At 71.8% G+C, this 57,671-nt stretch carries 44 protein-coding genes (1 of these 44 running past the window's edge); 11 read left to right on the top strand and 33 right to left on the bottom strand.

The features are described 5' to 3' along the window. Positions 1-295: 295 nt before the first annotated feature. From ACIP89_RS35740 to ACIP89_RS35770, 7 genes are all read right to left on the bottom strand, one after another. The gene (locus ACIP89_RS35740) at positions 296-1,534 is read right to left on the bottom strand and encodes a carbohydrate ABC transporter substrate-binding protein (protein ID WP_401928285.1); all 1,239 of its coding nucleotides are present in this window, start codon (positions 1,532-1,534) and stop codon (positions 296-298) included. Beyond that, positions 1,531-2,550, bottom strand: coding sequence for a hypothetical protein (locus ACIP89_RS35745; RefSeq protein ID WP_401933588.1), 1,020 nt, complete (start codon positions 2,548-2,550; stop codon positions 1,531-1,533). The genes ACIP89_RS35740 and ACIP89_RS35745 overlap by 4 nt, the downstream gene beginning before the upstream one ends. Next, positions 2,550-4,001, bottom strand: a complete 1,452-nt coding sequence (locus tag ACIP89_RS35750; protein ID WP_401928279.1) for a hypothetical protein — start codon at positions 3,999-4,001, stop codon at positions 2,550-2,552. The genes ACIP89_RS35745 and ACIP89_RS35750 overlap by 1 nt, the downstream gene beginning before the upstream one ends. A 35-nt stretch (positions 4,002-4,036) precedes the next feature. Then, complete coding sequence (locus ACIP89_RS35755) at positions 4,037-6,334, bottom strand: tetratricopeptide repeat protein (RefSeq protein ID WP_401928277.1); 2,298 nt, start codon at positions 6,332-6,334, stop codon at positions 4,037-4,039. Then, positions 6,331-7,722, bottom strand: coding sequence for a trypsin-like peptidase domain-containing protein (locus tag ACIP89_RS35760; protein ID WP_401928275.1), 1,392 nt, complete (start codon positions 7,720-7,722; stop codon positions 6,331-6,333). Before ACIP89_RS35760 ends, ACIP89_RS35755 begins: the two co-directional genes overlap by 4 nt. A 79-nt stretch (positions 7,723-7,801) precedes the next feature. Then, entirely contained in the window at positions 7,802-10,144 is a 2,343-nt protein-coding gene (locus tag ACIP89_RS35765; protein ID WP_402118614.1) for a polysaccharide lyase 8 family protein, read from the bottom strand. A gap of 122 nt (positions 10,145-10,266) precedes the next feature. Beyond that, a complete protein-coding gene (locus ACIP89_RS35770) occupies positions 10,267-14,136 on the bottom strand; it encodes an endo-alpha-N-acetylgalactosaminidase family protein (RefSeq protein WP_402118615.1) in 3,870 nt (1,289 codons plus the stop codon). A gap of 426 nt (positions 14,137-14,562) precedes the next feature. Between ACIP89_RS35770 and ACIP89_RS35775 the strand changes: the two genes are divergently transcribed. Continuing rightward, positions 14,563-15,783 carry a glycoside hydrolase family 64 protein gene (locus ACIP89_RS35775; RefSeq protein WP_402118617.1) on the top strand — a complete coding sequence of 407 codons (1,221 nt, stop codon included), beginning with the start codon at positions 14,563-14,565 and terminating at the stop codon, positions 15,781-15,783. A 420-nt stretch (positions 15,784-16,203) separates the two neighbouring features. Further along, positions 16,204-16,854, top strand: coding sequence for a peptidoglycan-binding protein (locus tag ACIP89_RS35780; RefSeq protein WP_401928266.1), 651 nt, complete (start codon positions 16,204-16,206; stop codon positions 16,852-16,854). A 91-nt stretch (positions 16,855-16,945) separates the two neighbouring features. On the opposite strand, the gene ACIP89_RS35785 is transcribed toward ACIP89_RS35780, so the two are convergent. The 5 genes from ACIP89_RS35785 to ACIP89_RS35805 are packed head-to-tail and all read right to left on the bottom strand — an operon-like array spanning position 16,946 to position 23,325. Then, the gene (locus ACIP89_RS35785) at positions 16,946-17,881 is read right to left on the bottom strand and encodes an ROK family protein (protein WP_401928263.1); all 936 of its coding nucleotides are present in this window, start codon (positions 17,879-17,881) and stop codon (positions 16,946-16,948) included. After that, positions 17,878-19,608 (bottom strand): dipeptide ABC transporter ATP-binding protein, encoded by a 1,731-nt coding sequence (locus ACIP89_RS35790; RefSeq protein WP_402118620.1) that lies wholly within the window; start codon positions 19,606-19,608, stop codon positions 17,878-17,880. Before ACIP89_RS35790 ends, ACIP89_RS35785 begins: the two co-directional genes overlap by 4 nt. Continuing rightward, positions 19,605-20,501: an ABC transporter permease gene (locus tag ACIP89_RS35795; protein WP_327339209.1), complete on the bottom strand. Its 897-nt coding sequence runs from the start codon at positions 20,499-20,501 to the stop codon at positions 19,605-19,607. Before ACIP89_RS35795 ends, ACIP89_RS35790 begins: the two co-directional genes overlap by 4 nt. Further along, positions 20,498-21,457, bottom strand: a complete 960-nt coding sequence (locus ACIP89_RS35800) for an ABC transporter permease (RefSeq protein WP_073738710.1) — start codon at positions 21,455-21,457, stop codon at positions 20,498-20,500. Before ACIP89_RS35800 ends, ACIP89_RS35795 begins: the two co-directional genes overlap by 4 nt. 50 nt (positions 21,458-21,507) lie before the next feature. After that, positions 21,508-23,325, bottom strand: coding sequence for a peptide ABC transporter substrate-binding protein (locus tag ACIP89_RS35805; protein WP_401928257.1), 1,818 nt, complete (start codon positions 23,323-23,325; stop codon positions 21,508-21,510). Positions 23,326-23,612: 287 nt separating this feature from the next. On the opposite strand from ACIP89_RS35805, the gene ACIP89_RS35810 reads away from it, so the two are divergent. From ACIP89_RS35810 to ACIP89_RS35820, 3 genes are read left to right on the top strand one after another with little or no spacing between them, the layout of a single operon-like run. Continuing rightward, a complete protein-coding gene (locus ACIP89_RS35810) occupies positions 23,613-24,833 on the top strand; it encodes an ROK family protein (RefSeq protein WP_401928255.1) in 1,221 nt (406 codons plus the stop codon). Between the two features lie 23 nt (positions 24,834-24,856). Further along, entirely contained in the window at positions 24,857-26,380 is a 1,524-nt protein-coding gene (locus tag ACIP89_RS35815; RefSeq protein WP_402118623.1) for a M81 family metallopeptidase, read from the top strand. Then, entirely contained in the window at positions 26,377-27,132 is a 756-nt protein-coding gene (locus tag ACIP89_RS35820) for a copper homeostasis protein CutC (RefSeq protein WP_401928250.1), read from the top strand. Before ACIP89_RS35815 ends, ACIP89_RS35820 begins: the two co-directional genes overlap by 4 nt. Positions 27,133-27,215: 83 nt before the next feature. Here ACIP89_RS35820 and ACIP89_RS35825 read toward each other — a convergent pair whose 3' ends face one another. Continuing rightward, positions 27,216-27,737 (bottom strand): hypothetical protein, encoded by a 522-nt coding sequence (locus ACIP89_RS35825; RefSeq protein WP_401928248.1) that lies wholly within the window; start codon positions 27,735-27,737, stop codon positions 27,216-27,218. Between the two features lie 225 nt (positions 27,738-27,962). On the opposite strand from ACIP89_RS35825, the gene ACIP89_RS35830 reads away from it, so the two are divergent. Next, on the top strand, positions 27,963-28,601 hold the full coding sequence (locus ACIP89_RS35830; RefSeq protein ID WP_402118626.1) for a YceI family protein: 639 nt from the start codon (positions 27,963-27,965) through the stop codon (positions 28,599-28,601). Between the two features lie 65 nt (positions 28,602-28,666). Here ACIP89_RS35830 and ACIP89_RS35835 read toward each other — a convergent pair whose 3' ends face one another. Further along, on the bottom strand, positions 28,667-28,981 hold the full coding sequence (locus ACIP89_RS35835) for a hypothetical protein (RefSeq protein ID WP_402118628.1): 315 nt from the start codon (positions 28,979-28,981) through the stop codon (positions 28,667-28,669). A 70-nt stretch (positions 28,982-29,051) separates the two neighbouring features. On the opposite strand from ACIP89_RS35835, the gene ACIP89_RS35840 reads away from it, so the two are divergent. Next, entirely contained in the window at positions 29,052-29,951 is a 900-nt protein-coding gene (locus ACIP89_RS35840; RefSeq protein WP_402118631.1) for a LysR family transcriptional regulator, read from the top strand. Between the two features lie 43 nt (positions 29,952-29,994). On the opposite strand, the gene ACIP89_RS35845 is transcribed toward ACIP89_RS35840, so the two are convergent. The 4 genes from ACIP89_RS35845 to ACIP89_RS35860 all read right to left on the bottom strand — a co-directional run bounded on the left by ACIP89_RS35845 (position 29,995) and on the right by ACIP89_RS35860 (position 32,733). Next, the gene (locus ACIP89_RS35845) at positions 29,995-30,354 is read right to left on the bottom strand and encodes a hypothetical protein (RefSeq protein ID WP_311303019.1); all 360 of its coding nucleotides are present in this window, start codon (positions 30,352-30,354) and stop codon (positions 29,995-29,997) included. Between the two features lie 68 nt (positions 30,355-30,422). Continuing rightward, a complete protein-coding gene (locus tag ACIP89_RS35850; RefSeq protein ID WP_401928237.1) occupies positions 30,423-30,977 on the bottom strand; it encodes a DinB family protein in 555 nt (184 codons plus the stop codon). Between the two features lie 59 nt (positions 30,978-31,036). After that, positions 31,037-31,690 carry a class I SAM-dependent methyltransferase gene (locus ACIP89_RS35855; protein WP_402118633.1) on the bottom strand — a complete coding sequence of 218 codons (654 nt, stop codon included), beginning with the start codon at positions 31,688-31,690 and terminating at the stop codon, positions 31,037-31,039. Next, complete coding sequence (locus tag ACIP89_RS35860) at positions 31,687-32,733, bottom strand: NAD(P)/FAD-dependent oxidoreductase (protein WP_402118664.1); 1,047 nt, start codon at positions 32,731-32,733, stop codon at positions 31,687-31,689. Before ACIP89_RS35860 ends, ACIP89_RS35855 begins: the two co-directional genes overlap by 4 nt. Before the next feature lie 253 nt (positions 32,734-32,986). Here ACIP89_RS35860 and ACIP89_RS35865 point away from each other — a divergent pair, with 253 nt between their 5' ends. From ACIP89_RS35865 to ACIP89_RS35880, 4 genes are all read left to right on the top strand, one after another. Next, positions 32,987-34,612 (top strand): Hsp70 family protein, encoded by a 1,626-nt coding sequence (locus ACIP89_RS35865; protein ID WP_402118635.1) that lies wholly within the window; start codon positions 32,987-32,989, stop codon positions 34,610-34,612. 16 nt (positions 34,613-34,628) lie between these two features. After that, positions 34,629-35,792, top strand: a complete 1,164-nt coding sequence (locus ACIP89_RS35870; RefSeq protein WP_401933550.1) for a tetratricopeptide repeat protein — start codon at positions 34,629-34,631, stop codon at positions 35,790-35,792. Continuing rightward, positions 35,789-36,373, top strand: coding sequence for a nucleotide exchange factor GrpE (locus ACIP89_RS35875; protein WP_401928228.1), 585 nt, complete (start codon positions 35,789-35,791; stop codon positions 36,371-36,373). The genes ACIP89_RS35870 and ACIP89_RS35875 overlap by 4 nt, the downstream gene beginning before the upstream one ends. A 250-nt stretch (positions 36,374-36,623) precedes the next feature. Further along, positions 36,624-37,748, top strand: coding sequence for an FAD-dependent oxidoreductase (locus ACIP89_RS35880; protein WP_402118637.1), 1,125 nt, complete (start codon positions 36,624-36,626; stop codon positions 37,746-37,748). 10 nt (positions 37,749-37,758) lie between these two features. Here the strand turns inward: ACIP89_RS35880 and ACIP89_RS35885 are convergent, their stop codons facing one another. The 15 genes from ACIP89_RS35885 to ACIP89_RS35955 form a co-directional block, all read right to left on the bottom strand. Further along, positions 37,759-39,015: an MFS transporter gene (locus ACIP89_RS35885; protein WP_402118639.1), complete on the bottom strand. Its 1,257-nt coding sequence runs from the start codon at positions 39,013-39,015 to the stop codon at positions 37,759-37,761. A gap of 155 nt (positions 39,016-39,170) precedes the next feature. After that, on the bottom strand, positions 39,171-39,767 hold the full coding sequence (locus ACIP89_RS35890; RefSeq protein ID WP_401928220.1) for a dihydrofolate reductase family protein: 597 nt from the start codon (positions 39,765-39,767) through the stop codon (positions 39,171-39,173). A gap of 84 nt (positions 39,768-39,851) precedes the next feature. Further along, positions 39,852-41,291 carry a hypothetical protein gene (locus ACIP89_RS35895; protein WP_402118642.1) on the bottom strand — a complete coding sequence of 480 codons (1,440 nt, stop codon included), beginning with the start codon at positions 41,289-41,291 and terminating at the stop codon, positions 39,852-39,854. Between the two features lie 607 nt (positions 41,292-41,898). After that, on the bottom strand, positions 41,899-43,797 hold the full coding sequence (locus ACIP89_RS35900) for a discoidin domain-containing protein (RefSeq protein ID WP_402118644.1): 1,899 nt from the start codon (positions 43,795-43,797) through the stop codon (positions 41,899-41,901). A gap of 52 nt (positions 43,798-43,849) precedes the next feature. Then, entirely contained in the window at positions 43,850-45,268 is a 1,419-nt protein-coding gene (locus ACIP89_RS35905) for a GH1 family beta-glucosidase (RefSeq protein ID WP_402118646.1), read from the bottom strand. A 31-nt stretch (positions 45,269-45,299) separates the two neighbouring features. Then, entirely contained in the window at positions 45,300-46,313 is a 1,014-nt protein-coding gene (locus tag ACIP89_RS35910; protein ID WP_401920024.1) for an ABC transporter ATP-binding protein, read from the bottom strand. Next, positions 46,310-47,287, bottom strand: a complete 978-nt coding sequence (locus ACIP89_RS35915; protein ID WP_402118648.1) for an ABC transporter permease — start codon at positions 47,285-47,287, stop codon at positions 46,310-46,312. Before ACIP89_RS35915 ends, ACIP89_RS35910 begins: the two co-directional genes overlap by 4 nt. Before the next feature lie 3 nt (positions 47,288-47,290). Beyond that, on the bottom strand, positions 47,291-48,271 hold the full coding sequence (locus tag ACIP89_RS35920) for an ABC transporter permease (RefSeq protein ID WP_311303030.1): 981 nt from the start codon (positions 48,269-48,271) through the stop codon (positions 47,291-47,293). Continuing rightward, positions 48,268-49,326, bottom strand: a complete 1,059-nt coding sequence (locus tag ACIP89_RS35925; RefSeq protein WP_402118651.1) for an ABC transporter ATP-binding protein — start codon at positions 49,324-49,326, stop codon at positions 48,268-48,270. Before ACIP89_RS35925 ends, ACIP89_RS35920 begins: the two co-directional genes overlap by 4 nt. A gap of 24 nt (positions 49,327-49,350) precedes the next feature. Further along, positions 49,351-51,027 carry an ABC transporter substrate-binding protein gene (locus tag ACIP89_RS35930; RefSeq protein ID WP_401920030.1) on the bottom strand — a complete coding sequence of 559 codons (1,677 nt, stop codon included), beginning with the start codon at positions 51,025-51,027 and terminating at the stop codon, positions 49,351-49,353. A gap of 159 nt (positions 51,028-51,186) precedes the next feature. After that, a complete protein-coding gene (locus ACIP89_RS35935; RefSeq protein ID WP_401920032.1) occupies positions 51,187-52,161 on the bottom strand; it encodes a LacI family DNA-binding transcriptional regulator in 975 nt (324 codons plus the stop codon). A gap of 556 nt (positions 52,162-52,717) precedes the next feature. Beyond that, positions 52,718-54,325, bottom strand: coding sequence for a citramalate synthase (cimA, locus tag ACIP89_RS35940; protein ID WP_401920035.1), 1,608 nt, complete (start codon positions 54,323-54,325; stop codon positions 52,718-52,720). Positions 54,326-54,602: 277 nt separating this feature from the next. Next, positions 54,603-55,934: an MFS transporter gene (locus ACIP89_RS35945; RefSeq protein ID WP_401920038.1), complete on the bottom strand. Its 1,332-nt coding sequence runs from the start codon at positions 55,932-55,934 to the stop codon at positions 54,603-54,605. A gap of 81 nt (positions 55,935-56,015) precedes the next feature. Then, on the bottom strand, positions 56,016-56,621 hold the full coding sequence (locus tag ACIP89_RS35950; RefSeq protein WP_401920040.1) for a TetR/AcrR family transcriptional regulator: 606 nt from the start codon (positions 56,619-56,621) through the stop codon (positions 56,016-56,018). Between the two features lie 57 nt (positions 56,622-56,678). Further along, positions 56,679-57,671: the 3' portion of an agmatine/peptidylarginine deiminase gene (locus ACIP89_RS35955; protein WP_402118653.1), read on the bottom strand. It continues 33 nt past the right edge of the window; only the last 993 of its 1,026 coding nucleotides appear in the window; the start codon falls outside the window, past its right edge; its stop codon occupies positions 56,679-56,681.

The following is a 57,671-nucleotide window of genomic DNA, read 5'->3' on the forward strand; positions in this document are numbered from 1 at the left end:
CCCTTCGCGTGCTGCGCCTCGGTCGCCCGGTCACTCGGCCCGCGCCGGGCCTGCTCACGCAGCGCCAGCAGCTCCGCCACACGGCCACGGGTGTCACTCGGGTCGCCCTGGGTTTCGTCCACAACGGTCATGTACCGACCCTACGAAGTCCGGCAAGAAAATCCTGCCGTCGACTCCGTACAGTCTCCTGCCCGGTTTCCTGGTGGAGCCTGACAGAAGCCTTGCTCCATGCAGGCGAAGTGCCAGCCCGGACCCCTCACCTTTTGTGGGAACCCAACAGGGGCATCCCCGGTGTTCACTGTGCTCTGCCGCACACCCCGGTCAGCCTGGGCGTGTCGGACGACTGGGCGTCCTGGACCTTCTGGATGTCCTCCAGCCGCTGCCGCACCGGTTCCTCCGGATGGGCGACGGTCAGCAGCACCGCCTCGTAGAACGCGTCCCGCACGGCGGCCGGCATGACGTCGGAGGCGTCCAGGCAGAGCGGCACCCGCTGCTCGGTGAAGCGGCTGCCGATCTCCTTCTCCACCGCGCCCTTCTTGGCCGGAACCGCCGCGTTCGGTGAGAAGACCCCGCCCTTGCGGCCCCAGTCCTCCTGGCCCTCGCGGGAGGCGAGCCGCCTGATCATGTCACGGGCCCGGCCGCCGCGGCCGAACAGCGCGGCGAAGTCGGCCGCCACCTCGTGGGCCTTCACCGTGTACGGGCCGCCGGGCAGCAGCGACGCCGAGTCCACGAAGCCGGCCGCCGCCTTGCGGTCCCCGTAGAAGGCGCGGGCGAAGGAGCCCTGGTGCTCCAGGTCGCAGCCGCCGCCGAAGAGCAGCCCGTGCCCGCCGACCCGGCCCCGGTGGTCGGCGAGAAGCGCGTCGCGGGCGGCTTTCCGGTCCTGGGCGAGCAGTCCGGCCCAGGTGGTCCAGGCGCTGCTCACGCGCTCGTCGGTCCACGCCAGGCCGCCGGTCGCCCAGCGCTCGTAGAGCGTCGGGCCCGCACGCTGGAGGATCAGGTCCTCGATCCAGTCGCTGCCGGGCCAGCCGGACGCGCCGTCGTCGCCCATGCCGATGCACCAGGCGCTCAGCGGGGCGGGGACGGGCTCGGGGGGCTCGCTCCCCCGGTACCAGACGATCGACTTGAGGTCGGCCTTGAGCGGCACCCACAGGTCGTCGGCGATGCCCTTCGCCCCCGGCCGCCACGGGTTCCCGTACTCCTCGCGCTCGTACAGCCCGCTCAGCGGCCGCAGCCGCCCCTCATCGGCGTACTCGACCAGCTCACCGACGCCCGGCAGGATCGCGATGTCGGGCGGGTTGCCGGCCTGGACCTCGGCGAGCAGCACCTCGCGGGTGGCGGCGGTCCCCTGGTAGGTGTACGGGATGCCGAAGCCGTCCAGCACCTCCTTGAACTGCCGTTCCTGGTCGTCGGTCCACGGGCCGAGGATCGTCACCTTCGGCTCCTCGTCGCTGCCGCCGGGGGCCGAGAGGCCGCAGCCGGCGGCGGTCAGGAACAGTGCCAGGACGAGCAGCAGGGCGCGGTGCAGCCGGGTCATCCGGCCCTCCAGTAGTCGGCGTTGAGCCGCCGGCAGATGCCGACGGCCGGCAGCAGGACGATCAGCGCGCCGCCGCCCAGCGCCCCGTAGTAGGTCCAGCTCTGCCAGCGCTGGGCGGCCAGCTCGCCGCGCAGGACCGTGGACTTCTCCGTGACGTCCCGCTGGGAGGCCGCCAGGTCCTGGGTGTCATGGGCGCGTGCCTCGATCGCGACGAGCCGTTCCCTGGCGGTGTCCAGCCGTACCTGGGTGGCGGTGGTCGCCCACAGCGGGACGACGGCCAGGGCGACCGCGGCCAGCAGCGCGAGCAGCAGCCAGGGGTCCTGGCTGCGCCCGCAGCGCACCCGCAGCACCCACAGGGCCGAGAGCGAGGTCAGGGCCAGCACCAGGAGGCCCAGTTCGGCGGCCGCCCAGCCGGTCTGCTGGAGCGCCCCCATGGAGCTGACCCTGTCGACCCGCTGCATCTGGTGCTGCTGCAGGACGTCCAGGCGCGGCACCACTCCGGTGCCCTGCCGTCTGAGGATGCGCTGGGCCTCCTGGAACTTCTCCCGCTGCATCAGGTCGTCGTCCACGTACTTGACCGCGCCCGGGGTCATCGAGCTGCTGTACGAGGTCAGCAGGCCGTTGACCGTTTCGAGCACGCCCCGGCCGCGTTCGCCGTCGATCTGTACGTCGGAGAGCCGGGAGAGCCCCTGGTCGGCGGCGGAGAGCTGGTTCTCGTACCGGGCGCCGGCGCCGATCACGTTGTCGATGCCCTGGTGGACCGAGGCCTCGGCCTCCCAGTGGGCGCGGAGCAGCGCCAGCTGGGTGGCGGAGACCCCCTGGACGGCCGGCGCGCCACGGGTGCGCAGCTCGCCCGCGGAGTTCTGCACCTCGCGGTAGGAGGCGAGCAGGAGGGTCGTCGAGACGATCGCGGTCACCACCAGGACGACCAGGTGCAGTTCGAGCAGCCGCCTGGTGCGGGAGCCGCTCGGGCGGCGGGTCCGCGGGGTGCGTGTCCGACGGGTGGCCCCGGGCATCACAGCCGCCTTCCGCAGGCGATGCAGTACCGGGCGTGCGGCCCGGCGGGGTGGCGGCAGTCCTGGCATGTCAGCGGCTTCCCGATGGGGTGTTCCGGGAGGTCCAGCAGGTGGCCGGAGGCGATGTGCAGTCGGCCCCTGCGCACGGTGCCCGGGTCCACGGTCGGGCCGACCCGGACCAGTCCCCGGGAGCCGTCCAGGATCTCGGCCACCTCGCGGACCTTGTCCAGCACCCAGCCGGCCCCGATCTCGTTGGCCAGCCTGACCGCGAGGCCGAAGTGCTGCTCGGCCTCGCCCCTGGTCAGCGGGTCCAGGGCGAGGTATCCGCGGTCCAGGGCGGTCCGCATCTGGGTGGCGACGTTCATCGCCTGGAGGGTGCCGCCCCCGCCGCCGCTCGCCGCCGCGCCCACCGCGACGCCGGGCGGCAGCCAGCGGACCAGGAGCGGGGCGGTGGAGTCGCCGACGGAGACGGTGGCCAGTTGCAGCAGCACGCCCAGCGGGTCGGTGCTCGCGTCGACGAGCAGGGTGAGGAGGTAGTCGCGGGTGCCCGGCTCCCACTGGTGGGTGGGGAAGTCGAACCGGCGCGGCTCGTCCGGCAGGTGCACCGCTTCGAGCACCTGCCGGCGCGGGGCGGTCTCGGCCAGGGTCACCTCGCGCACCGCCGGGCGTGCCCGCACCGAGACGGGCAGTTCGGGGCTGCGGACCCGGCGCAGCCGCCGCACGGCCTCGGTGACGGCGGGGCCGAACCGGTCCGGCGCGTCGACGGGGCTGCCGTGCAGCCGTTCCGCGACGGCGAGCAGCGGCGCGGGGTCCCAGTCGCCGCCGAGCGCGAGCACGTCCGCGGTGAACCGCCCGGCGCAGCGCCACAGTTCCGCGTCGAGCGCGCTGCCGTCCGGGCCCCGGCCGGGCTCGTCCAGGTCCGGGGCGCCGGTCCCGTCGTCGCTGCTTCCGTCGGTGATCAGGAGCAGGTGCCGTACCGGGAGCGGGCGCTGCGCGAACAGTTCGCGGGCGGCGGTCAGCCAGACCGGGTAGCCGACGGGCGGCCGGTCCCCGGCGGCCGGGGCGATCCGGCCCGCGCTGAACGCGGCCCGGCGCTTCTCCGCCGTGTCGGACAGCGCCCACCGGCCGCGCAGCGGATAGCAGCCGGTCGGGTTCCCGGTGGTGTCGGCGCCGCCCAGGACGGTGAACGAGAGGCCGTCGGGCAGGGCGCGCAGTGCGGTGGCCAGGGCGGCGGCCGCGGCCTCCCGGCGCTCCGCGGTGACGTCCAGCGCGATGACGACGGCGAGTTCGACGGCGGGCACCTCGTCGCTCGAACCGACGCTTGCCGCCTTGACCCGCAGGTGGGCGTCGATCTGCGCGTCGTGGTGCGGCTGCTGATCGCGCCGCACGTCGATGGACACCTTCAGGGCGACGGGCAGCCGCGGGGCGGGCGAGGTGTCGGTAGCGCCCAAGGGGCTGCCTCCAGTGAAGTCGTCGCGGGCGGGCGTCAGGACCGGGTCTGCGGGCGGACCGCGTGCGAGAGGTCGATCAGCCGCTCGTACTCGGCCGGGGCCTGCCGCTGCCGGGCCAGCCAGCGGTAGCACTGCTCCAGTTCCACCCGCACGGCCCGTTCCCCGGGCACGGCCGGGGGCGGCAGGCCGGACCGCGCCCACCGCCCCGGCGGCCTCGGCCCGCCGGCCGCCGCCAGGACCGCGTCGAGCTTCCACTCGTACAGCTCGGTCCGCAGCAGCCAGGCGGGTTCGTCGCCCGTGACCAGCGGGGGGTGCGTACCGGGCGCCGGGTTGAGCAGGGCGAGGCAGGCGTCGATGTCCGCCTCCTCCGGCAGCGGCCGCTCGCCGGCCGCGAGCCGCCCCGCCCGGATGCGGAAGGCGGCGATCCGCGCGACGGTGTGGTCGCGCGACTCGTCGGGCACCAGGTCGAGGACCTCGATGGCCGCGGACCGGTCGCCGCGGGCCAGGGCGAGTCTGGCCAGTCCCAGTGCGGCGCCGACGTGCGAGGGGTTGCGGGCGTGCACGGCGCGGAACAGCTCGTACGCGGAGTGCCCGGCCGGGGCGGTGCCGTCCGCACCGAGCTGTTCCGCGCCGTAGGCGAGCGCCAGCTTGGCCGCGTACTCGCCGGGGAGGGCCCGGTGCACGGCGGAGAACTGCTCCAGGGCCTCTCGCAGCATCGGCCCGCGCTCGTCCAGCACATCGGCGCCGCGCAGCGCGACGAGCCCCCGGTGCCAGCTCAGCCGCCACTCCCGCACCGGCCCCGGTCCCGGTATGGCGGCCGCCGCCTCGACCTGTTCCCGGGCGGCGGCGAGTGCCTCGTCGCCCTCCTGGCCGAGCAGCAGCCGGGCGTTGTGCAGGCAGATCTCCACGGACTGCTCACCGGACGCGGGCTGGGCCAGCGGCTGGCCCGGGTCGTAGCTGCTGACGCCGAAGCGGGCCGCCTGCGGGTCGCCCGGGTAGGGGCGCGGCACCGGCAGCCTGCGGGCGATCTCGGTCGGGGTGGGCAGTCCGGAGTCGAGCGCGGGCGACCGGGGTGTCTCCCGGCGGCCGTACAGCGGGCGGCGCAGCCAGTGCGCGTAGTCGGGCACCGAGCCCAGCCGGACGCCCAGCAGTTCGGTGGACGGGGTGAAGTACTCGGAGGGTTCGGGCTGGTCGCGTTTGCCGCGCAGGGCCCGGATCTCGCGGAGCACTCCGCGCAGTTGTCCCGCCATGTCCTCGGCCGAGCCGAAGCGGCGTTCCGGGTCCTGCGCGGTGGCCCGTTCCACCACCAGCCGGAACGAGCTGATGCCGAGTCCGGGCACGTCGTCCCCGACCGCCCAGCCGGCCAGTTCCGCCAGGGTGAAGCCGACGGTGTGCAGGTCGTGCGCGACGGTCAGCGGTGCGGTGCCGTCCGTCTCGGGCGCGGCGAACCAGGGGGTGATCACCGGGGGCGGATCGGTGGAACCGGCCTTGCGGACCCCGCCGAGGTCGATGACCTTGATGCCGTCGCCGTGGTGGATGACGTTGGACGGCTTCATGTCGCCGTACAGGAAGTCCATGCCGTGCAGATGGGCGAGGGCCTCCAGGATCTGGCAGCCGTAGGTGATGACGTGCTCGATGTCGAGGACGAATTCGCCCCGCCGGGTGGATTCGACGACGGCCGACAGGGTCCGGTCGCCGACGTCCTCCATCACGATGTAGCCGCCGGACACCGTGCCGTCGGCGTTGCGGGTGCTGACGAAGTCGCGGATCTGGACGATGCGTTCGTGCCGGATGGCGACGAGACTGCGGCGCTCCTCGCCGGCCTGGGCCGCGCCGCGTTCCGCGTAGCGGTTGAGGAGCCCCTTGACCGCGACGAGGTCCTCCAGGTGGGTGTCCTCCGCCAGGTACACCCAGCCCTGGCCGCCGTGGGCGATGGGGCCGCGGATCAGGTACTGGTCCTGGAGCGGCGGGCCGCCCTTGGCCAGCTCGGGCCGGTAGGAGTAGGGGGCGCCGCAGCGCGGGCAGTGGCCCTCGTCGGGCGGTGGCGCGGCGGTGTACGGCGGGACGAACGCGACCCCGCAGGCCTTGGCCGAGCACGTCATCACGATGCGCACCGGGCGCTCGGCGGCGCTGAGCCGCTCTGCCGGGCTGCCCGGCTCCAGCAGCGGGAGTTCGAGGAGTCCGGCGGGCCCGTGCTCCTCGGGGGCGGCGGGCAGCGGCGGCAGTCCGGGGTTCGCCTCGTCCCGGCCGCAGGTGTCGCAGTAGCCGGTGGACTGGACGGCCCCGTCGCAGGGGGCCCCGGTGAACCGGCGGTGCGGGCAGGGGATTCTCATGGGCCCGCCGCCGGACCCGGGCCGGTGCGCTGTCCCGGCAGCTCCACGGGTACGGAGCGGGCCCGCTCGTCGAGGTCGGCGCGCAACTCGCGTAACAGCTTCTTCAGCGGGGCGAGTTGTTCGCGCGGGTCCGGGAGTGAGCGCAGGTCGCGCAGTTGACGGCGGCGGGTGGCGGCGTCGGTACCGGGGCGGGGGGCCATGGACGCCGAGTCGAGCAGGCCGTTCAGCCTGACCCACTCCCGTTCGAACCGTTCGGTCCTGCGCACCAGTACCTCGGCCCGCTCGTCGAGGGCCGGTACCAACAGTTCGCGCGCCACCTCGTCCAGTGCCGCGCCTTCGCCGCTGCGGAAGACGACCAGCAGCCGGAAGCCGAGTGCCCGCACCCGCGCCAGCAGGGGTACCAGCGCGCCCGGGTCCGGGTCCTCGTCCAGGCCGATCACGGCGAGCACCGGTCCCGATCCGGCCGGCCGGCCGGCGAGCGAGCGCTCCGGCTCGTCACCGCCCTCCAGGAGCCAGTCGCGGTAGGCGTTGCGCTGGTGCCGGGGCGGCCGCAGCTGTGCCACGAGCGTCTCGACGAGTTCCTCCGGCCGGGTGCGGCCGCCCCGGTGGACGAGGTGGGCCCGGTGGAGCTGGTGGCGCAGTGTGCGGTCCCGGCCGCCGCCGTGCGGGACGACTCCGACCCGAACGGCGGGCTGGTCGACGCCGGTGAACCAGTCGCGCAGCCGCTCGGACAGTCCGCTGTCCCAGCCGTCGGGCCCGCTGAGTTCGGCCACCAGCGGGACGAGTTCGGCGATGCGGTCGACCGGGATCATGTACGAGAACGCGAGGTCGTTCTCGTCGGGCAGTTCCAGTTCCAGGTCACCGCGCCAGCTCACCACCAGGCCGACGACCCGGTCGGTGTGCGGTCCCTCGCCCCGGGTCTGCACGGCCGCGCCGCTGAATCCGGGGCGCACCACCTCGACGTTGCGGCCGGCGTCGAGCTGCACCCACGCGCCGTGCAGTCCGCTGATCCGGCCGGTCAGCCACATGCCGTCGTCGAAGGCCTGGGAGTAGCCGCCGATCCACACCTCCCCGCCGCGCTCCATCCGCCGTCCCAGCGGCGCGGGCGCCGCCTGCGGGCGGGGGCTGTCCAGTGCGAGTACGGCGATGTCCTCACGGGCGGAGCCGTCCCGGCCGGGCAGCCAGCCGTCCGGCGCCACCCGGGCGGCGACCGGCGGGATTCCGGGGTTCTCGGCGAACTCCACCCACATCCGGGCATCGGCTTCCCGCACCACGTGCGCACAGGTCAGCATCCGGTCCTGGGTGAGCAGCACCCCGGCCCCGCACACCTCACCGTCGGGACCGCCGCGGCGTAACCTGAGCCGCCAGTCCGCTCTCAACTCCCCCATGGCTCCTGAGCGTACGCGTGCGGCGGCGGTCCTTCCCAGACTCCCGGCAGACTCCGGCCGCCGGATCACCCCACCGGGGCTACCTGAGGTCACACCTCAGCGTGGCACCGGCCTTCCCCGGGTCCACGCCGAGCACCAGCCGCCGCCCCGTGGCGCGGACCTCGATGCCCGGGTCCGCCGGGACGGCCTCGCGCACCGGACGGTCCCAGACCACTTCGAACGGTGTGCCGCTGCGGTCCGGCGCGCTGACGCGGATCGTGGCCACGCCCCGGCCCTCGCGGACGAGCACGCTGGCCGGCCCCGTCGAGGAGAGGCGTCCGGCCGTGCCCGGCTGCCAGAAGTTGGCGGCGGTCAGCCCGAGGGAGCGGACGGAGACGCCCTGTACGGCGGCGGTGTTGGCGAGCACCGTCAGCCAGTGCCGGTCCGCGGCGCGGGCGGCGACGGTGCGCCGGGAGGCGCCGGGCATCAGGAGGTAGAGGTAGCCGGCCCCGGCCGGGTCGGTGCCGTGGTCGAGCCAGAGCGTCTGCCAGTGGCGGGTGCGCCGCTCGGTGGAGCTGGTGGTGTTGATGTCGGACCAGGCGCCGGTCCTGGCCTCGCGCAGGGTGTGCAGGGCGGCGCCGCCGGGGAGCACCCAGCCGCCGTGTCCCGCCAGATGGGCCCAGCGGGGGCGTTCGCGGTCCTCGACGGTGAGGCTCTGCCCGCCCGCGTCCGGGCCCAGGTTGCGGTTGTCGACGACGGTCTCGACGGGCACCCCGTCGGCGGCGGTGATGCCCGCGCCGAGGCAGATGACCGTGTCCGCCGCGCAGAACCAGGACTTGCGGGCCTCCAGGGTGGAGCCCAGGCCCTTCACGTGCTGGCCGACCGCCGCGAACTCGCCGTCGTGCGCGCCGCCCACCCACCGTGTGTCCGGCCGGGGTTCGCCCCACTCGCCGCCGGCCCGGTCCGCGAGCCGCTTGGTGGAGACGGTGGTGCCGGGCAGCCGGTACGGGTCGACGGTGGGCCAGAACCAGTCGGTGTACTGGCCGCCGCCGTCGGCGCCCTGCCACCAGTAGAGCATTCCGGCCCCGGTGTGCCAGCCGCGCGGGTTCTCGCCGTTGCCGCACTCGTAGGAGCTGATCCGCTCCGACGACATGGCGAGGTTGGCGACCCAGCCGGGGCGCCGGTGCACGGCCCGGTCCATGGCGGCGAACAGGGTGTGGCCGACGGGTTCGGGCGCGGCGGGCACGGGCGCGGCGGCCGCCGCGTGCAGCCGGGCGAGGTCGGCGACGCCGAACTGCGGGGCGGTGAGGACGGGGCTGACGGTGTCCCGTTCGATCCAGCCCTTGATCATGCCGTTCCACCGGTCGCGCTCGGCGGCGGAGGCACCGTTCGCCAGCAGGGCGATAGCCGCGATCAGTCCCTGGCCGTGGAAGTGGTCGCTGCGCATGACCTGGAGTTCGTCGCTCTTGAGGAGCCCCCGGCTGATGGCGCGGCCGTTGACGCTGTCCATCATCAGGCCGTCGTGGATGAGCGGCGCGTAGGCGTGTTCGACGCTGTCCAGGATGACCTGCCGGCCCGGATCCGTGACCTCCCAGGTGGAGCCGGCCAGCAGGGCGAAGAGCCGGCCCAGGCCGTCCAGCATGACCTGGCCGTACGTGCCCGAGTAGGCGATCCAGGTGTGCTGGATGAACGAGCCGTCCGCGTAGAGGCCGTCGCCTTCGGTCACGTACGGGAAGACGGGCGAGAGCGCGTCGCGGGCCAGCGCCGTCCTGGCGTCGTCGCGGCCGAGGATGCCGCGCAGGGCCACGGAGCGGCAGAGGTCGACCCGGTTGGCGCCGGTCGAGGTGCCGCTGTAGTCGGTGAGCGCGGAGTCGGGGATGAAGTGGTCGACGGCGGCGCAGGCGGCCCGGACGCGCTCCTCGCCCAGTTCGTCGCGGAGCACCGCGACGATGTCCATGAGCAGGCGCGGGCTGCCGATCTGCCACTCCCACCAGTTGCCGTAGGGGGTGGTGGACGGGTTGTAGACGGTGGTGGAGAGGTGGTCGAGGCCCTGGACGACGGCGTCGAGCAGCTCCGCGTCGCCGGTGTGGCCGGTGCCCTGCTGGGCGTAGGCCTGGGTCATCGTCCACAGCCGGGTGTAGCTCCAGGTGACGCCGGCCGGCGGGTCGAAGGTGTGCCCGGCCCAGAGCGAGTCGGCGGCGGGGGCCATCGTCGAGCGGAATTCCTCTGCGAGTTCGCCGGTGCCGGCGAGCCGGGAGGCGTAGGGCTCGGCGGCGGGGTCGTAGCCGGTGCCGAGCGAGAGGTCCTTCCAGCGCAGCCGGAGCGTCTCGAACTCGTCTTCGGCCTCGTCCGCGCGGGCCGTGGGGGCGAGCGCGAGGCCCAGTGCGGTGGCGCTGCCGGTGGCGAGAAAGGCACGGCGTGACCAGGCGGGCAGAAGTGACACGAGCAGCCTCCGGTGTGCAAGTCGTTCAGAGGGCCGGACGAGGGCTGGTCTAGCACGCGCTTACTACGGCGGGGAAGGGGGCGGGCCGCCGTCGGACCGCCCCCTTCCCCTCGTGGAGCCGTTCAGCCTCCGCAGTGGAAGCGGGCGCTGCCCCAGTCGGCGTGGTCGTTGCCGTTGCCGTCGCCGCCGTCACCGGCGATCAGCTCGACGTACTTGGCGCCGGTGACGTCCGCCGTCAGCGGCCAGGCGCTGTCGGCGGCCTTGAGGACCGGCGACTTCACCTTCTCCGTGCCGTCCGCCGTCACGGAGAACTGCACGCTGCCCGCGCTCTTCTGCACGTCGTCCACGCCCACCTCGGCGGTGAACGAGGTGCACTTGCCGCCCAGGTAGTAGCGGACCTTCGCGGGCGCGTGGCTGCCGAGGCCCTTCTCGTACACCGTGGAGCCGATGGTCAGCGGGGTGCCGTCGCCGGTGCCGGTCTCGCCGTTGGAGAGGTCGCGCTCGACCGGTCCCCAGCCGTTCTCGGAGGCCGTCCAGTCCAGGTCGCTGGCCCAGCTGTCGGTGGTGGGCGGCGGCGGCAGCGTCCGTACGGAGGTCTGCGCGCCGAGCTTCCGCCGCGCACCGCCGACGGTGTAAGCCGCCTCGGAGCCGAGCTGGTAGGCCCGGTACTCGGCGTCGACCGGCGGGGTGACCTGCCAGCTTCCGGTGACCTTCGCACCGGCCGCGACCGAGTCGAAGGTGACGGGGCCCGCGGGCTCTGCCTTCCAGCCCTCGGGGACGGTCAGGCCCACCGAGACCCCGGTGACGCCGGTGGCCTCGTAGTTGGTGAAGCTCGCCTTCACGGTGTTGTCGGTGCCCGGCTCCAGGGTCTCCGCGGCCGGCTGGACGGTGAGCGTGCCGCAGGCGGCCTGCCCACCCGCGGGCGCCTTGCCGAGGTCGGTCACGGTGAAGCCGTCGAGGGCGAAGTCGGCGCCCTCGGGGGCGTCGTCGCGCTTGCGCAGCCCGGTCCAGGTGTCGCCGCAGCCCGCCGTGACGGTCTCGGTGAAGTGGCCGGTGGTGTGCTGGGCTCCGATGGCGGTGGAGCGGGTCTGTACGGAGTCCGGCTTGCCGTCCGCGGTGATCCGGTCGTAGCCGTCGACCCACTCGTAGGCGCCGGCGTGGCTGGACTGGTAGTCGTACTCGACCCTGTAGCGGTGGCCGTCGGCCATCGGCACGGTCCAGGGCGCGGTCCGGTACACGATCCCGGCGTTCTCCTCGTGGGCCTTGAGGGACTCGCTCCCGCCGAGCACGTCATCGATGAGCTTGCCGTTCCAGCCGGCCTGGGTGTAGGGGGCGTGCAGCTGGGAGATGCTGGTGCGGGGGTCGGTGGAGCCGCCCGCGTCGCCCTTGAGGAAGGGGCCCCAGCCCTGGTCGACGTCCTCGAAGTCCTCGTAGACGACGGTGTTCTTCTTGGTCGCGGGGGCGTTGGCGACGACGCGTACGTCATCGGCGCGGACGGTCGCCGCGCTGCCCTCGGCGGCTTCGACGCGCAGGGTGGTGCGGCCGTTGGCGGGGGCGGTGAAGTTCACCTTGGCCCGCTGGAAGTAGGTGTCGTGCCAGTCGGACGCGGCGACCAGGTCCTTGGCGGTGGAGCGGTCCACGGCGACGGACTTCCCGCCGGCCGACAGGGTGGTGTGCCGGGTCTTTCCGGGCTCGACCTCGATCAGGGCGGAGGCGGTGTAGCGCGCGCCGGGCTTCAGTCCGCCGATGCTCTGGGAGAGCACGGCCGTGCCGGCGCCGGAGAGCTTCGCGCTGTTGCGGCCCTGGCTGTCGGTGTCGCGGACGGCGGTGCCGGTCTTCCACCAGTCGGACAGCCCGGCGTCGTTGAAGCCGGGGTCCTCGACCGGGGTGCCCTCGCCCCACTTCGCGTCGGCGGCCTTCGGCGCCTTGTCCGGGTAGAGCACGTAGGGCTGTCCGGCCTCGGCCTTCAGCGTGATCCTCCCGCCCGCGGGGCGCACCGTGCCGGTCTTGACGCGGCCGTTGTCGGTGAGCTTGTAGACGGTGTACGCGCCCTTCGAGGGCACCGCCCAGCTGCTCGTACCGCCGGACTCGCTGTAGTGGTAGAGCTTCTTGCCGCCGTCCCACGGGAGCAGGTAGTCGGTGCCGCTGAGCACCTTGCGGCCGTGGTCGTAGAAGGTCCGCTTCCCGTCCTCGACCGTGCCGCTCACGCCGCCGGTGAAGGTGATGTCGTTGCCGTCCCAGCGGGTGATCTTCTGCTGCTGGAGGTACTTGGCGGGCAGGTCGCGCTGCCAGATGTTGTCGTAGAAGGAGTTCCAGTCGGTCTCGCCGGTCCAGCCCTCGAACTCGTCGATGGCGCTCTGGCCGAGGACCGGGTCGTTGTTCCAGACGTCCTTCTCGTCGTTGCGGATGAACCGGATGATCCGCGAGTTGAGGCCCTTGTTGGTGGCGCCGCCGTAGTCGAGGTCATTGGCCCAGTGCGACCAGAGCGAACCGCGCTCGAACTTGTCCGCCCATTCGCTGGCCACGTTCCAGCCCTGCGTCTGGAGCGACTGAAGGGTCTTGTCGGCTATCCAGCCGTGCGTGTAGTAGACGTCGATGTACAGCATGCTGAGGTTGCTGTCGGTCTCGTTCCGCAGCTGCTGGAAGCGCTTGGCCAGGTCGCCGCTGTTGATGTCGCGGCGCTGGTCGATGTAGTAGCTCTGGTTCAGCCAGTTCCAGCCGGGCTTGGACTTGTCGACGAGCTTCTCGTCGAAGGCCTTCGCCTCCGGGTAGGCCTCGGTGGCGTTGACGTGGACGCCGAAGGTGGCGCCCCACTTCTTGCCGTCCTTCAGGAGCTCGTTGAGGTCCTTCAGCCCGCCGGCGCGCTTGTTGTAGTTGCCGCCGTAGTCGGGGTGGGCGGAGTCGTGGCCCTCGGAGGCGTACCCCTTGAGGAGCGCGAGCTGTCCGAGGCCGTCGGTGGCCAGCGAGATCCGTTTGACGTCGTCGAGGGTGCGCAGGAAGGGGTGGGTGGCCTGGCTGGCGAAGTTGAACGGGATGTGGGTGATGACCCGGTCCGCGGTGTCCTCGCTGCCGGGCGCGACCACGCCGATGGAGCGGAAGGCGACGGCGCCGTCCTGCCAGTCGACGGTCTTGTCGCCGTTGGCGTCGGGCGTCACGACGACCTTCGCCCAGGGCAGGTTGCCGCCGCTCTCCGGCTCGGGAGCGCCGTCGCCGCGATAGGTCCACTGGCCGGACCAGACACCGACCCGGGTGGAGCCGTCGTCGGCCTTGCGGGCCTGGTGCCAGAAGCGGGCGTCGTCACCGCCGGTGGCGCCGGCCGGCTTGTCGTACGAGGAGTTGGACTCGACGGCGGCCGCCAGCGATCCGGTGTTCACGATCGCGTAGGTGCCGCCGACGGGTGCGGTGTCGGCCTTGGTGGCGTCGGTGACCTTCGCGAAGACGTCGGCGGTCTTCGTCGAGTCGGGGTCGAGCTTCGTGAAGGCGGTGGCGGCCCCCGCGTCGGTGCTCGCGACTGAGACGAGGTCGTGGCCGGGGATGTCGATCGTGCCGACCCGGAAGGCGGCGGTGTCGCGGACGGCGGTCACCTTGAAGGTGGTGGCGCGTCCGGAGACCGAGAGCGAGGCGTCGATCTCGACGCCGGGCAGATCCGCGAAGGTCAGCGTGTAGCGGGCGGCCGATTTGGTGACCTTGGGCGCGCCCTTGAGCTTCACGTCGTGGGCGGTGCCGTTGAGGGTGACGGCGGTGACCGGCCGGGTGGAGCCGGACAGCTGGTTCCCGGAGGCCCGGTCGGTGTACGTAAGGACCCGCGGGAAGTCGTCCGCGACGGCGACGGCGAGCTGCGCGGAGGCGATGACGGCGCCCGCCGGGACGGCCGATTCGGCCGCGGCGGGTGCGGGGGCGGCGGCTGAGGCGGGGAGGGCGGTCCCCACCAGAGCCAGGACGGCGGCTGAGGCGGCGGCAGCAGCGCCCGCCGTAGTGAATCTTGGCGACATGTGCTCTGCGTAGTCTCCGTGTCGGGACACCGTCAACGACGTACGGCTCCGAGGGCCCCTCCAGTCCAACAACCGCTCCGCGTAAGTCCAAGTAGGCCCACGTGGGGTGCGGGATGCGCCGCACCGGCTCCATGTTCAGATGTTGATCACAGTGGCCGGTGACGGACGGGACGGGCACGCCAAGTAGTCCTGCTGGGCGTCGAGTTGTGAAGACCTTTGGTTTTTGAGAGCGCTCTCAGTCACAAGTATTGACGCTCGCCGCAGCCCTCGCGAGAGTGGTGCCCACCGCGGACGCGCTCGTTCCACCTCCCCGCACCTCTCCGCACCTCCCCGCCGTCCGCGATCCTCCTGTCCCCCCGCCGTCCGCCCCCACATCCCCGCATCCCCACACGCACATCCCACCCCCCACGCCTCAGGAGTCCCCTCGTGATTTCGCGCAGACTGTTCCTGACGGGCGGCATCGCCGCCTCCGCGACCGCACTCACCTATCCCGTCTGGGGGAGCGCGCTCAGCCCGAGCGCCTCTGCGGCCGCCGCGACCTGCGAACTGGCCCTGGAGAACAAGTCCCTGTCCGGCAAGGTCAACGCCTACGTCACCGGCCACGAGCAGGGCACCGACCAGTGGGTGCTGCTGCGGGCCGACGGCAGCGTCTACCACCCCGAGTCCCCGGCGGAGCCGCAGACCCCGCTGCCGGTGGACTGCGCCATCCCGCTGAACGCGGCGGGCGACGCACCCGTCGTCGTGACGCTCCCCCAGATGTACGGGGCCCGGGTCTACTTCGTGCACGACGACACCCTGGACTTCTTCCTGAACCCGGGCCCCGCCCTCGTCGAACCGGCCTTCGCCACACCCACGGACGTGAACTACGGGCGCACCTGGTCGTTCTGCGAGTTCACCTTCAACCCGCAGCAGCTGTACGCCAACATCAGCTACGTCGACCTGGTGACCGCGCTGCCGATCGGTCTGACCCTGCGGGGCGACAGCACGCACACCGTGGCCCCGCTCCCGGACGGCGCCGTGCAGAAGATCGCCGACGACCTCACCGCCCAGGCCGCCGCCGACGGGCAGCCCTGGGACCAGCTGGTGAAGCGGGGTCCCGACGGCAACGTACTGCGGGTCATCTCGCCGCAGAACCTGATGGCATCGTCCGGCGGCGACATGCCGTTCGGAAACCTGTTCACCGCGCAGGTCGACGAGGTCTGGGAGAAGTACCGCTCGACGGACCTGCGGATCGACCTCCAGGGCGGGCGCGGCGTCCTCGCCGGCCGGGTCAGCGGCGACACCCTGACCTTCGACGGCGGGCACACCTTCGCCAAACCCAGCTCGCAGGACATCTTCACCTGCAACGGCGGCCCGTTCGCCAACAACCCGGCGGACAACGATGCCAAGAAGGCCCTGCTGGCCCGGATCGCGGCCGGTTTCAACCGCTCGATCATGCTCAGCCACCCGGACCAGCCGAACGGCACCACGGTGGCGGACTACTACCAGGGCGATGTGACCAACCACTGGTCGCGGATCGTGCACGCCAACAGCCCGATCGGTTACGCCTTCCCGTACGACGACGTACGCCCCGACGGTGAGCCGGACGTCTCGGGCGCCGCGAACGACGGCAACCCGACGCGCTTCACCGTGAGCGTCGGTTCCTGACCTCCCCCGCGGAGACCGGCAGGGCCCCCGTCCGGGCGGGACGGGGGCCCTGTCCCGCAGGGGGCCGTGCGGGCGGGGCGGGCCCTCGCAGGACGCCGCCGGCCGACGGGTCCCGCGGACACGGCCCGAGGGGGCCGGGGCGGTGCCGCGGAATTCGGCGCTCCATTCCGACCGGCTCGCGAACACCCTTTCCACAAACAGACGTTCGCACCAAGCACTTACGACAACGGGCAACAAATGGGAATCGCTCCATTGGTCGGACCGGTGACGGCACCCATTCACCGGCCTCGGATTCCACCCCCTTCCCCTTTGCCGCCGACTCCCTTACCTGCGAAGACGGCCCATGCACCGAGGGCAGTCAATTACCGGGCGGAACACGGCTCTTGACGCCATAATCCGGTGCACGACACCGTGCCTGTCATGCGACAGAACAGAGTGGCTCAGCTCATGGCCGCGGTCGCGGCCACCGCCGGAATACTCCTTTCCGTTCCGGCGACCGCCCAGGCGGCGCCCACCCCCCACCACGGCCTGCGTTCGTTCCAGGCGGCGCACGGACTCCGGCCCACCGGCACGGTCGACGCGGCGACCGCCCGGTCGCTCCAGGCGGCTCCGGACAGCGAACTGCGGACGGTCTTCAGGGTCGCCGCCGACCTCGGTCCGGCCGAACTCGCCAATGCCCGTACGGTCATCGGCGTCGGCAAGGGCGCCCAGATCCCGGATCAGGGGCAGGTCATCGCACTGATGACGGCCATGCAGGAATCCAAGTTCGTCAACTACACGACGCCGGTCGACCACGACTCGCTCGGCATCTTCCAGCAGCGGCCCAGCACCGGCTGGGGCACCCCGGAACAGATCACGGACGTCCCCACGTCGTCCAAGTCGTTCTACGGGGTGGCCCCGTTCGGCAGCAATCCGGGCCTGATCCAGATCGCGGACTGGCAGACCAGGCCGCCGGGCGAGGTGTGCCAGGCCGTGCAGGTGTCGGCCTTCCCCGACGCCTACGCCCAGTGGGAGCAGTTCGCCCGCGATCTGCTGGCCCAGGAGGGCCCCACCGTCGACCCGATCTACTGATCCCGCACCGCAACGTCACTGCCGCTACCCCCACACACAGGCGCCCCCGCCCTTCCGGGCGGGGGCGCCGTCGTGCGCGCGGCCGGGGGCCTCAGACCGGGGAGCCCACCGCGAGTTCCCGCCGGGCCCGTGCCGCGGCGCCGACCGGTACGGCGTCGGCGCCCAGGCCGGACCGGACCAGCCGGACGGGGTGACCGCTCACCGGCGGTTCCGCGGCCAGTGACGCGAGGACGACCGGGCCCAGCAGCGGCCAGGCGCGGCTGACCCCGCCGCCCACGACCACCGTCGTGATGTCGACGACCCCCGCCGTCATCACGATGGCCCGCGCGATGCCGGCACCGGCGGCCCGGTACACCGCGAGCGCGTCCTCGTCACCGCGCTCCGCCGCCCCCGCGACCTCGCGGGCGGTCAGCCGCCGGCCGGTGCGCTCCGCGTAGCGGGCGCCGATGGAGCGGCCGGCGGCCAGGGTCTCCAGATGCCCCCGTCCGCCGCACGAGCAGGGCAGGTCACCGAAGCCGGGGATGTGCCCGATCTCGCCGGCCGCGCCGTGCGGGCCGGTGAACAGCCTGCCGCCGCTCCACAGCGCGCCGCCGACGCCGGTGCCGAGGGTGATCCCGAGGACGTCCGGCTCGTCCCGGACCGCGCCGCCCGACGTCTCCCCGTACAGGAAGGCGTTGACGTCGTTGTCCAGGAAGGCCGGGACTCCCAGCGCCTCCCCGACCGCGTCCGTCACCCCGAAACCGGCCCAGCCGGTGAAGGAGTCGCTGGCCACCAGGATGTGACCGGTACCGGAGTCCACGACACCGGCGGCGCCGACCCCGCAGCCGGTGAGCCGCCCGGGAGTGCGCTCCAGCAGCGGGGTGAGCGCGTCCAGGGCCGCCCGGATCATGGCCGGGCCGCCGTGAGCCGCCGGGGTCGCCGTCTCGGCCCGGTCCAGGACGGTCAGCCCGTCGTCGCACAGGACCACCTGGGTGGTGGTGCCGCCGATGTCCACGCCGGCGAAGAGGCTGCGGTCGTACGGGTTCATGCCCGGTCCTCCGTCCGGACGGCCGAGAGGGCGGCCAGGCGCTCGGCCCTGCGGCCGCGCTGGATCACCGGGTCCGGCACCGGCACGGCGGCCAGCAGGCCGCGCGTGTAGTCGGTCTCCGGATGCAGGAGGGTCGCCCCGGTGGGGCCCTGCTCCTGGATCCGGCCGCCCCGCAGCACCACGACGCGCTGCGCGAAGTGCTGGACGACGGCCAGGTCGTGGGAGACGAAGAGGCAGGCGAAGCCGAGCTCGTCCTGGAGCTCGGAGATCACTTCCAGTACGGCCTGCTGCACGCTCACGTCGAGCGCGCTGGTGGGTTCGTCGGCCACCAGCAGCCGGGGCTCCAGGACCAGCGCACGGGCCAGGCTCACCCGCTGGCGCTGACCGCCGGACAGCTCCCGGGGTGCCCGGTCCGCGACCTCGCGCGGCAGCCGGACGCGGTCGAGGATGGCGGCCACCTTGCTCCGGCGGTCCTTGGCGGAGATACCCCGGTGGTGGACCCTGAGCGGCTCGGCGACGCACTCACCGACCGTCATCCGGGCGTCCAGCGAAGCGACCGGGTCCTGGAGGACCACTCCGATGCCGGCCCGCAGGGCGCGGCGGGCCCGGGACCGGACGCGCCCCAGGTCCGTGCCGAACAGCGAGACCGTGCCTGAAGTCGGCGCGATCAGGCCGAGCGCGACCCGGGAGGCGGTGGACTTGCCGGAACCCGACTCGCCCACCAGCCCCAGGGTCTGGCCCGGGTGCACGGCGAAGGAGACACCGTCCAGCGCCCGAACGGCGTTCCGGCCCCGGCCGAAGTCCACGCGCACGTCGCGGAGTTCGGCCACCGGCTCGGCGTCCGGGGCCGCGATGGAGGTAACCGGAGTCGCGGTGGCGGCCGCCGGGGCCGCCTGGCCCGCCTCGGCCACCGACAGGCGGGGCACGGCGGCCAGCAGGCGGCGGGTGTAGTCGTGGGACGGCCGCAGGAGCACGTCCTCGACCGGCCCGGTCTCCACGATCTCGCCGCGGTACATCACGGCGACCCGGTCCGCGAAGTCCGCGACGACGCCCATGTTGTGGGTGACCAGCAGGACGCCGGTGCCGGTCTCGGCGGCGAGCCGGCGCAGCAGGTCGAGGATCTCGGCCTGCACCGTGACGTCCAGCGCGGTGGTCGGCTCGTCGGCGATCAGCAGGGCCGGGTTGTTGGCGATGGCCATCGCGATGACCACGCGCTGGCGCTGCCCGCCGGAGAGCTGGAAGGGGTAGGCCGTGGCCCTCTTCTCCGGTTCGGGGATGCCGACCTTGCGCAGGAGCCCGACGGCCTCCGCGGCGGCGTCCTTGGGGGACATCTCGCGGTGGTTGCGGATCACCTCGGCGATCTGCCTGCCGACCCGGGTCAGCGGATCGAGCGCGGTGGCCGGCTCCTGGAACACCATGGAGGCGGTCCGGCCGCGCAGCGACGCGAGTTCGCTCTCACGGGCGCCGACCACCTGGGTGCCCGCGATGACGGCGCTGCCGGTGGCACGGGCGTTGCCGGTCAGCAGGCCCATCGCGGCCAGCGCGATGGTGGATTTGCCGGAGCCCGACTCGCCGACGAGGGCGAGCGTCTCGCCGGGTCCGACGTGCAGGGAGACCCCTCGCACGGCCGGCACCTCACCGGTCTCCGTGGTGAAGACGACGCCGAGGTCGTCGAGTTCGAGAATCGGTCCGGCCGGCGGTGCGGCGGGACCCTTGGTGACGGTCATCCGCGTCCCCTCACGTCGAATGCGTCGCGGAGCCCGTCCCCGATCGCGTTGAACGCCCACACCACCAGGATGATGGCCAGGCCCGGCGGAATGATGAGCCACCAGTAGCCGGAGTACGCGGCCGTGAGACCGGCCGACAGCATGCCGCCCCAGTCGGTGGCCGGGGGCTGGACGCCCAGGCCCAGGTAGGAGACGTAGGCGATGAGCAGGATGGCGTCGGCGATCTGGAAGGTGGCCGCGACGATGATGGTCGAGACCGAGTTCGGCAGGATGTGCCGGATGATCGCCCGGCCGTGCGTCCCGCCGATCGCCCGGAGCGTCAGCACGTAGTCGCGGTTCTTCAGGCTCAGCGTCTCCGCCCTGATCAGGCGTGACGGCACCAGCCAGGAGACGAAGCCCAGGATGACGATCATTCCCGTCAGGTCCGGGGTGGTGATCGCCGAGACCACCAGCAGGATGAAGAGCGCCGGGATGGCGATCCCCGCGTCCACGACCCGCATCATGACCGCGTCGACCCAGCCGCCCGCGTAGCCGGCGACGGCGCCCCACAGGGTGCCGATGACGGTGGCCAGCACGCCCGCGGCGAGACCGACGATGAGCGACACCTTGCCGCCGTACATGAGCCGGCCCAGTACGTCGTGGCCGACGGCGTCGGTGCCCAGCCAGTGCGAGCCGCTGGGCGCGAGGTTGACCTGCTGGAGCATCGTGTGGGTCTGGTCGGTGGAGTACACCAGCGGACCGACGAAGCAGAACAGGAAGAAGAAGGCCACGACGCCGAGCCCTACGACAGCGAGCCGGTTGCGGCGGAAGCGGCGCAGCGCGAGGCGGGAGCCCGACGCCGCGGGGGCGGTGGCCGTGGCGGGCACCTGGCCCGGCTGGATGACGGCGCTCATGCCCGGCCTGCCTTCACTCGGGGGTCGATGACACGCTGGACGATGTCGGCGAGGAGCGTCCCGGTCACCGTGGCGACCGCGATGACGAGCACGCAGCCCAGGAGCACCGGGTAGTCGGAGGACTGGGCGGCGGTCCAGAAGAGCAGGCCCATGCCCGGGTAGTTGAAGAGCTGCTCGACCACCAGCGCACCGCCGAACAGCACCGGCACGTAGTACCCGAGCATGGCGACCACGGGCGTCAGCGAGTTGCGGAACACATGGCGCCACAGGAGGGCGCGGGAGCGGGTGCCGCCGGCCCGCGCCGTCCTGACGTAGTCCTCGGAGAGGTTCTCCAGGGTGGCCGCCCGCATGTAGCGGCTGAACACCGCGATCATCGAGGCGGCGCCCGCGACCACCGGCAGGACCAGTGCCTGCGGATCGGAGATCACCTGGGCGAGCGTGTCGCCCTGCGGTGCCTGGGAGGGGAACCACGGCAGCGTCTGGCTGAACACCAGTACCAGGATCAGCCCGAGGAAGTACACGGGCGTGGAGTAGGCGATGAAGCTCAGCGTGGTGATGACGTAGTCCGCCGGCTTGTTGCGCCGCATGGCCTGCCACATGCCCAGCGGGATCGCCAGCACCAGGCCGACGACCGCCGACAGGACGGTGAGCAGCAGGGTCTTCGGCAGCCGTTCGGTGATGAGCTGGGACACCGGCTCGTTGAGGGTGTACGAGGTCCCGAAGTCGCCGTGCAGCAGCTGGTTCAGGTAGTAGAAGTACTGCACGGGCAGCGGCTTGTCGAGGCCCTGTTCGTGGTTGAAGGACGTGATCTGCTGCGGGGTGGCCTGCGGGCCGAGGATCCCGCGTGCGGGACCCCCGGGCAGGGCGTGCAGCAGACCGAAGACCACGATCGTCACGATGACGATCACCACGACGGCCTGGAGGACCCGCCTGATCAGGTAAGAGGAAGTGCTCATGTGTATTCCGGTCGCTTCGGCTCAGTGGTGCGCATGGTCGCCAACCGGGCTTACTTGTTGGTCCACTTCCACATGGCGGGGTGGAAGTTGGCCAGCGAGTCCTGGGCGAAGCCGCCGAGGCCGCTCTTGACCACGGAGACCTGGTAGTCGGGTTCCGGCAGCCAGACCACCGGAAGGTCCTCGGCCAGGGCGGCGCTGTACTTCTGCATGGCTGCGGGCGAGGAGTCGGTGGTGGTCTCGCCGATCAGCTTGTCCACGGCGGGGTTGGAGTAGCTGCCGAAGTTGGAGGCGCCGCCGGTGGCGAAGAGGGAGTCACCGCTGGGGTAGGCGGGGAAGTACCAGCTGCCGGCGCTGCCGAAGAAGGAGAGCTGCCACTTGCAGCCGGAGTCGCCGGCCTTGCACTGACCGGCCTGCGCGAGAACCGAGTTGACCGGCGCGGTCTTGATTCCGAAGCCGATTCCGGACTTGGCGAAGGACGACTGGAGGGCGCTCATCAGGTTGTCGGTCACGGTCGAGCCGGACTGCGACAGCACCTGCATCTGGAACTTCGTGCCCTTGTCGACCCCGGCGCCGCACTGGTCGTCGCCGCTGCCCGGGTGGGTGCAGACCATGGTGGCGCCCTGCTGGGTCCAGCCGTGGTCCGTGAGCAGCTTCTTCGCCTTGTCGGTGGAGAAGGGGTACGGGTTGCTCTTCTGCTTCGGGGAGACGAAGGCGGAGGTCTGGCCCTGCGGAACGGGGCCGTAGGTCGAGACGGCGGTGCCGTTGAAGATCACCTTGGAGAGGGTCGCCTGGTCCACCGACATCTGGATCGCCTGGCGGGCGTAGAGCTGCTTGAAGACCGGGCCCATGGTGGGGTTGTTGAAGTTGTACGGCATGTACGTGATCGCCCAGCCGGCCCACGGCTTGAGGGTGTAGCCCTTGGCGGTGAAGGACGCTTCCTGGCTGAGGTTGGTGGCGTTGATGTAGCCGTAGTCGACCGTGCCGGCCCGGAGCGCGTTCTCCTCCGCGTCCGCGGTGGTGAACGGGAGCAGGTTCACCGTCTTGATGTTGGCCTTGCCGCCGCCGTCGTACTTGGCGTTGGCGAGGAGCTGCACCTTGCCCGCCGTGGAGAACGACTTGATGGTGTACGGGCCGCTGACCGTCTTCCAGAGCGGGTCGGTGGCGTAACCGGAGATCTTCTTGGCGGCGGTGTTGAGGTACGCCCAGACCTTCTTGGCGCCCGCGGCGGTGAGGTCGAGGTCGGAGACCTTGCCCGCGTCGCCGGTCTTGTCCCAGACGTGCTGCGGCATCGGGCGGATCATGCTCAGCTCGTTGGCGAGCATCCACTGCGTGTTGTAGGCCTTGTCGAACGTGATCGTGAAGTGCGTGTCGTCCACGATCTTCAGCGACGTCCAGTTGTCCGGCGCCTTGCCCGGACTGTAGCTGGCCCAGTCCTCCTTGTTGGCCTTGACCAGGTTGAACCAGAACTGCACGTCGCGCGAGGTGATCTTCTCGCCGTCGCTCCAGTGCCGGGCGCCGAGGGTGATCCTGACGCTCTTGCTGTCCTTCGCGAAGTCGGCGCCGGTGGCCAGCGAGTTGTCCTTGTTCCAGCCGACCTTGCCGGTGGAGCCGTCGTACGCGATCAGCGGCTCCCAGAGGGACTGGGATATCGAGGCGTTGTTGGTGTTCAGGTGGGAGGCGGTGCCGACCGGGAGGATCCAGTTCGGCGTGAAGTTCGCCGGCAGCGCGTAGTTGATGCTGTCCTTCGAGCCGGCGCCGGACGAGGTCGTGCCCCCGCCGGAACAGCCGGACAGCAGAACGGCCGCCGTGGTGGCGACGCCCGCGGTGAGGGCCCAGCGGCGGCTGTTCGCCGTGCGGGTAAGGATCATGACTCTCCTCGGAATGAAAGGGCCCGCAGCCGCTCAGAGGGGTCGGCGCTGCGTTCACGACAGCTAACGCCGCCATTGCCGAAGAAACAAACAAGAATTAATAACAAGTAAGTTACTGCACTTTCGACGAAAGCCCTCCCGTCCGATTTGGCCCGACAACTTAGGGCAGCTTGGGGTGATATAGGGGATTTTACGGGTGACGCACTTCCTTCATTGGACTGTTCCCCTCTGCGAAGCTCGGGCGTATCGTCTTGGCCACATACCCCGTTGCGGAAGTAACTTTGTACATGACTGGAATAAGTACGTGGGACCGCAAGGCCACGAAAGGGACCCCGTCCCTGGCCGTGCGCGTTCTGGAACTGATCGCATCGGGCGAGGCGACGTCACGTACCGAACTCGCCAGACGCCTCGGGGCCGCGGCCTCCACCGTCTCCCTCACCGTGGGGCACCTGGTGGACCGCGGCCTGGTCGCGGAGGAGGGCACCCAGTCCTCCACCGGTGGGCGCCCCCGCAAGGCGCTGCGGATCGGGAGCCGTGACGAGTTCGCCGTCGCCGCCGACCTCGGCGGCCGGCACGCCAGGATCGGCGTGGTGCTTCCGGGCGGCGGCCTCAGCGAGGTGTCGACCGTCCCCTTCGTGATCGCCGACGGGCCCGAGGCCGCCCTGCCCCGGCTGGCCGAGGCCCTGGAAGCACTGGCGGAACAGCGCGGACCCGGCCGCCTGCGCGGGGTCGGGCTCTCGCTGCCCGGCCCCGTGGACATCGCCTCTGGCTCCGTCGTGCGGCCTTCGCGGATGCCCGGCTGGCACCGCTTCCCGGTCACCGCCTGGCTGGAGGAGCGCTTCGGGGTCCCGGCGGCCGTGGACAACGACGCCAACTGCATGGCGGTCGGCGAACACACCGTCCGGCTCGACGGGAACGCGCAGACGATCATGGTGAAGATCGGGTCCGCGATCGGAGCGGGCGTGATGGCCGAAGGGCGCCTCTACCGCGGCGCGACCGGCGCCGCCGGGGACATCACCCACATCCGGATCGACGCGGGCGCCGGCATCCCCTGTTCCTGCGGCAACACCGGCTGCCTGGAGACCGTGGCGTCCGGCGCCGCGCTGGTCCGCATCCTGCGCGAGCGCGGGGCCGATGTGAGCAGCACGCAGGACGTGGCCCGGCTGGCCCTGGACGGCGATCCGCTGGCCACCCGCACGGTCCGCAGGGCCGGCGACTACCTGGGCCAGGTACTGGCGGCCAACGTCAACTTCTTCAACCCGGACGCCGTCTACCTCGGCGGCATCCTCTCCACCCTGGAGCAGTTCGTCGCCGCGGTGCGCAGCCGGCTCTACGAGAGCTGCCACCCGCTCGTCACCGAGCACCTCACCATCGAGCGGACCAGGCTCGGCGCCGACGCCGGGCTGGTCGGCGCCGGGCAGTTCGCCCTGCAACGCGCCCTGGCCCAGGCCCTGCACGAGGTGGGCGGAGCCGAACGGTTCGGCACTCTCGCCCCCCGTCACCTCTGACACCCGACCCCCTACGAGGAGCCATGTCGCAATCCCGCACCGCAGCATCCCGCCCGGTCATCGCCATCGCAGGGCTCGGCATCGAGTCCTCCACCTTCTCCCCCGCCCGGACCGGGGCCGCCGCCTTCCACCCCTCGCGCGGCGCCGAGGTGCTGGACCGCTACCCCTTCCTGGCCGCCGGTGAGGAACTGCGCGAGGCGGCCGACTGGCACGGCGCCCTGGTCGGAAAGTCGCTGCCGGGCGGCACCGTCACCGCCGCCGCCTGGACCGAGCTGACCGACGAGCTGATCGACCGGCTGGCCGCGCTGCCCCGCCCGGACGGCCTCTGGTACGACATCCACGGCGCGATGACCGTGGAGGGCATCGACGACGCCGAGGTGGTCCTGCTGGACCGCATCCGCGCCACCGTCGGCCCCGAGGTCGTCATCTCGACCTCGATGGACCTGCACGGCAACGTCTCCCGCGAACTCGTCCACGGCAGCGACCTGATCACCTGCTACCGGATGGCCCCGCACGAGGACCACATGGAGACCAAGGAGCGGGCCGTCCGCAACCTGGTGGAGCTGCTGGCCTCCGGGGCGCCCCGTCCGGTCAAGGCCTGGGTGCCGGTACCGGTGCTGCTGGCCGGCGAGCAGACCTCCACCCGGATCGAGCCGGCCAGGAGCGTGTACGCGGCGGTGGACGACGTCGAGGCCATGGACGGCGTGACCGACGCGGCGATCTGGGTCGGCTACGCCTGGGCCGACGAGCCCCGCAACCGGGCCGCGGTGGTGGTCACGGGCACCGACCGGGCCGCGGTGTCCGCGGGTGCGGAGCGTCTGGCCGAGGGCTTCTGGAAGGCCCGCGACGACTTCGGCTTCGTCGCCCCGACCGGCACCTTCGACGGAATCCTGGACGAGGCCCTGGGCTCGGACCAGCGCCCCTACTTCATCAGCGACACCGGGGACAACCCGACCGCCGGCGGCTCCGGTGACATGACCTGGGGGCTGACCCGGCTGCTGGCCCGCCCGGAGTTCCGGGAGGACGACGGCCCGGCCGTCATCTACGCCTCGGTGCCGGGACCGGCCGCCGTCGCGACGGCCGTCGCCGCCGGGGTGGGCGCCACCGTCACGGTCACCGCGGGGGCTGAGGTGGACGACCGGCACGCGGGCCCGGTCACCCTGACCGGCACCGTGCACTCCGTCCGGCACGGCGACCGCGACGCCCGGACCGAGGTCGTGATCCGGGTGGGCAGTGTGTACGCGATCCTCACGGAGCTCCGCAAGCCGTACCACCGCGAGGACGACTTCACCGGCCTCGGCCTCGACCCGCGCGGCGCCGACATCGTGATCGTGAAGATCGGCTACCTGGAGCCCGAACTCTTCGACATGTCGGTGGGCTGGAAGATGGCGCTCACCCCCGGCGGCGTGGACCAGGACCTGGTGCGCCTGGGCCACCACCGCATCCGCCGCCCGATGTTCCCGTTCGACCGGGAGATGGCGGACCCGGACCTGTCGGCCCGCGTCATCCCCGCCTCCGACCAGCCGCTGACCGGGGACGACGAGTGAGCGCACGTCCCGCCCTGGAGATCGCCGTCACCTCACCGGCCGGCGCCCGCGCCGCCAGGGAGAACGGTGCCGACCGGGTCGAGCTGTGCACCGCGCTGGAGCTGGGCGGCCTGACCCCGTCGGCCGCGCTGGTCGAGGCGGTCGCGGCGGAGGGGCTGCCGGTGCAGGTGCTGGTCAGGTGCCGGCCCGGCGACTTCGTCCACGACGCGGAGGAGATCGCGCTGATGGCCGCAGAGGTGCGGTCCGTCATCGCCTCCGGCGCCGCCGGAGTGGTCGTCGGCGCGCTCACCGCGGACGGCGCGCTGGACACGGTCGCGGTCGCCCGGCTCGCCGAGGCGGCCCGCGCCTCCGGCCGCCCGGTGGAGGTGACCCTGCACCGCGCCGTCGACCAGTCCGCGGACCCGGTGGCCACCGCCGCGCTGCTGCCCTCGCTCGGTATGAGCCGGGTCCTCACCTCGGGCGGCGCCCCGGCCGCGGCCGACGGGCTGGCCGCGATCGGCGCGATGGTCGCCGCCGCCCCCGGTGTGCAGGTGATGGCCGGCGGCGGCGTGCGCCTCGCCGACATCCCGGCGCTGGCCTCGGCCGGTGTCGCCGCGGTCCACCTCTCCGCCAAGACCCGCGCGCCGCGCCGGCTCGGCGGCAGCTGGATACCGCTCGGCGCGGGCGGAGCGTCGGCCGAGCAGGACACCCACTTCGTCACCGACCCCGAGGTCGTCGGCCTGGCGCGACAGGCCCTGGACGCGGTGGGCTGACCACCGCCGCCCCGCGCATGACGGCGCCCCCGCCCGACTCCCGGGCGGGGGCGCCGTCATGCGCGGGGCCGGACCGGAGGGCGTCAGCAGCCGCCGCAGTTGTAGTACGTCACGTCCCAGTGGTTGCCCTCGTCCGCGTAGATGTTGCCGGAGCCGGACTGGTACTGGGGCGCGCCGTCACCGCGCAGACCGATGTAGCTGAACACGCCGTGGATGTAGTTGGTGAGACAGGTGGTCTTGCCGAAGTCGAGCTTGTAGCCGTTCCAGTGCGAGTACGTGCCACTGGCGTGCCCGGTCTCGGTGCCGCCGGTGATGTTGAGCGCGCAGCCCGTGGCGCTCCTGAGCGTCTGGGCCCCCTGGGCGGACTCCAGGTTGAGCTGGTCGAACGAGGTACAGGTGGCGACGTTGCGGTTGGAGCAGCCGCCGGAGGACGACCAGGTGACGCCGGACGAGCTGAATCTGGCGGTCGCCTGGCTGTGGGTGAGCTTGCTGACGGCGAAGGCGTCCGTCGCACCGGAGACGACACCGATTCCGGGGGCGAAGAGCACTCCGAGGACAAGAGCGAGAACGGTCAGGACGGGGCGCAGCGTCATACGGGACACCATGGGGACTCCTCCTGTGCATGACAACATGGGGGCAGGGAGATAGTGCCCGAGTTCTACGCGCGTCCGCCAGAGGGCGCGGAGTGACGGTCGCGCGAATGCGCGGCGCCACGCGGACGGACCCCGACCCTGGATGTTGAACTTTGAACTAGATAGCGCTACAGTCGATCTCGTTGAAGGTTAAACAATCACGTCGAGTCCCGCTCGATCACGTCCCGAGGAGGAGCCATGGCTCTGTTCAACCGCAAATCCAACGACACCGCGACCACCGCGACCACCGCGACCGCCGCGACCGCCACCGCCGTCGACCCGGCCCTGGCCGCCCTCACCGGCGACTACACGATCGACCCGGCCCACAGCAGCATCGGCTTCACCGTGCGCCACGCGATGGTCACCAATGTGCGCGGCTCCTTCGGTGAGCACGAGGGCAGCCTGCGGCTGGACGGCAGCAACCCGGCCGGCTCCACCGCCTCGATCGACGTCAGGATCGCCAGCGTGGACACCGGTATCGCGGACCGTGACGGCCACCTGGTCAGCGGCGACTTCTTCGACGCCGAGAAGTTCCCCCTCATGACGTTCCGCTCGACCTCCGCCGAGCAGCTCGGCGGCGACAAGTACCGCGTCACCGGCGACCTCACCATCAAGGACGTCACCCGCCCGCTCGCCATCGACCTGGAGTTCAACGGCTCCGCGACCGACGTGTACGGCAACGAGCGGGTCGGCTTCGAGGGCGGCACCGAGATCCTGCGCTCCGACTGGGGCCTGACCTGGAACGCGGCGCTGGAGACCGGCGGCGTGATGGTCAGCGACAAGGTGAAGCTGAACTTCGACATCTCCGCGATCAAGGCCGCCGCACCGCAGGCCTGACACCGCCCCGCACCGCACGCCCGCCGTCCGCTCCTCGCGAGGAGCGGACGGCGGGCGCGGTCGTGTCAGAGCGGCCGGTGGTTGGCCCAGACGACCTTGTACGGGTACCGGGCCTGCCAGCTCCGGATGAGTTCCTCGGCCCCGGGGGCCGCGAACGAGGCGTTGAGCGCGTCGAGGTCCGCGAAGCCGAACCGCACGATCGCGGTGGCGGTGAACACGGGGCTGTGCTCGTCGGCGGGCACACGGATGTGGCGCTCCGCCGAGAACGACTCGGTCTGCCCGGAGTCGCGCATGAGCTGTTCGATGTCCTTCAGGAACTGATCCAGCTCCGCGTCCGGGACGGGTTCGTTGAATGAGACGATCATCGTGTGGTCAATCATGAGCCAATCCAACCCCGGCAGCCGGGGCGGAGTCCAAGACCGATCCGGCCTCGAACGATAACCTGTGGGCATGGCTGACCTGGAGACGCGTGAGATCGAGTACTTCGTCGCGGTGGCCGAGGAGCTGCATTTCGGCCGGGCCGCCGAGCGCCTGTCCATCGCCCAGCCGGCGTTGTCGAAAGCGGTCCAGCGCCTGGAGTCACGGCTCGGTGTCCGGCTGCTCACCCGCTCCAGCCGCCGGGTCTCGCTGACGCCGGCCGGGGAGGCGCTGCTGCATCACGGCCGCCACGCGCTCAACGCGGTGAGCGCGGCGGCCGAGGGGGCCCGCCGGGCGGGTGCGCCCGAGGCCCATCTGCGGCTGGTGATCAAGCCGGGCGGCGACGCGAACCTGCTGTCGGGAATCCTCGCCGCGTACGCCGGCAGACCGGGCGCCGGCCGGGTGGACGTCCTCTTCGGCGGCGCCACCGACCGGGCCGACCACGTGCGCGACGGCCGGGCCGATCTGGCGCTGCTGTACGCGCCGTTCGACGACCTGACCGGTTTGGACCACAGGACCCTGTTCGTCGAGGGACGCGTCGCGGTCCTGCCGCGCGGGCACCGGCTGGCCGCTCGCGAGGAGCTGCGGATGGCCGACCTGGCGGGCGAGACACTGCCGCGCTGGAAGGGCGTGCCCGAGGGCGGCGACGGCGTCATCGGCGGCAGCGGCCCGGAGATCGCGGACGTGGCACAGATGACTCAGCTGATCATGCTCGGCCGGACGATCGCGATCCTGCCGCGCTCGTCCGTCGAACCCGTCCACCCGGGGCTGGTGTGCAGGCCGGTGGCCGATGCCCCGCCCAGCCGGATGGTCGTGGCGTGGTCACGGCTCGACCAGCGGCCGCTCGTCGCCTCGTTCGTCGACGCCGCGGTCCGCGCGAGCACGGCGCGGCCGGACCCGGCCGCGCACCAGGGATCAGGTGCTGTCGGCTGAACTGGCCGGGTCCGGCGCGGGTGGCCCTGCTAGGGCTGCCGGTTCAGCACTCGCGGAGGCCGGGGGCCGGGTCCACGCCGGTCTTGACGGAGACGGCCGGGACGTTGCCCCACTGGCCGTTGTCGAGCTGGGTCCAGTACCAGATGTCGTTCTGGCCCTGGTGCGGGTCGCCGTGGCCCCAGCAGGCGAACCAGTTGAACCCGGTGGTGAGCGTGCCACGGGTCGCCGAACGGTAGGAGCGGTCCGCGTATCCCTTCGCACCCACGGCGTTGCCGCAGTACAGCCGGCCGTCGGAGCGGACCCCGCACTCGGCGGCGTGGGCGGTGGTGGCGGGCACCGAGAGCGCGAGCAGGGCGGTGGCGGCGAGGGTGCCGAGTGCGCTGGTCAGGCGTCGAGTATTCATGACCGGCCCAACGGCCCGGCCGGAGCGGCGGTAACGGCCACCGCTCCGGCCTCACTCGACCGCCGGGATCAGCCCATGCTCTTCGCGCCGTCCAGCGACTCACGGATGATGTCGGCGTGCCCGGCGTGCTGCGCGGTCTCCGCGATGACGTGCATCAGCACCCGGCGGAGCGACCACCGGGCGTCCCCCTCGTACCAGGGAGCCTTCGGGAGCGCATGGGTGACGCCCAGGTCGGGCAGGGTGGCGACCAGTTCGTCGGTCCGGCCCGCCTCCTCCTCGTACGCGGCCAGCACGCCTTCCAGCGTCTCGCCCGGCAGCATCCGGAAGTCGTCCGCCCGGCGGGCCCAGTCGTCCTCGGTCATGGCGGTGAAGTCCGGCATCGCCGAGGCCCCCTCCACCATGAAGGCGGCCCAGCCCCGTTCGACCCCGGTGACGTGCTTGATCAGACCGCCCAGACACAGCTCGCTCGCCGTGGGCCGCAGCCCGGCCTGCTCGTCGGTGAGGTCGCGGGTGGTGAAGCGCAGGAAGTGCCGCTGCTTGGCCAGGGCCTCCAGCAGATCGGCGCGCTCGCCGGTGAGGGAAGCCGCGGCCGCGTCGTGGGTGTCCGGCTCGTTGACGTTCATGGTCTCCGCCTTCGTCGTTCCTGTTCCGCCGTCAGGAACGACTCTAGGACCCGTATAGGTCAGCTCCCGTCCTGTATGCCGGATGCGCGGCGGCGGACCTTCAGGGCGTTGTCGGTACGGGTGGTGGGGTTCCCGTCCGGGTCGTTCTGCACCCGCTCGTGCTCCTCGCTGACCAGCACGTCCCACTCCCCCGCCGGGAGTTCGAGGGACGCCAGCACCTCGTCGGTGGTGGGGAGTTCCATGTCCGCGTGGTCGTGAGCCCACGCCGGGAAGCCCGCGTGCCCGACGATCAGGAGCACCCCGCCGGGCGCGACGGCGGCGGCGGCCCGCCGCAGGACCGCCTCACGCGGCAGGTCGCCCATCGAGTGCAGGAACGAGGCGGTGACCAGGTCGAACTCCCCCTCGGGGAAGGAGACCCCGAGGTCGTGGAACTGCCAGTCGACCCGCTCCTGGACCCCCGCCTCCGCGGCGTGTTCCGCGGCCCGGCCGAGCGCGACGCGCGAGATGTCCGTGGCGGTGACCCGCCAGCCCCACCGCGCGAGCCAGACCGCGTCGGCCCCTTCCCCGCACCCGAGGTCCAGGGCGCGCCCCGGCGCCAGTCCCTCCACCTCGCGGACGAGCGCGGTGTTGGGGTTCCCGCTCCAGATCCGGTTGCTCTCGCGGTAGCGCTCGTCCCAGAGTTCCGCGTCGGTCGGCGTGCTGTCCGTTGTCATCGTGTCTCCTGAAGTCCGTGGCGGCGGTTTCCGAGCGTCTTCTCGCAGACCTGGCGCTCCGCCTCCGCGGAGAAGGGTGCGCGGCGGGCCTCGACCGCGCGGCGGGTGTCGGCGTCCACCAGATCCGCGTTGATGGCGGAGGCCGCCTTCAGCCCGGCCGCGGCGGCGCCGATGACCTGCTCCATCAGGTTGGTGACGTTACCGGCGACCCAGACCCCGGGCACCTCGGTCGCGCCGGCCGGATCGGACGCGATGTACGTGCCGACGGTGTGGCCGCCCACCTCCAGCGCGGCGGCCCGCAGCCCGAGGCCGTCCAGCACCCCTGACCTCGCGGTGAAGCGCGGCTGGACCACCACCGCCTGGCGCGGCACGACCCGGCCGCCGGCCAGCCGCACCCCGGTGAGCCGGTCCCCGCTCGCCTCGACGCCGGTCACCTCACCGTCCACCACGGCGATGCCCCGCGCGGCGAGCTGCTCGTACTCCTCGTCCGTGGGCTCGGGGGCACGGTGCAGGAAGAGGGTGACGTCGTCGCTCCACTGCCGCCAGAGCAGCGCCTGGTGCACCGCCATCGGGCTCACGGCCAGGATGCCGATCGGTGCGTCGCGCACCTCCCAGCCGTGGCAGTACGGGCAGTGCAGCACGTCCTTGCCCCACCGCTCGGCCAGGCCGGGCACCGGCGGCAGTTCGTCGGCGAGCCCGGTGGTGACGAGGAGGCGGCGGGCGGTGACGGCGGTCCCGTCCTCCCGGACGACCCGGAACCCGGTGCCGCCGGGCAGCCTCTCCGCCGTCACGGCCGTACCCCCGACGATCTCGGCCCCGTACCCGGCGGCCTCGTCGCGGCCGACGGCCAGCAGCTCGGCGGGCGGCAGCCCCTCGCGCCCCAGGTAGTTGTGCGCGTGGGACGCGGGTGCGTTGCGCGGGCTGCCCGCGTCGATCACCAGCACCGAACGCCTGGCCCTGGACAGCGCCAGGGCCCCGCTCAGCCCGGCGGCACCGCCGCCGATCACCACTACGTCGTACGTCCGCTCCGTCTGCGTCGTCATGTCGCTCATGCGAAACACCTCCATCTGCGGACGATGGTGCGCGCTCCCGCGCCAGGCGGCAAAGATTATTGCCGAAGCGGCAACCGACTGTCCGGGGCGGCCTCCCCGCCCGAGCGGCCGACGGGCCCGGCCCCCGCTCCTGACAGCACCCCGGCGGCCGCCCGACTTCACCGTGCACCATGGATCAACAGCGGCTGCCACAGGTAGAGTTGAGGGCTCGGTGACGCTCATGGGCCTACGCAGGGGGAAGTCAGTGGCGCGTGTCGTGGGGATCGATCTGGGAACGACGTACTCCGCCGTGGCGGTCGCCGACCGGGCGGGGCGTCCGTCCATCGTGCGCAACCGCGAGGGCGAGAACATCACTCCGTCCGTCGTGATGTTCCAGGGGGACACCGTCGTCGTCGGTTCGCAGGCGAAGCGCTCGGCCGCCACGGCCCCCGACCACGTGGTGCAGTTCGTCAAGCGTTACATGGGCGAGCCGCATCCGGTGTACCACGCGGAGGACGGCACCCCGTACCGCCCGGAGGAGATCTCCGCGCTGCTGCTCAAGCGCCTCAAGGAGGACGCCGAGCTGATGCTCGGCGAGAGCGTCGAGCAGGCCGTCATCACCGTACCGGCGTACTTCGACGACGCTCGCCGCAAGGCCACGCAGGACGCCGGAAGGCTGGCCGGACTCGACGTGCTGCGCATCGTCAACGAGCCGACCGCCGCCGCGCTCGCCTACGGAGTCGCCCAGTCGGTCCCGCAGGAGGCGGACGGCGGTGCGGAACCGGCGCCGGAGATCGGCACGGTCCTGGTGTACGACCTGGGCGGCGGCACCTTCGATGTCACCGTCATGGACGTCGCGGACGGCGACTACGAGGTCGTCGCCACCGACGGGGACCGCAACCTGGGCGGTTTCGACTGGGACGGCGCGCTGATGAACTACCTCAACGGCGCCTTCATGGCCTCCGGCGGCACCGACCTCAACGAGGACAGCGCTCTGCAGGCCGAGCTGCGCGACAAGGCGGAGATCGCCAAGCGCACCCTCTCCAACACCCCGCAGTCCGTGGTGATCCTCTCCGCGGGCGGCCGGCACGAACAGATCCGCGTCACCCGCGAGAAGTTCGAGGAGCTCACCGCCGATCTGCTGGACCGCACGCGGGTCATCACCGAGGGCGTGCTGAGCGAGGCCGGTCTGACCTGGGCCGGCATCGACCGGATACTGCTGGTGGGTGGCTCCACGCGCATGCCGATGGTGCCCGAGCTGATCACCCGCCTGTCCGGCAAGGACCCGGAGCCGGGCATCAACCAGGACGAGGTCGTCGCACTGGGCGCCGCGCTGATCGCCCTCGACGCCGCGGTGCGGCAGGAGACGGCGCAGGAGCGGCGCAAGTACGTCGGCAGCGGTGCGAGCGTGGAGTCCGCCCCGGGTGACGGACTCGCCAGGCTCACCAAGGGGCGGGTCAAGTCCGTGAAGGACGTCACCTCGCAGTCCCTGGGCATGGTCGCCCTCCGCGACCACACGATCCCGGACGACGAGCACAACGCGGTGATCATCCCGCACAACACCACCGTCCCGGCGAAGAAGACCGACACCTTCTTCACCGTCTCCGAGCAGCAGGAGAAGCTGCGCGTGCAGGTGACCGAGGGAAACGACGACGACCTCGACTACGTGAAGATCGTCGGGGAGAGCGTTCTCGACATCCCGCGCTATCCCCTCGGCGCGCCCTTCGAGGTCACGTACTCCTACGACGTGGACGGGATCATCCACGTCGAGGTGCGGGACGGCACCACGCACAAGTGGCTCGGCGAGTTCGAGCTGGAGCGCCCGGACAACCTGAGCCAGGTGGAGCTCGCCCAGGCCTCGGACCGCGTCGCGCGTACCTTGACTCTCTGAGAGGAACGCACGCGCCATGACCACCGACGACGTCAGCGACTACTACACGGCGTTCGATCTCGACCGGAACGCCGGCTCGGAGGAGCTGGGCCGCTCGCTGGACCGCGCCCTGCGCACCTGGGCCGGCCGGGCCAGCCGGGCCCCCGACCCGAAGAAGCGACGCGAGGCCGAGGACAAGGTCGCCCTGGTCGGCGAGGCCAGGGCCCACCTGGTGGACCCGGCCCGCCGCAAGGCTTACGACCGCCGGCTCCGTGCCGCCGAGCAGCGCGCCAGACAGGCCGAGCAGCGCCCCAGGCAGGCGGAACGCGAGCCGGAGGCCGTCCCCCCTCCCCGGCCCGCCGCGGACGGCGGGCGGAACTGGGTCGCACGCGCGCGGGAGCACCTGCGCGAGGGCAACGACGAAGCGGCGCTCTACGACCTCCGCCAAGCCGTCCACCACAACGAGCACGACGGCGACGCGTGGCGGCTGCTCGGCTCCATCCACGCCAAGCACGGCGAATACGCCGACGCCCTGCAGGAGTACGAACGGGCACGAGCCCTGTACCCCCGGGACGCCCTGACCCACACGTGCATCGCCTTGGTGCACGCGGCACGGGGTCAGCTCGCCACGGCCGCCGACTGGCACGTGAGCGCCGCACGTCTGGCGCCGACGGACTTCGGCCGCACCGTCGCCGCGGCCGACGCCCTGTTCTCCGCGGACAACTACGACGCGGCTCTGGCCTGGAACGAGCGGGCCCTGCAGCTCCGGCCCGACCACAGCGGGGTGCGCGACCGCATCGGCACGATCTGGCGTCTGCGGGCCGAGGGTGCGATGTCCTGGCATCCGGCGCGGCAGCGCTGGGTCATCGTGACCGCGTCCGGCGCCGCGCAGGTCACGCACTGTGTGGAACAGGCGGAAGCGGTCGGCCCCAGCGACACCCAGCTGCTGGACCTGCTGGATGTGTACCGGTCGGAAGCCGCCCGCGCACCGCGCCGCACGTGGCGCGTGCGGGGCTCCATGCTCCTGGTGATGGCCTTGTGCGTCACGATCGTGCTGTTCGCGCGGATGACGGCGCTCAGCCTGACCGTCCTGGCCGCCCTCGTCGCCCTGACCGTCCTGATGGGCATCCGGCCGCGGTGGCGGCACGCCCTCCACAACCTGCCGGCACCCGCCCGGCCCGATGTCAGGAACCCCTCGTGAGCACTCCGCCCGTGCCCCCTTACACGCCCCACCAGGCCGGGCAGCCCCAGCAGGCTGAGCCGTCCGAGCAGCCCGAGCCGCCCGAGCCGTCCGAACAGCCGGTCCCGGCCGACCCGTTCGCGGTGGTCGCCGACGCCGTGGACGGCATGCGGGAGGAGCTCGCCTCGCTGGGCGATCAGTTCCGGCGCAGACTGCTGAACGACCGGGAGGCCCGCCGCAGTCTGGACGAACTGCACGCGGCCCTCGGCCACACGCGGGAGCACGCCGAAGGCCGCACCCTGCAGCCGCTCCTGTACGACCTGATCCTGCTGACCGACCGGGTGGAACGTCAGTCGGGGGATGACACCCAGTTCGCCGACTCGGTCAGCGCGGAGCTGCGGACACTGCTGGAGAAGTACGGAATGACCCGCGTTCCCGTGACGCCCGGCCCCTTCGACCCGGCGGCGCAGGAAGCCGTGGGTACGGTCGCGGCCGTGTCGCCCGAGCGCGTCGGCGAGATCGCGGAGGTCGTGCGGCACGGCTACCGCATGGGAGAGCGCGTCATCCGGCCACAGCAGGTCCGGGTGTACACGGCTCCCTGAACCGGCCGGGCCGCTCGGGCCCACGAACGGATGCCTCCGCGCACGCCGTCTAGGGCCTGTCCGGCGGATCAGGCCCTAACCCCGCAACCGTACGGAGGCTATGGTGCGGCCCGCCGCCGTGTCGGCCGCCTGTCGGCGCGCCCCGCACGGTGTCGGTGAGGTGTCGGCAGCCTGTCGCCGGAGGCCCGGACTCTTGCCGTAGCGCCCGCCGGAGTCCGTCCGGCAGGCCCGCGAACGGCAAGGAGCCGGCATGACCCCTCATGTCACGATCATCGGCGCCGGACTCGGCGGCCTCACGCTCGCCCGCGTCCTGCACGTCCACGGCATCCCGTCCACCGTCTACGAGGCGGAGGCCTCCCCGACGGCCCGCACCCAGGGCGGGATGCTCGACATCCACGACTACAACGGCCAGTTGGCGGTGCGGGCGGCCGGTCTGATGGACGGATTCCGCTCCATCGTCCTGGAGGGCCGCCAGGCGATGCGGGCGCTCGACCGGGACGGGAACGTCCTGCTCGACCAGCCCGACGACGGCACCGGCGGCCGGCCCGAGGTGCAGCGCGGCGAGCTGCGGCGGCTGCTGCTCGACGCGCTCCCGGACGGCACCGTCCGGTGGGACCACAAGGTGAGCGGTGTCCGGAGCCTCGGCGGGGGGCGTCACGAGGTGGCCTTCGCGGACGGCTCCACCGCGGCCACGGGTCTGCTGGTCGGTGCGGACGGGGCCTGGTCGCGGGTCCGGCCGCTGCTCTCCGGCGACGTACCCGTGTACACCGGCATGTCGTTCGTCGAGACCTATCTGTTCGACGCCGACGAGCGGCACGCCGCTGCCGCGAAGGCGGTCGGTGGCGGGTCGATGTTCGCGATCGACCCGGGCAGGATCCAGCTCGCCGCCCACCGGGAGAGCGGCGCGACGCTCCACACGTACGCCATGCTGACCAGGCCGCAGTCCTGGTTCGCCGCGATCGACTTCACCGACACCGCCGCGGCCACCCGGCGGATCGCGCAGGAGTTCGCCGGCTGGGCCCCGGAGCTCACCGCCCTGATCACCGACAGCGACACCGCGCCGGTCGTGCGCCCCCACCACACGCTCCCGGTCGGGCACCGGTGGGACCGGGTGCCGGGAGTGACCCTGGTCGGGGATGCCGCCCACCTCATCCCCCCGAACGGCGAGGGCGCCAACCTGGCCATGCTGGACGGCGCCGAGCTCGGAGCGGCCCTCGCCGCGCACCCCGACGACGTCGAGGCCGCGCTCGGCGCGTACGAGCGGGTGATGTTCCCGCGCAGTGCCGAGGTCGGCGCGGCGGAGGCGCAGGCCCCGGCCAACCCCACGATCGAGGAAGTGATCAGCTTCTTCGTGCCCGCCGGCGGGACCGCCTGAGCGGCCGCCCTCAGACCCGGTCCACGGCCTCCCCGGCGCCGGCGGGTGCCGGTGGTCCGGGTGTGCCCTCGCGGCGGGGCAGCAGCAGCGGGGTGGCCAGCAGCACGACCCCGGCGGCGGCGATCGCGGCGCGGGGGCTGGTGACGGCGGCCAGCAGTCCCCACAGCGCGGTCATGGCCGCGATGGCGGCGCTGCTGCTGATCGACCAGGCGGACAGGGTGCGCGCCACCCGGTCGGGTTCTGTGTGGTCGAGCCGGTAGGTGGCCAGCAGCGGGTTGAACAGGGCGCAGCAGGTCACCAGTCCGAGCTGGACGAGGATGATGAGCGCCATTCCGGGGGCACCGGGTCCGACGAACGCGAGCCCGACGGGCCAGCAGGCGCGCAGCGCCCCGGAGGCGGTCATCGTCCGGTGCCGGCCGAACCGTGCCGCCAGCGGGTGCGCGAGCCGGGAGCCGATGAGGCCGCCGACGCAGGGGGCCGCGAACACGAGACCGTACTGCCAGGGGGCGAAGCCGAGGGGGCCGAGCAGGAGGACGGCCAGGAGCGGCGCGGAGGCCATGATCAGGCCGTTGACCACGATCGAGTTGAGGAGCAGCGGGCGCAGCGTGGGGTGGGCGAGGAGGTAGCGCCAGCCGTCGAGGAGATCCCCGGCCCGCAGCCGGGGCGCCGCCGTGCGGGCGGGGCCCGGTTCCGTTCCGCCGATGGCGCGGAGGCCGAGCGCCGAGAGCAGGTAGCTGACCGCGTCGGCGACGACGGTCGTCACCGGCCCGAACAGCCCGATCGCGGCCCCGCCGAGCGGCGGCCCGATCATGGTCGAGGTCCACGTCGTGGATTCGAACCGGCCGTTCGCGACGAGCAGGTCCTGCGACGGTACGAGCGCCTTCAGATAGGCACCGCTCGCCGCCTTGAAGGCGATGTCGGCCGCCGCGACGACGACCGAGACGAGCAGGAGCTGGACGAAGCCGAGCAGACCGAGCGCGAACGCGGCGGGAATGCTCATCAGCGCCGCGAACCGGATCAGGTCCATCGCGATCATCACCGGCCGCTTGTGCCGGAACTCCACCCAGGGGCCGAGCGGCACCGCTACCAGCGCCCCCACCGCCCGCCCGGCTGCGGCCAGCGCCGCCACCTGGGTCGGCCCGCTGTGCAGCACGAGCACAGCGATCAGCGGCAACGCGCCGAATCCGAGCCCGGTGCCGTACGAGCTGACCGCGTACGCCGCCCACAACCACCCGAACCGACGCCCCAGCTTCCGTCTGCCCGCCATGCCCCACATGCCTCCCGCCGGTCCGGACAGCCCTGCGCCGACCACCAGGCATCAAAGCGACCGGGGGGTGGTGAGAGCAAACAACCGGCGGGCACGGGACACAACCGCTGGTTGTGTCCCGGCATACTGCTCGGCGTGGGCGTCGGGGCCTGCCGCTACCCCTTGGCCGCCGGACGGTACGTGCACACCTGGACGCCCGCGGGGCTGGTGGCGGACGAGACCAGTTCGAGGGTGCGCAGCGCGCCGTCCGCCGGGAAGACCGACTTCCCGCCGCCCAGCAGCACCGGCATGATCACGAGCCGGAGTTCGTCGACCAGGCCCTCGCCCAGCAGTCCGCGTACGAGCGTGGGGCTTCCCATGACCAGGAGGTCGCCCTCGCCCCGCTCCCGCAGCTCCTGGATGCGGGCGGTGGCCTTCTCGCCGGGGATGCGTTCGGTGTTGTTCCAGGTCAGGTCGCCGTCGCCGAGGGTGCCGGTCACGACGTACTTCTTGAGGCTGTTCATCCGGTCCGCGAAGGGGTCGCCGGCTCTCTCGGGCCATGCCGCGGCCATCGTCTGCCAGGTGCGGCGGCCGAACAGCAGGGCCCCGGCCCCGTCCACCGCCTCGCTGAAGGAGGCGCCGACCACGTCCGCGTCGAAGAACGGGTGGGACCAGCCGCCGTGCGCGAAGCCGCCGTCGCGGTCCTCCTCCGCACCGCCCGGCGCCTGCACGACGCCGTCCAGGCTGATGAACTCGCTGATGACAACGCGCATTCCGCTCACTCCTCGGTACTTCGGATCAGGTGTACGGGAACAGAGACTGCCGGCCCGCCCGGAACTCATCGCCGGACGCGCTTCCTAGAACCCGCCGCCCCCGAAGTCCCCGCCGCCGCTGCCGCCGAAGCCGCCGCCGTCACCGAACCCGCCGCCTCCGCCGTCACCGAATCCGCCGCCGCCGAAGCCCGAGGAGTCGAAGTCGGAGCCGGAGAAGTCGCCGCCGCCGAAGTCGCCGCCGGAGCCGAAGTCACCGCCGCCGTACTCCGCCGCGTACGCCGGGGTGGACAGCATCGAGCCGAGCATCGTGCCGACCAGCAGGCCGGGCAGCAGGCCGCCGCCGAAGTAGCCGCCCGCCCAGGGGCCGTAGGCCGGGCCCGCCTCCCAGTAGGGGCGGCGGCTGCCGTCGCCCATGTCCACGGTGCGGCTCATCGGGTCCTCGCCGTCGCGCAGCCGGATCTCGTCGGCGCCGCAGACCGGGACCTCGCGGGCCGCGCCGCCCGACGGGGACCAGCGGACGTCGGCCACCGAGGGGCCGTGGCGCGGGTCGAAGAAGCAGGGCGGGCGGCGCGCGGGCAGTTCGGTGCCGGTGCGCCGGGCATCGAGGACGGCGAGCGAGAAGCGCCCGTCCTCCAGTGCCTGGGTCACCCCGCGCACGTCGGAGGGGTGCCGGGCGTGCTCCATGCGGGATTTGGCGCTCTCGTAGGAGTCGAGGGCGCGTTCGTAGTCCGCGCGCATCGCGTCGTCGGCGCCCGCCTCCGCCGGATGGAAGTCGAGCCGGTCCAGTCTCTCGCCGTACGCCGTGATGTCCTCGTCCACGACGACCCGGAGCTTGTCGAGCGCCGCCTGCTCCTCCGCCTCCTTGCGCCTGCGGTTGCGGCGGACGATCGTGTAGGCGCCCGCGCCGCCGAGGACCACCACCGCGCCGGCCGCGATCAGCCCGGCGGCGGACGAGCCCCGGCCGGACGAGGAGCCGCCCCAGGAGTCGGGGGCGTGGCCCCTGGCCTGTTCGACGGCCCGGTCCACGAAGCCGTTCAGCTGGGTCGCGGCGTCGGGGTCCGCGCCCGGTGCCTTCACGGCGGCGGTGAGGTTGCCCACCGCCTGCCGGGACATCACCTGCGGGTCGGCTGCCGCGTTGAAGCCGTCGCCGAGCCGGATGGCGTAGACGCCGGTGATCCCGGTGTCGGTGCGCAGCGTCCTGAGCACGCTCGACGCGGGGAAGGCCGAGGTCTGCGGGAGCACGGCCACGAACACCGGCTTGTCGGCGTCCTTGATCTTCTTCGTCAGAGCGGCCGCCTGGCTGCGGGAGAGCTGCGCGGACGCGGCCGGATCGACGTACACCGGGCTCTTGCGCAGCGCCCTCGCCACCTCGTCGACGGTGGACGCGCTCACGGCCGCGGGCGGGGCGGGCGCGGCGGGAGTGGCGGGCGGGGCGAGCGTCAGAACGAGGGCGGCCGCCGACAGGAGCGCCAGCAGTCCGGCCAGGAGCGTCGGGAGCAAGGTCGGGAACGGTCTGTTCCGCATACCTCGAACGTAACCCACCCGGCCGATCGCTGCGTCCCGGGACCGGTGGGCCCTGGCCTGGATTCCCCGGGTCCGCGGGTGATCCGTGACGCCCGGGTCCGGTCCGGCCCGGTCGCCCGCGCGAAAGGTCCGTCCGGCGGACGGCATCCCGTCCCCCGCGCCCGGCGTCCGCTCCGGGCGCTCACCGTGTGCACCCGGCCGGGATGAGCGCCGGCCCGCCCGGCGGAGCGGAGGCGGGGCCCGGCACGGGACGAGGCGGCGGCGACCGGGCCCCGACCGACGGCGGTCAGCTGTGGCGTACGGACTCCGGCGACCGCACCTCCGTGGCGGCCGCCTCGCGGGCCACGGTGCTGGTGGCCACGGGGCGCAGACGCGGGCCCACGGCGACCCGAGCGGCCCGCCGGCGCGTGTCGGGCGGGCCCGGTGCGGGCGGGCGGGCCGCTGACCGCCGACGGCAGGCTGTACGTGGCCACGGACCCGGGGACCGGCGCGGTCCCGGTCCGCCGGCCCGTCCGGATGGACGGGCCGGCTGGACGGGCCGGCTGGACGGGGCGGCTGGACGGGGCGGCATATCACCGCGCTCACAGGGAGGCTGACGCGGCGGGTACTACTTCTTCTGCTCGACCCTGACCCAGTCGATCTCGGCCTTGACGCCGCCCTGGGCGACCCGGTCGACGCTGGACTGCGGCAGGCCCCAGTAGGGCTCGGTGACCTTGTTCCAGCCGGCCGGGTAGGCGCCGCCGAGGGCCAGGTTGAGGATCACGTACTGGTTGTGGCCGAAGACCCACTGGCCCCGGGTGGACTCCAGCTTCTGCCGGGAGGTCTTCTGGACGACCCGGTCGTCGACGGTGAACGTCATGCCCTCCGGCGTCCACTCGACGCCGTAGGTGTGCCACTCGTTGGCGCGACCGCCGTCGGCGTAGGTCTGCTGCGCGCCGATGTTGCCGTCGGCGGAGTAGCCGGGTCCGTGCAGCGCGGAGCTGGTCCAGTCCCCGTAGCCGATGTTCTCCATGATGTCCGTCTCGCCGGAGCCGGGCCAGGAGACCGTCGGGTCGTCGACGTCGCTGCCGAGCATCCAGAACGCGGGCCAGTAGCCGTCCCCGACCGGCAGCTTCATTCTGGCGCTGACCTTGCCGTAGGTGAAGTCGAACTTGGTGTTGGTGTCGACCCGGCCGGAGGTGAAGTCGAAGGTGCCGTTGGGTGTGGACGTGCAGCCCTTGCAGTACTTCGACTCCAGGACGAGCGCGCCGTTCTCGGTCCGGATGTTGTCCGGCGAGTCGACGTAGGCCTGCGACTCACCGTTCACCGGCCCCATCTCCGTGCCCGTGCGCACCACGCGCCACTTGGAGCGGTCCAGGCCGGAGCCCGTGAAGTCGTCGAAGAACGTGGTGCTGTAGGCGCCGCCGGGGTCCTTCGGCAGGGCCGGGTAGGCGGCGTCCGCGCTGCCCCCGGTGCCCCAGACCTGGAACTCGTAGAGGGAGTAGCCGAACTGGGCGGTGGCGGGCGCGGGATTGTAGAAGGAGCGCCGTTCCACGCCGAGCATCCGGACGTAGCGCCCGGTCGCCGGGGTGGGCAGGGTGACGGTGTCGTGGCGCCCGGCGGCGTCGCCCGGTGCCTTGATGTCGGCGCGGCGGGCGGCGACCTCGTCGGCGGTGGGCTGGTAGACGGTGCGCCAGTCGCTGTTGTCGTCGGACACCTGGATGCGGTAGTCGACGCCGTACGCCGCCTCCCAGTACAGGTCGACCGAGTCGATGGTGGAGGTGGCCCCGAGGTCGACGCTCACCCAGCGGTCGGCGTTCCAGTCGCTCGACCAGCGGGACTGGCCGCCCTTGAGGTCGGCGGGCCAGCCGCCGTCGGTGACGAAGGCGGGTGAACTGCCGGCGTCCTGGTAGAGGTTGCCGTACGCGGGATGGTTCAGGGCCAGGTTGGCGCGGGTGGTGGAGGCGGGCGCGGGCTCGCCTCCGTACACCTTGAAGGCGGACAGCGCGTAGCCGCCTCCGGTGGCGCGCTGGATGCCGCGCATCCGGACGTAGCGGCCGGTGGCCTCCTGCGGGTAGGTGTGGGCGGTGACGCTGCCGCCGGTGCCGTTGTCCTCGGTGTAGAACGCCGTCCAGTCGGTGCCGTTCCTCGACACATCCAGGGCGTACTGCTTGCCGTAGGACGCCTCCCAGTCCAGGGTGACCCGGCTGATCCGGTAGCTGGCGCCGAGATCGACCCGGAGCCAGGCGTCGTCGGCGGCGTTGCTCGACCAGTGGGTGGCCGCGTCGCCGTCCGCGGCGGCGCCCGGTCCGGTGGTGTCGTTCTCACTGCCGGACGCGGTGACGGCGCCGGGGTTCGCGGTGTGGGCGGCGGCCGTCAGATCGGTGTCCCAGGCCGCGGCCCGTACGGCGGCCCGCGAGGGGGCGGGCGCCGCGAAGGCCGTGGGGGCGGGCGCCGCGAAGGCCGTGGGGGCGGCGAAGGCGATCAGAGCTGCGGTGGTGGCTGCCAGAGTCGTACGAGAGGGCATGGTGGGGCTCCCGTTCGTATCAGTGGGGCCGCGCGGCCGCGCACGGGCGCGGTTACGCGTTGCGGGTGTGGTGGATGGTGTCGCGGTACCACTTGGCGCTGTCCTTGAGCGTCCGCACCTGCGTGTCGTAGTCGACGCGGACGATGCCGAATCGCTTGTCGTAGCCGTAGGACCACTCGAAGTTGTCCATCAGCGACCAGGCGAAGTACCCCCGGACGTCGGCCCCCTGGTCGCGGGCGGCGGCGACGGCGGCGATGTGGTCGGCGAGATAGGTGGTGCGGTCCGCATCGTGGATCTCGCCGTCCGGGGAGACGGTGTCGTCGAAGGCGGCGCCGTTCTCGGTGATGACCGTCGGGAGACCGTAGTCCTTCTCCAGGCGGACGAGCAGGTCGGTGAGGGCGGTGGGGGTGATCTCCCAGTCCATGGCGGTGCGGGGCAGGTCGCGCTCGACGACGCGGGTGACGGGCAGTCCGTCGGCGTCGAGCACCGCGCCCTGCTCGGTCACGCCGGAAAAGAGCGAGCCCCGGTAGAAGTTGACGCCGAGGACGTCCAGCGGGGTGGCGATGACCGCGAGGTCGCCTTCCTGGACCGGGAGTTCGATGCCCTGGACCGCGAGGTCGGTGACGATGTCCTCGGGGTAGGCGCCCTTGACGACCGGGTCCAGGTAGAGGCGGGCGCCGAGTCCGTCGGCGCGGCGGCAGGCCTCCGCGTCCTCGTGGCTGTCCGTCTCGGGGGTGGCGGTGCCCAGGTTGAGGGTGAGGCCGAGTTCGAGCTCGTTGCCGCGGGCGGCGGCCTGCTCGCGCAGGTACCGCGAGGCGAGGCCGTGGCCCAGCAGCAGGTGGTGGACGGCGTGGATCGCCTCGCCGAAGTTCTGCCGGCCGGGGGCCTGGTTGCCGTAGGCGTAACCGAGCATCGCGGAGCACCACGGCTCGTTCAGCGTGGTCCAGTGCTTCACCCGGTCGCCCAGGGCGTCGTAGGCGAGGGCCGTGTACTCGGCGAACCGGTAGGCGGTGTCACGGACCGGCCAGCCGCCCGCGTCCTCCAGCTCCTGCGGCAGGTCCCAGTGGTAGAGGGTGATCCACGGGGTGACGCCCTTGTCGTCCAGCTCGTCGATCAGCCGCTTGTAGAAGTCGAGGCCCTTGGCGTTGGCGGGGCCCCGGCCGCCGGGCTGGATGCGCGGCCAGGCCAGCGAGAAGCGGTACGTGTCGACGCCCAGGTCCGCGATCAGCGAGACGTCCTCGGGCATCCGGTGGTAGTGGTCGCAGGCCACGTCGCCGTTCTCGCCGCGGACGACCATGCCCGGCACCCCGCAGTACGTGTCCCAGATCGAGGGCGTCCGGCCGTCCTCCGCCGCCGCCCCCTCGATCTGGTAGGCGGCTGTGGCGACGCCCCAGCGGAAGTCGGCGGGCAGACCGGGAATGGCCTGGGCGGCGATCTCGCGGGCGTAGGCCTGGGGGGTGACGAGGTTCATGGTTCTCCTGTGGTGTGCGGTGCGTACGTCGCTAGGAACGGGCGACTGCGGGGGCCGGGACCTCCCGGTGGAGCCAGCAGGCCACCGAGCGGGAGCTGTCCCCGTCCGGTGCGGCCAGCACCGGGACGTGCGTGTCGCAGCCCTCGACCTTCTTGGCGCAGCGGGGGTGGAAGGCGCATCCGGCGGGCATCGCGGACAGGTGCGGGGGCGAGCCCGGGATGCCGCTGAGTTCGCGCCGGGGGCCGTGCAGCGCGGGGAAGGAGTGCAGCAGTCCGTCGCTGTAGGGGTGGCGGGGGTCGCGGTAGATGTCGGCGGACGCGGCCTCCTCGACGATCCGGCCGCCGTACATGATCGCGATCCGGTCGGAGAACTCGATCAGGAGCGAGATGTCGTGCGTGATGAAGACGACGGAGAAGCCGAGCTCCTCGCGGAGCTTGACCAGCTGGCGCAGGATCTGCCGCTGCATGACGACGTCCAGGGCCGTCGTGGGCTCGTCCATGATGACGACCTCGGGTTCCAGCGCGAGCGCCATCGCGATCATCACGCGCTGGCGCATTCCGCCGGAGAGCTGGTGCGGGTAGGCGGCGAGCCGGTCGGCGGAGATCCCGACGAGCTTCAGGAGCTCCTGGGCGCGTGCGGTGCGCTCGGTGCGCTTCATCTCCGGGCGGTGGGCCTGGAGTACGTCGGTGAGCTGGCTGTGGACCGTGTGCACCGGGTTGAGGGAGTTCATCGCGCCCTGGAAGACGATCGACAGCTCCTGCCAGCGGAAGGCGCGCAGTTCGGGCGCGGACAGGGTCAGCAGGTCGAGCGTCCCGCCGTCGCGCTGGTGGTAGCGGACCTCGCCGCCGGTGATCACACCGGGCGGGGAGAGCAGCCGGGTGACGGCGTAGGCCAGGGTGGACTTGCCGGAGCCGGACTCGCCCGCGAGGCCGAGCACCTCGCCCCGGTGCAGGGTGAGGTCGATGTCGCGCAGCGCGTGCACGGCGTCGTCCCCGGTCCCGTAGTCGACGTTGAGGCCGCTGATGCTGAGGACGGGCTCACTCATGAGCGGTTCTCCTTCCCGGGGTCGCCCGTACGGGCCACGGGGGTGAAGCCGACCCGCATCCGGACCTTGCGGGAGCCGCCGGTCTCGGTGCGCAGGCGCGGGTTGACGAATTCGTCGATGCCGAAGTTGATGAGGGCCAGGGACATGCCGAGCAGGGCGATGCAGAGCCCGGCGGGGACGAACCACCACCACGCGCCCTGGGCCAGGGCCTGGTTGGACTGCGCCCAGAACAGGACGGTCCCCCAGTTCCAGTTGGAGATGTCCGCGACGCCGATGAAGGCGAGGGTGATCTCGGAGAGGATCGCGAAGATGACCGTGCCGACGAAGCCGGAGGCGATGACGGCGGTCAGGTTCGGCATCACCTCGAAGAAGATGACCCGCCAGGTCGACTCACCGGTGGCGCGGGCCGCCTCCACGTAGTCCCGGCGGCGCAGCGAGAGCGTCTGGGCGCGCAGCACCCGTGCTCCCCAGGCCCAGGAGGTCAGGGCGATGACACCCGCGATCAGCAGGTCTCCGGTGTCGGAGACGAAGCTGGCGATGATGATGATCAGCGGGAGTCCGGGGATGACCAGGAACACGTTGGACAGCAGGGAGAGCACCTCGTCGGCGGTGCCGCCGAGGAAGCCGGCGCTGACGCCGATCAGTACGGACAGGATCGTGGCGAGGATGCCGGCGATGAATCCGACGACGAGGACGCCGCGGGTGCCGACGAGGATCTGCGAGAGCACGTCCTGACCGGTCTGGGTGGTGCCGAACCAGTGCGCCCCGGAGGGCGGCTGGAGCAGTTCCTTGCCCATGGTGTCCGGGTCGTAGGGGGCGATCCAGGGGCCGATGACGGCGATCACGACGAAGAAGAGCAGGATGCAGAGCCCGATGACGGTCTTGCGGCCGCGCAGGAACCGGAACTTGCGCCTGCTCGCGGCCGGGGTCTCGGCCGCGTCGAGTACGGCGACCTCTGTGGCGGTGACAGCCATCTCCTAGGCCTCCCTTCGGGTACGGGGGTCGAGGATCATGTAGAGGACGTCGGCGAGGAGGTTCGCCGCCAGGACGGAGAGCGTGATGATGAGGAAGACGCCCTGCATCAGGGGGTAGTCCTTGGCGCCCACGCCCTGGAAGAGCTGGTAGCCGATGCCCGGGTAGGAGAAGACCATCTCCACCAGCAGGGTGCCGCCGACGATGAAGCCGAGCGAGAGCGCGAAGCCGGAGATGTTGGGCAGGATCGCGTTGCGGGCGGCGTACCCGAACATCACCCGGCGCTCGGAGAGCCCCTTGGCCTGGGCGACCATGACGTAGTCCTCCGAGGAGACCGTCACCATCATGTTGCGCATGCCGAGGATCCAGCCGGCCACCGCGCTGAGCACGATGGTGAGGCCGGGCAGCACGCCGTGGTACAGCGCGCTGGAGATGAACGGCCAGTCGAAGGCGGGCACGAGCGAGTTGTCGTAGCCGCCGGCGGCCGGGAAGAGCGGCCACTTCACGGCGAACAGCGAGATGGCGATGAGGCCGAGCCAGAAGTACGGGATGGCGGAGATGAAGGTGGTGACGGGCAGCAGGCTGTCCAGCCAGGAGCCGCGCCGCCAGCCGGTGAACACCCCGATGCCGGTGCCGAGCACGAAGCTGATCAGCGTGGTGATGCCGACGAGCGCGAGCGTCCACGGCAGCGACTGGGCGATGACCTCGCTGACCGGGGTCGGGAAGAAGGTGAACGACAGGCCGAGGTCGCCGTCGAGCAGGTGGCCCCAGTAGTCGGTGTACTGCTGCCACAGCGACTGGTGCTCGTCCAGGCCGAAGAGGGCCTTGAGGGAGTCGATGGCACTGGTGTCCAGCTGTCCCTGGAACCGGGCGATGAGGGCCTGCACCGGGTCGCCGGGCATCAGCCGCGGGATGAGGAAGTTGATGGTGATCGCCGCCCATGCGGTGACCAGGTAGAAGGCGAGCCTCTGGAGCAGGTACTTCACTTCGCGGCCTCCTTCTCGTGGTCACCGGCGCGGCCGGCGCCGTCCGCGTACAGCCAGCAGGCCGCCCACTGGCCGTCGGCCAGGTCGAAGCGGGGCGGCAGCTCGGTGCGGCAGCGCTCCAGCGCCTTGGGGCAGCGCGGGTGGAAGCGGCAGCCGGCCGGCGGGTCGATGAGTGAGGGGGGCTCGCCGCTCCCGGTCTCCTCCTGCTCCTCCTCGGCCACCACCCGGTCCGGGTCGGGCGCCGAGGCGATCAGCAGCTGGGTGTAGGGGTGGGCGGGGCGCTGGGTGACGGTCTCGCTGTCGCCGCCCTCCACGATCCGGCCCGCGTACATCACCAGCGTGGAGTCCGCGAAGTAGCGGGCGGAGGCGATGTCGTGGGTGATGTAGAGGATCGCGAGGTGCATGCGGTCCTTGAGGTCCTTGAGCAGGTTGAGGACCCCGAGCCGGATCGAGACGTCCAGCATCGAGACGGGCTCGTCCGCGAGCAGGACCTGGGGGTCGGCGCCGAGCGCGCGGGCGATGGCCACGCGCTGGCGCTGGCCTCCCGACAGCTCGTGCGGGAACTTGTCCAGGTACTGATGAGGAGGAGTCAGCTGGACGCGGTTCAGCAGAGCGGTCAGATTCTGTTCCAGTTCCGCCTCGCCGTTCCCCGCCCGGCCGTGGATCTTCAGTGACCGGGTGAGGTGGTAGCGCACGGTGTGCACCGGGTTCAGCGAGGCGAACGGGTCCTGGAAGATGAGCTGGACCCGGCGTACGTAACTGCGGAAGGACCGGCCACGTCCGGCCTTCACCGGCTGCCCGCCCAGGTGGATCTCGCCCTCGGTGAGCGGATACAGCTGAGCGAGCAGTCTGGCGACGGTGGACTTCCCGGAGCCCGACTCCCCCACCAGTGCCGTGACGGTGCCGCGCCGCAGTTTCAGCGAGACGTCGTCGACGGCGTGGACGGTACGGCGCTTGCCCACGAGGAGATCGCGGCCGGTGCGCCGTACGGCGAAGTGTTTGGTGACTCCGCGTGCTTCGAGCACGACGTGGTTCTTTTCGAGCTGTTCAGACATGGCCGGTACCTGGATCCCTGGGTCCTACTTCGACGGCTTGAGCTTCAGCACGACTTCCAGCGCCGAGCGCTGGGTGTGCTGCGGGTCGGCGTACGGGTCGGACTCCGTGGGCCAGCCCACCCAGTTCTTGGTGGAGTACTCGGCCCCGATGGGGGCGGCGGCGGTCGGGATCATCGGCGCCTGCTCGACCATGATCTTCTGCAGGGCGTTCATCGCGGTGATGCGGGTGGTGTCGGACGTGGCGTTGGCGAAGTCCTTGAGCGCCTCGGTGGCCTCCGTGCTCTTGAAGCGGCCGAAGTTGCCGAGCTGGGAGGGCTTGCCGATGGGCTGGAGCAGCGCGCCGTCCATGATGTTCTGGTACATGTCGTACGGGGTCGAGCCGCTGTTGGTCCAGTGCAGGGTGGCGTCGAAGTTGCCGTTGGCCACGTCCGCGTTCCAGGCGTCGGCGGTCTGCGTCTTGACCTTCGCGTCGATGCCGAGCTTCTTGATGTTGTCCTTGATGATCGCGAGACCGGTGATGTAGTCGTTCCAGCCGGCCGGGTCGGTGAGGGTCAGCTTCACCGGCTTGCCGCCCGGGTCCTTCAGCACACCGCCGCTGAGCGTGAAGCCGGCCTTCTCCAGGACCTTCTTGGCGCCCTCGACGTCGGGCTTGGTGGTGGCGTCCTTGTACTCGGGGGCGATGAAGGACTTGCCCGCGGGCAGCGGGATGCCGGTGGGGTTGGTGATCTCCGGGTAGAGCGTCGCCTCGGCCTGGGTGTAGATCGCGTTGCGGTCCACGACCATCGCCATGGCCTTGCGCAGCGCCGGGTTGTCGAACGGCTTGCGCGCGGTGTTGAACCACAGGCCGTGGATGCCGAGCCCGGACGGGAACCACAGCTTGTGGTTCTTGGGGTCCTTGGATATGAACAGCTGCTTGTAGTTCGGCATGAAGACGAACGACCACTCCAGCTTGCCGCTGGCCAGCGCGGTCGTGGCGGCGCTGTTGTCGTTGTAGGTGCTGTACCGCAGCTCCTTGACCTTCGTCGCGCCCTTCCAGTAGGTGGGCGTGGCGGTCAGCGTCGTGGTCTGCGGGGTGAACGTCTTCAGCTTGTACGGGCCCGAGCCGACCGGCGTGCGGTTGGGCCAGGTCTCCGGGTCCTTGACGCCTTCCCAGATGTGCTTGGGCACGATGAACTGCTGGAGGATCTTGTTCTGGTTGACGTACTGGGAGTCGTCGAAGGTCAGCACGACCTTCTTGCCCTGCACCTCGACCCCGCCCCACGCGATGCCGTCGGCGTTGAGCGCCGGGTGCTTCTTCAGCAGGTTGAAGGTGTACGCCACGTCCTCGGCGGTCAGCGGCTTGCCGTCGGCCCACTTGGCCTTGTCGTCGATGGTGAAGGTGACCTTGGTGAAGTTGAGGTCCCACTTCCAGTCCGTCGCCAGCCACGGGTTGGGCTTTTCCGAGGGCCGGATCTGGCGCACCATCGCCAGCGGCTCGTAGATCATCCAGCGGTAGCCGAGGGTGGCGCCCGCAGAGGTGTTCAGGAACGGGTTGCTGTTGTTCGTCTGCGGCCCGTCCGGCTTGCCGATGTTCAGGACGCCGGAAGCGCTACCGCCGCTCTTCTTGTTGTTCGAGTTGGCTGACGAGCATCCGGCGGCGAGCGCGACCACCGCGGTGGCGAGCGCGACCGCTCTGAGCGTGTGGTGACGGCGTGCGGACATGGCGACTCCAGGAGGGACTGGCGGGTCTGGGAGATCCGGGAACGGGCAGCGCTCGGCGCGCCGGGTACGGGCTGGTGCGGGTGCTGATGCGGTGCGGGTGCGCGCAGCCGGCTGCTGCGCGGAGTACGGGAGCGGCGGGGCCGTGGCCGGCCCCGGCCGCTAGGGCGCCGAGTGGCGCACGACCAGTTCGGTGGGCAGCACGAGGGGTGCGTCGGGTACGGCGGTGCCGCCGAGGTGGGAGAGCAGCATCCGCGCGGCCGTCTCACCCATCTGCCGGGTGGGCTGGCGCACGGTGGTGAGCGGCGGTTCGGTGTGCTCGGCCATCGGGATGTCGTCGAAGCCGACCACCGCGATGTCGCCGGGAACGGACCGTCCCGCGGCGCGCAACGCCCGCAGCACGCCTGCTGCGGTGATGTCGTTGTGCGCGAAGACCGAGTCGAACTCCACCCCGGAGGCGAGGAGTTGCTCCACGGCCAGCCGGCCGCAGATCTCGGTGAAGTCGCCGCGGACGACGAGCTCCGTGGGCAGCACGGAGACGAATCCCGCGAGCCGGTCGCGTACGCAGCCGAAGTCGTGGGGTCCCGTGATGACCAGGGGTTTGGTGCGGCCGGCAGCCCGCAGATGGCGGGCGGCCGACGCGCCTCCCTCGTGGTTGGTGGTCACGACGGAGGGGAACTCGGGGTGGTGGCCGCGATCGTCGATCAGCACGATCGGCAGGCCGGCACGGTGCAGCGCGGTCAGGTGGTCGAGGGTGTTCTCCGGTTCGACCACGAGCAGTCCGTCGAAGGCCCGCGCCGACACCTGGCTGGTGAAGCGCTCCACGGACTCGGCCCCGCGGTTGCAGGTGAAGAGCAGCAGACCGTAGTCCGCGGCCTCGACGGTGTCGACGACCCCCTGAAGCACCTCGCCCATCCACGGCCAGGTCAGCGAGGGCACCAGCATGCCGACCGTGCGGCTGCTGCCGCGGGCCAGTCCGACGGCGCCCGAACTGGGCACATAACCGAGTTGTGCGATCACTTCACGAACACGGGCGGCCGTTGAACCGTCCACTTCGCCCTTGGTGTTGATGACCCGGGACACGGTCGTCTTGCTGACGCCGGCCTCGCGGGCGACATCAGCGATGGTGACACGCATCGGAAGGCCTCCAGGACACCACAGGACAGAGCGAACGGCCGGTCGTGGAACCGGTACCGCAACCGGTTCCGGAACCGGTACCGGCGTTGGTGGCGTGAGTTAACCCCGCCGACACAGAGCCGTCAATACTTCACACCGAGATTGGTCCGTACCCATCCTTCGAGCTGCGAGGACGGTCGATGCGTTCAAGTCCTGAACGCGAAGTCTCCTGGCGGGATCGCGTGAGGGCAGTTCACTCACGCATCGCCCGTAACTCCATCACCGGCGAGACCTGGCCGGGACCGGCTACGGCTACGACGGCATCCGCGCCGGGCAGCGGGATCCGGCGGCGGGAAGTTCTCGATCGCGCACGATCTGGGGGCTGCTCTGCGGCGGGTCGCGCAGCCGATCGCTGCCACCTGGCCCGGCCGGACGTCGGCATACTCCCCGCCGGTCCGCCCGTCAGCGACGTCCACCCGGCAGGTCCGCCCGCCGGAGCAAAGCCCGGCTGTACATCCGCAAAGGCCGCTCCGACGCCGGAACGCATGCCTGTCCCGGCGGCGGAGCGGCCCCCTCCCTACTCCGTCGGCTCGATCCCCGCCCGCAGCAGACCGAAGGTGTACGCGTCCTCCAGCGCCTGCCAGGACGCCGCGATGATGTTCTCCGCGACACCCACGGTCGACCAGTCGGCGGTGCCGTCGCCGGTGGTGATCAGGACCCTGGTCGTGGAGTCGGTGCCGGTGCGCCCTTCCAGGATGCGGACCTTGTAGTCCACCAGCTCCAGCTTGGCGAGCTGCGGGTAGATCCGCTCCAGGGCCACCCGCAGCGCCCGGTCCAGCGCGTTGACCGGGCCGTTGCCCTCCGCGGTCGCGACGATGCGCTCACCCTTGGACCAGAGCTTCACGGTCGCCTCGTTGGCGTGCGTACCGTCGGGGCGGTCCTCGACGATGGCGCGCCAGGACTCGGTACGGAAGTAGCGGCGCACCCGGCCCTCGGCCTCGGCCCGCAGCAGCAGCTCGAAGGAGGCGTCGGCCGCCTCGTAGGTGTAGCCCTTGAGCTCGCGCTCCTTGACCCGCTCAACGACGCGGCCGATCAGCTCGCGGTCGCCGCCGAGGTCGATGCCGAGCTCCTGGCTCTTGAGCTCGATGGAGGCGCGGCCCGCCATGTCCGATACGAGCATCCGCATGCTGTTGCCGACCAGCGCGGGATCGATGTGCTGGTAGAGGTCGGGGTCGACCTTGATCGCGGAGGCGTGCAGCCCCGCCTTGTGCGCGAAGGCCGAGACACCGACGTAGGGCTGGTGCGTGGAGGGGGCGAGGTTGACGACCTCCGCGATGGCGTGCGAGACGCGGGTCATGTCCGCCAGCGCGCCCTCGGGCAGCACGGTCTTGCCGTACTTGAGCTCCAGCGCGGCGACGACGGGGAAGAGGTTGGCGTTGCCGACCCGCTCGCCGTAGCCGTTGGCGGTGCACTGGACGTGGGTGGCGCCCGCGTCGACCGCGGCCAGCGTGTTGGCGACGGCGCAGCCGGTGTCGTCCTGGGCGTGGATGCCGAGGCGGGCGCCGGTGTCCGCGAGGACGGTGGAGACGACGGCCTGGACCTGGGCCGGGAGCATCCCGCCGTTGGTGTCGCAGAGGATGACGACGTCCGCGCCGGCCTCGGACGCGGTCCGCACGACGGCCTTGGCGTACTCGGCGTTGGCGCGGTAGCCGTCGAAGAAGTGCTCGCAGTCGACGAAGACCCGGCGGCCCTGTTCGCGCAGGAAGGAGACGGTGTCGCGGACCATCTCCAGGTTCTCCTCCAGCGTGGTGCGCAGGGCCAGTTCCACATGGCGGTCGTGGGACTTGGCGACCAGCGTGATCACCGGTGCACCCGACTCCAGCAGCGCCTTGACCTGGGGGTCGTCGGCCGCTTTGCCGCCCGCTCTGCGGGTCGCGCCGAAGGCGACCAGCTCGGCGTTGCGGAACTCGATCTCCTGCTGGGCGCGGGCGAAGAACTCGGTGTCACGGGGGTTGGCGCCCGGCCAGCCGCCCTCGATGAAGCCGACGCCGAAGTTGTCCAGGTGCCGGGCGATGGTGAGCTTGTCGGCGACCGTCAGGTTGATGCCTTCACGCTGCGCACCGTCGCGCAGCGTGGTGTCGAAGACGTGGAAGCTGTCGTCGGTGGGCTTGGCCTTGGTGGTCATGCTGGTCTGACTCCTGTCGGATGAGTGGATCCGGACGATCTGGCTCCACTTGCCCCCATCATCCCGCGCGCCTCGCTCCGGCCGAGGTGAGGGCCGGAAAACAAAAAACCCCTCGCGGGTGCGAGAGGTCTGCGCGCGGGTCTGGGGCACGATGGCCGCGCCGTACATGGTGGTACGGAACGGTCACTGCGGACCGGCGCGCCTGTTGCCAATAATCATGACGAACGAGGACACGGAGGCAGTCTGGCACAGGACCGCCTCCGTGACGTGCCCTGTCTCAGGATGCGGGCGTGACGCTCGTCGCTCCGGACTGCCGTGGCTGCCCCGGCTGCCCGGCCGGGGCGACCCGGTTCAGGTCGATGTCGCGGGTCTCGCGCATCGAGAGGTAGACGATCAGCGAGACCGCGGCGCAGCCCGCCACGTACCAGTAGAAGCCGGATTCGGCGCCGGCGTTCTTGAACCAGAGCGCGACGTACTCGGCGGTGCCGCCGAAGAGCGCGTTGGCGACGGCGTAGGAGAGGCCGACCCCCAGGGCGCGGATGCCGGTCGGGAAGAGCTCGGCCTTCACACAGGCGTTGATGGAGGTGTAGCCGGTGACCACGACCAGGGCGAGCAGCGCGAGGCCGAGGGCGGGCCAGAAGGTGCTGGCGTGCCTGAGCATCGTCATGATCGGCACGGTCAGGAAGGTCGAGCCGACGGCGAAGGTGATCAGCAGCGGGCGGCGGCCGATCCGGTCGGACAGCAGACCGGCCAGCGGCTGGATGCACATGAAGACGAACAGCGCGCAGAAGCTGACGAGCGAGGCGGTGGACTTGTCCATGCCGGCGCTCTTGGAGAGGAACTTGGTGAGGTAGGTGGTGTACGTGTAGTACGCCACCGTCCCGCCCATGGTCAGCGCCATCACCAGGAACGCCTCGCGCCGGTGCTGCCAGAGCACCTTGAGCGTGCCCCGGTCCTCCTGCTTGGCCGCGCCGGACTCGGCGTACACCTCGGTCTCCAGCATCGAGCGGCGCAGGTAGAAGACGATGGCGGCGCCGAGCGCCCCGACGACGAACGGGATGCGCCAGCCCCAGCTGTGCAGCGCCGCGTCCGACATGTTGCGCTGGAGGACGATCTGGAGCCCGAGGCCGACGAGTTGGCCGGCGGTCATGGAGACGTACTGGAAGCTGGAGGCGAAGCCGCGCTTCTCCGGGGCGGAGGCCTCGGTGAGGTAGGTGGCGCTGGCGGCGTACTCGCCGCCGACCGAGAGTCCCTGGAGCAGCCGGGCGAGCATCAGGACGGCGACCCCGCCGTATCCGGCGACGTCGTAGGTGGGCGCGACGGCGATCAGGATCGCGGAGGCCGACATGAGGGTGACGGTGAGGGTGAGCGCGGCCTTGCGGCCCCTGCGGTCACCGATCCGGCCGAGCAGCCAGCCGCCGACCGGTCTCATGAAGAAGCCGACGGCGAAGATCCCCATGGTGTTCATGAGGTTGGCGGTCTCGTTGCCCTCGGGGAAGAACGCGTCCGCGAAGTAGACCGCGAAGGTCGCGTACACGAACCAGTCGAACCACTCGACCATGTTGCCGGCGGAGCCGACCCAGATCTTCTTCCACTGCTCTCGTCCCATGGTTGGTCACCGTGCCCCAACGGCCGGAGGCCTCACAAGGATTCGGCGGGCAACGATCGGGCGTACTTGCGTGCGTTGCGTTCACCGCAGTAGTGAATCCCGCAGGAACTCCGCTACGTGGGACAGGACTTGTTCGCGTCCGGTGCCGGGGATGCCGACGGCGACGTGGACGCTGAAGCCGTCCAGGAGGGCGCGCAGCCGGGCGGCGTGGCGGTCCGGGTCCACGGCGGCGAACTCGCCGCGCGAGACGCCCTCGGCCAGCAGCGCCACCAGGTCCCGGTGCCAGGCCCCCTCGATCGCGGCCATCCGCCCGCGGGCGTCGGCGTCGGCGTTCTGCGAGCGGTTCCAGACCTCCAGCCAGAGCGTCCAGTGCGGGTCGCGCGGCCCGTCGGGGACGTACAGGTCGACATACGCGTCGAGCCGTTCGGCGGCGGGCGCCTGCCGGGAGAGCAGGGCGCCGCGTTCGGCGCCGAGCCGGCCCTCGCTCCACTCCAGGGTCTGCAGCAGCAGTTCGTCCTTGGTCCGGAAGTAGTACAGCAGGTGCCCGCTGCTCATCCCGACCTCCCGGCCGAGCCCGGCCATGGTCAGCCCGTCCAGCCCGCGCTCGGCGATGGTGGCCATGGCGGCGAGGAGCAGGGACTCGCGGGGCGGGGCCGTGTTGCGTCGTCTCGCGGGGGGCGGGGTCATCGCGCGTCCGGTGCGCTGGGCGTCTCGTTCACCCGTACGTTCTACCGGATGGGCCGGTCAGCCGGGGACCGCGGGCTGCTGCTGGGTGATGCAGTGGATGCCGCCGCCGCCCGCGAAGATCGTGCGGGCGTCGACCAGGGTGACGGTGCGTCCGGGGTACAGGCGGCGGAAGATGCCCGCCGCGATCTCGTCGCGGGGGTCGTCGAAGCCGCACAGCACGACGCCGCCGTTGCAGACGTAGTGGTTGATGTAGGAGTAGTCGGCCCAGCGGCCCTCCTCGTCCCGCACGGCGGCGGGCGCGGGCACCTCGACGACCCGCAGGGACCGGCCACGGGCGTCGGTCCGGGAGCGGAGCAGTTCCACGTTCCGCGCGCAGAGCTCGTGGTCGGGGTGGGCGGGGTCCGGCTGGGTGTGGGCGACGACGACCCCGGGGCCGGCGAACGCGGCGACGATGTCGACGTGGCCGAGGGTGCCGAAGCCGTGCGGCGGGTAGTCGCCGGTCAGCCCGCGCTCCAGCCAGATGGCTTTCGTGGTGCCGAGCCTGGCGTGGATCTCGGCCTCGGCCCGCTCCTTCGTCCAGCCCGGGTTCCGCTCGGGGCCGAGCTGCACGGTCTCGGTGAGCAGTACGGTGCCCTCGCCGTCGACGTGGATGCCGCCGCCCTCGTTGACCAGGGGCGAGCTGTGCACCGGGACTCCGGCGAGGCCGGCGACGTGGCGGGCGATCTTCGCGTCGTGCTCCCAGACGGCCCAGTCCTGCGCGCCCCAGCCGTTGAAGACCCAGTCCACGGCGGCGAGCCGGCTGCCGTCGGTGACGAAGGTGGGCCCGATGTCGCGCATCCAGGCGTCGTCCAGATCGCGTTCCACCAGCTCGATGTCCGGGCCGAGGAGGGGTCGCGCCTCCTGGGACTGCCCGGTCGGTACGACCATGGTCACCGGCTCGAAGCGGCGTACGGCGCGGGCCACGGCGGCCCACGCCTCGCGGGCCCTGACCAGTTCGTCGCCGGTGAACGTGGCGTTGGGGCCGGGCCAGGCCATCCAGGTGCGCTCGTG

The organism is Streptomyces sp. NPDC088730, from assembly GCF_044751215.1.
In the GTDB taxonomy this organism is placed as follows: Bacteria; Actinomycetota; Actinomycetes; order Streptomycetales; family Streptomycetaceae; genus Streptomyces.

What these genes read in the sequence shown, in the direction of transcription:
- ACIP89_RS35740 (WP_401928285.1), bottom strand. Translation starts at nt 1,534, where the DNA reads ATGACCCGGCTGCACCGCGCCCTGCTGCTCGTCCTGGCACTGTTCCTG.
- ACIP89_RS35745 (WP_401933588.1), bottom strand. Translation starts at nt 2,550, where the DNA reads ATGCCCGGGGCCACCCGTCGGACACGCACCCCGCGGACCCGCCGCCCG.
- ACIP89_RS35755 (WP_401928277.1), bottom strand. Translation starts at nt 6,334, where the DNA reads ATGAGAATCCCCTGCCCGCACCGCCGGTTCACCGGGGCCCCCTGCGAC.
- ACIP89_RS35760 (WP_401928275.1), bottom strand. Translation starts at nt 7,722, where the DNA reads ATGGGGGAGTTGAGAGCGGACTGGCGGCTCAGGTTACGCCGCGGCGGT.
- ACIP89_RS35770 (WP_402118615.1), bottom strand. Translation starts at nt 14,136, where the DNA reads ATGTCGCCAAGATTCACTACGGCGGGCGCTGCTGCCGCCGCCTCAGCC.
- ACIP89_RS35780 (WP_401928266.1), top strand. Translation starts at nt 16,204, where the DNA reads ATGCGACAGAACAGAGTGGCTCAGCTCATGGCCGCGGTCGCGGCCACC.
- ACIP89_RS35785 (WP_401928263.1), bottom strand. Translation starts at nt 17,881, where the DNA reads ATGAACCCGTACGACCGCAGCCTCTTCGCCGGCGTGGACATCGGCGGC.
- ACIP89_RS35790 (WP_402118620.1), bottom strand. Translation starts at nt 19,608, where the DNA reads ATGACCGTCACCAAGGGTCCCGCCGCACCGCCGGCCGGACCGATTCTC.
- ACIP89_RS35795 (WP_327339209.1), bottom strand. Translation starts at nt 20,501, where the DNA reads ATGAGCGCCGTCATCCAGCCGGGCCAGGTGCCCGCCACGGCCACCGCC.
- ACIP89_RS35800 (WP_073738710.1), bottom strand. Translation starts at nt 21,457, where the DNA reads ATGAGCACTTCCTCTTACCTGATCAGGCGGGTCCTCCAGGCCGTCGTG.
- ACIP89_RS35805 (WP_401928257.1), bottom strand. Translation starts at nt 23,325, where the DNA reads ATGATCCTTACCCGCACGGCGAACAGCCGCCGCTGGGCCCTCACCGCG.
- ACIP89_RS35810 (WP_401928255.1), top strand. Translation starts at nt 23,613, where the DNA reads ATGACTGGAATAAGTACGTGGGACCGCAAGGCCACGAAAGGGACCCCG.
- ACIP89_RS35815 (WP_402118623.1), top strand. Translation starts at nt 24,857, where the DNA reads ATGTCGCAATCCCGCACCGCAGCATCCCGCCCGGTCATCGCCATCGCA.
- ACIP89_RS35825 (WP_401928248.1), bottom strand. Translation starts at nt 27,737, where the DNA reads ATGGTGTCCCGTATGACGCTGCGCCCCGTCCTGACCGTTCTCGCTCTT.
- ACIP89_RS35830 (WP_402118626.1), top strand. Translation starts at nt 27,963, where the DNA reads ATGGCTCTGTTCAACCGCAAATCCAACGACACCGCGACCACCGCGACC.
- ACIP89_RS35835 (WP_402118628.1), bottom strand. Translation starts at nt 28,981, where the DNA reads ATGATTGACCACACGATGATCGTCTCATTCAACGAACCCGTCCCGGAC.
- ACIP89_RS35840 (WP_402118631.1), top strand. Translation starts at nt 29,052, where the DNA reads ATGGCTGACCTGGAGACGCGTGAGATCGAGTACTTCGTCGCGGTGGCC.
- ACIP89_RS35845 (WP_311303019.1), bottom strand. Translation starts at nt 30,354, where the DNA reads ATGAATACTCGACGCCTGACCAGCGCACTCGGCACCCTCGCCGCCACC.
- ACIP89_RS35850 (WP_401928237.1), bottom strand. Translation starts at nt 30,977, where the DNA reads ATGAACGTCAACGAGCCGGACACCCACGACGCGGCCGCGGCTTCCCTC.
- ACIP89_RS35855 (WP_402118633.1), bottom strand. Translation starts at nt 31,690, where the DNA reads ATGACAACGGACAGCACGCCGACCGACGCGGAACTCTGGGACGAGCGC.
- ACIP89_RS35860 (WP_402118664.1), bottom strand. Translation starts at nt 32,733, where the DNA reads ATGACGACGCAGACGGAGCGGACGTACGACGTAGTGGTGATCGGCGGC.
- ACIP89_RS35870 (WP_401933550.1), top strand. Translation starts at nt 34,629, where the DNA reads ATGACCACCGACGACGTCAGCGACTACTACACGGCGTTCGATCTCGAC.
- ACIP89_RS35880 (WP_402118637.1), top strand. Translation starts at nt 36,624, where the DNA reads ATGACCCCTCATGTCACGATCATCGGCGCCGGACTCGGCGGCCTCACG.
- ACIP89_RS35885 (WP_402118639.1), bottom strand. Translation starts at nt 39,015, where the DNA reads ATGGCGGGCAGACGGAAGCTGGGGCGTCGGTTCGGGTGGTTGTGGGCG.
- ACIP89_RS35890 (WP_401928220.1), bottom strand. Translation starts at nt 39,767, where the DNA reads ATGCGCGTTGTCATCAGCGAGTTCATCAGCCTGGACGGCGTCGTGCAG.
- ACIP89_RS35895 (WP_402118642.1), bottom strand. Translation starts at nt 41,291, where the DNA reads ATGCGGAACAGACCGTTCCCGACCTTGCTCCCGACGCTCCTGGCCGGA.
- ACIP89_RS35900 (WP_402118644.1), bottom strand. Translation starts at nt 43,797, where the DNA reads ATGCCCTCTCGTACGACTCTGGCAGCCACCACCGCAGCTCTGATCGCC.
- ACIP89_RS35905 (WP_402118646.1), bottom strand. Translation starts at nt 45,268, where the DNA reads ATGAACCTCGTCACCCCCCAGGCCTACGCCCGCGAGATCGCCGCCCAG.
- ACIP89_RS35910 (WP_401920024.1), bottom strand. Translation starts at nt 46,313, where the DNA reads ATGAGTGAGCCCGTCCTCAGCATCAGCGGCCTCAACGTCGACTACGGG.
- ACIP89_RS35915 (WP_402118648.1), bottom strand. Translation starts at nt 47,287, where the DNA reads ATGGCTGTCACCGCCACAGAGGTCGCCGTACTCGACGCGGCCGAGACC.
- ACIP89_RS35925 (WP_402118651.1), bottom strand. Translation starts at nt 49,326, where the DNA reads ATGTCTGAACAGCTCGAAAAGAACCACGTCGTGCTCGAAGCACGCGGA.
- ACIP89_RS35930 (WP_401920030.1), bottom strand. Translation starts at nt 51,027, where the DNA reads ATGTCCGCACGCCGTCACCACACGCTCAGAGCGGTCGCGCTCGCCACC.
- ACIP89_RS35935 (WP_401920032.1), bottom strand. Translation starts at nt 52,161, where the DNA reads ATGCGTGTCACCATCGCTGATGTCGCCCGCGAGGCCGGCGTCAGCAAG.
- cimA (WP_401920035.1), bottom strand. Translation starts at nt 54,325, where the DNA reads ATGACCACCAAGGCCAAGCCCACCGACGACAGCTTCCACGTCTTCGAC.
- ACIP89_RS35945 (WP_401920038.1), bottom strand. Translation starts at nt 55,934, where the DNA reads ATGGGACGAGAGCAGTGGAAGAAGATCTGGGTCGGCTCCGCCGGCAAC.
- ACIP89_RS35950 (WP_401920040.1), bottom strand. Translation starts at nt 56,621, where the DNA reads ATGACCCCGCCCCCCGCGAGACGACGCAACACGGCCCCGCCCCGCGAG.